At 32.0% G+C, this 57,671-nt stretch carries 62 protein-coding genes (1 of these 62 running past the window's edge); 41 read left to right on the top strand and 21 right to left on the bottom strand.

The window, feature by feature from the left end; translation table 11 throughout:
• The 16 genes from MHI00_RS17410 to MHI00_RS17335 all read right to left on the bottom strand — a co-directional run.
• On the bottom strand, positions 1 to 2,058 hold the 5' portion of the coding sequence (locus tag MHI00_RS17410; protein ID WP_229252476.1) for a VirD4-like conjugal transfer protein, CD1115 family. It extends 288 nt beyond the left edge of the window; 2,058 of the gene's 2,346 nt are visible here — the first part of the coding sequence; its start codon is at positions 2,056 to 2,058; its stop codon lies beyond the left edge, outside the window.
• Entirely contained in the window at positions 2,051 to 2,458 is a 408-nt protein-coding gene (locus MHI00_RS17405) for a hypothetical protein (protein ID WP_341115557.1), read from the bottom strand. The genes MHI00_RS17410 and MHI00_RS17405 overlap by 8 nt, the downstream gene beginning before the upstream one ends.
• A gap of 235 nt (positions 2,459 to 2,693) precedes the next feature.
• Positions 2,694 to 4,766 (bottom strand): hypothetical protein, encoded by a 2,073-nt coding sequence (locus tag MHI00_RS17400; protein ID WP_341115555.1) that lies wholly within the window; start codon positions 4,764 to 4,766, stop codon positions 2,694 to 2,696.
• Between the two features lie 37 nt (positions 4,767 to 4,803).
• Positions 4,804 to 5,616 carry a hypothetical protein gene (locus tag MHI00_RS17395; protein WP_341115554.1) on the bottom strand — a complete coding sequence of 271 codons (813 nt, stop codon included), beginning with the start codon at positions 5,614 to 5,616 and terminating at the stop codon, positions 4,804 to 4,806.
• 16 nt (positions 5,617 to 5,632) lie between these two features.
• Entirely contained in the window at positions 5,633 to 5,929 is a 297-nt protein-coding gene (locus MHI00_RS17390; protein ID WP_341115553.1) for a hypothetical protein, read from the bottom strand.
• Positions 5,930 to 6,010: 81 nt separating this feature from the next.
• Positions 6,011 to 6,967 (bottom strand): hypothetical protein, encoded by a 957-nt coding sequence (locus MHI00_RS17385; protein ID WP_341115552.1) that lies wholly within the window; start codon positions 6,965 to 6,967, stop codon positions 6,011 to 6,013.
• A 3-nt stretch (positions 6,968 to 6,970) separates the two neighbouring features.
• Complete coding sequence (locus MHI00_RS17380; RefSeq protein WP_341115550.1) at positions 6,971 to 8,056, bottom strand: hypothetical protein; 1,086 nt, start codon at positions 8,054 to 8,056, stop codon at positions 6,971 to 6,973.
• 60 nt (positions 8,057 to 8,116) lie between these two features.
• The gene (locus MHI00_RS17375) at positions 8,117 to 10,054 is read right to left on the bottom strand and encodes an immunoglobulin-like domain-containing protein (RefSeq protein WP_341115548.1); all 1,938 of its coding nucleotides are present in this window, start codon (positions 10,052 to 10,054) and stop codon (positions 8,117 to 8,119) included.
• Positions 10,047 to 11,267, bottom strand: a complete 1,221-nt coding sequence (locus MHI00_RS17370) for a hypothetical protein (RefSeq protein ID WP_341115547.1) — start codon at positions 11,265 to 11,267, stop codon at positions 10,047 to 10,049. Before MHI00_RS17370 ends, MHI00_RS17375 begins: the two co-directional genes overlap by 8 nt.
• A 28-nt stretch (positions 11,268 to 11,295) precedes the next feature.
• Positions 11,296 to 11,514 (bottom strand): hypothetical protein, encoded by a 219-nt coding sequence (locus MHI00_RS17365; protein WP_229252467.1) that lies wholly within the window; start codon positions 11,512 to 11,514, stop codon positions 11,296 to 11,298.
• A 29-nt stretch (positions 11,515 to 11,543) separates the two neighbouring features.
• Entirely contained in the window at positions 11,544 to 11,771 is a 228-nt protein-coding gene (locus tag MHI00_RS17360; protein ID WP_229252466.1) for a hypothetical protein, read from the bottom strand.
• Positions 11,772 to 11,786: 15 nt separating this feature from the next.
• Positions 11,787 to 12,677 (bottom strand): hypothetical protein, encoded by an 891-nt coding sequence (locus MHI00_RS17355; protein WP_229252465.1) that lies wholly within the window; start codon positions 12,675 to 12,677, stop codon positions 11,787 to 11,789.
• A gap of 100 nt (positions 12,678 to 12,777) precedes the next feature.
• A complete protein-coding gene (locus MHI00_RS17350; RefSeq protein ID WP_341115543.1) occupies positions 12,778 to 13,539 on the bottom strand; it encodes a hypothetical protein in 762 nt (253 codons plus the stop codon).
• A 135-nt stretch (positions 13,540 to 13,674) separates the two neighbouring features.
• Positions 13,675 to 13,830 carry a hypothetical protein gene (locus MHI00_RS17345; protein WP_341115541.1) on the bottom strand — a complete coding sequence of 52 codons (156 nt, stop codon included), beginning with the start codon at positions 13,828 to 13,830 and terminating at the stop codon, positions 13,675 to 13,677.
• Between the two features lie 124 nt (positions 13,831 to 13,954).
• Positions 13,955 to 14,191, bottom strand: a complete 237-nt coding sequence (locus tag MHI00_RS17340) for a hypothetical protein (RefSeq protein WP_341115539.1) — start codon at positions 14,189 to 14,191, stop codon at positions 13,955 to 13,957.
• A gap of 148 nt (positions 14,192 to 14,339) precedes the next feature.
• Entirely contained in the window at positions 14,340 to 17,327 is a 2,988-nt protein-coding gene (locus tag MHI00_RS17335; protein WP_073340469.1) for a Tn3 family transposase, read from the bottom strand.
• A gap of 124 nt (positions 17,328 to 17,451) precedes the next feature.
• On the opposite strand from MHI00_RS17335, the gene MHI00_RS17330 reads away from it, so the two are divergent.
• The 3 genes from MHI00_RS17330 to MHI00_RS17320 all read left to right on the top strand — a co-directional run bounded on the left by MHI00_RS17330 (position 17,452) and on the right by MHI00_RS17320 (position 19,995).
• Positions 17,452 to 18,057: a recombinase family protein gene (locus tag MHI00_RS17330; RefSeq protein ID WP_002321606.1), complete on the top strand. Its 606-nt coding sequence runs from the start codon at positions 17,452 to 17,454 to the stop codon at positions 18,055 to 18,057.
• A 255-nt stretch (positions 18,058 to 18,312) separates the two neighbouring features.
• Positions 18,313 to 19,110 (top strand): hypothetical protein, encoded by a 798-nt coding sequence (locus MHI00_RS17325; protein ID WP_119907173.1) that lies wholly within the window; start codon positions 18,313 to 18,315, stop codon positions 19,108 to 19,110.
• A 321-nt stretch (positions 19,111 to 19,431) separates the two neighbouring features.
• Positions 19,432 to 19,995 carry a hypothetical protein gene (locus tag MHI00_RS17320; RefSeq protein ID WP_119907174.1) on the top strand — a complete coding sequence of 188 codons (564 nt, stop codon included), beginning with the start codon at positions 19,432 to 19,434 and terminating at the stop codon, positions 19,993 to 19,995.
• 598 nt (positions 19,996 to 20,593) lie between these two features.
• Here MHI00_RS17320 and MHI00_RS17315 read toward each other — a convergent pair.
• Together MHI00_RS17315 and MHI00_RS17310 are read right to left on the bottom strand one after the other, a co-directional pair.
• The gene (locus tag MHI00_RS17315; RefSeq protein WP_119907175.1) at positions 20,594 to 20,914 is read right to left on the bottom strand and encodes a hypothetical protein; all 321 of its coding nucleotides are present in this window, start codon (positions 20,912 to 20,914) and stop codon (positions 20,594 to 20,596) included.
• 6 nt (positions 20,915 to 20,920) lie between these two features.
• Positions 20,921 to 21,760 carry a ParA family protein gene (locus MHI00_RS17310; RefSeq protein WP_119907176.1) on the bottom strand — a complete coding sequence of 280 codons (840 nt, stop codon included), beginning with the start codon at positions 21,758 to 21,760 and terminating at the stop codon, positions 20,921 to 20,923.
• A 398-nt stretch (positions 21,761 to 22,158) separates the two neighbouring features.
• Here MHI00_RS17310 and MHI00_RS17305 point away from each other — a divergent pair, with 398 nt between their 5' ends.
• Entirely contained in the window at positions 22,159 to 23,109 is a 951-nt protein-coding gene (locus MHI00_RS17305; protein WP_119907177.1) for a helix-turn-helix domain-containing protein, read from the top strand.
• A gap of 49 nt (positions 23,110 to 23,158) precedes the next feature.
• Here MHI00_RS17305 and MHI00_RS17300 read toward each other — a convergent pair whose 3' ends face one another.
• The gene (locus MHI00_RS17300; RefSeq protein ID WP_267898262.1) at positions 23,159 to 24,070 is read right to left on the bottom strand and encodes a helix-turn-helix domain-containing protein; all 912 of its coding nucleotides are present in this window, start codon (positions 24,068 to 24,070) and stop codon (positions 23,159 to 23,161) included.
• 783 nt (positions 24,071 to 24,853) lie between these two features.
• Between MHI00_RS17300 and MHI00_RS17295 the strand changes: the two genes are divergently transcribed.
• From MHI00_RS17295 to MHI00_RS17195, 21 genes are all read left to right on the top strand, one after another.
• Entirely contained in the window at positions 24,854 to 25,156 is a 303-nt protein-coding gene (locus MHI00_RS17295; protein ID WP_119907179.1) for a hypothetical protein, read from the top strand.
• Positions 25,157 to 25,550: 394 nt separating this feature from the next.
• Complete coding sequence (locus MHI00_RS17290; protein WP_119907180.1) at positions 25,551 to 25,772, top strand: hypothetical protein; 222 nt, start codon at positions 25,551 to 25,553, stop codon at positions 25,770 to 25,772.
• 57 nt (positions 25,773 to 25,829) lie between these two features.
• On the top strand, positions 25,830 to 26,012 hold the full coding sequence (locus MHI00_RS17285; protein ID WP_119907181.1) for a hypothetical protein: 183 nt from the start codon (positions 25,830 to 25,832) through the stop codon (positions 26,010 to 26,012).
• Positions 26,013 to 26,025: 13 nt separating this feature from the next.
• Positions 26,026 to 27,081 (top strand): hypothetical protein, encoded by a 1,056-nt coding sequence (locus MHI00_RS17280; RefSeq protein WP_119907182.1) that lies wholly within the window; start codon positions 26,026 to 26,028, stop codon positions 27,079 to 27,081.
• Between the two features lie 154 nt (positions 27,082 to 27,235).
• Complete coding sequence (locus MHI00_RS17275) at positions 27,236 to 30,223, top strand: SpaA isopeptide-forming pilin-related protein (RefSeq protein ID WP_119907183.1); 2,988 nt, start codon at positions 27,236 to 27,238, stop codon at positions 30,221 to 30,223.
• A gap of 72 nt (positions 30,224 to 30,295) precedes the next feature.
• On the top strand, positions 30,296 to 30,601 hold the full coding sequence (locus tag MHI00_RS17270; RefSeq protein WP_035063697.1) for a PrgU family protein: 306 nt from the start codon (positions 30,296 to 30,298) through the stop codon (positions 30,599 to 30,601).
• Between the two features lie 23 nt (positions 30,602 to 30,624).
• Entirely contained in the window at positions 30,625 to 30,894 is a 270-nt protein-coding gene (locus MHI00_RS17265) for a hypothetical protein (RefSeq protein WP_035063698.1), read from the top strand.
• Positions 30,895 to 30,939: 45 nt separating this feature from the next.
• Positions 30,940 to 31,959, top strand: coding sequence for a hypothetical protein (locus MHI00_RS17260; RefSeq protein WP_162922035.1), 1,020 nt, complete (start codon positions 30,940 to 30,942; stop codon positions 31,957 to 31,959).
• Positions 31,960 to 31,996: 37 nt separating this feature from the next.
• Positions 31,997 to 33,412: an FIVAR domain-containing protein gene (locus tag MHI00_RS17255; protein WP_119907185.1), complete on the top strand. Its 1,416-nt coding sequence runs from the start codon at positions 31,997 to 31,999 to the stop codon at positions 33,410 to 33,412.
• Between the two features lie 23 nt (positions 33,413 to 33,435).
• The gene (locus tag MHI00_RS17250) at positions 33,436 to 34,068 is read left to right on the top strand and encodes a hypothetical protein (protein WP_119907186.1); all 633 of its coding nucleotides are present in this window, start codon (positions 33,436 to 33,438) and stop codon (positions 34,066 to 34,068) included.
• 25 nt (positions 34,069 to 34,093) lie between these two features.
• Positions 34,094 to 35,116: a C40 family peptidase gene (locus MHI00_RS17245; protein ID WP_233463414.1), complete on the top strand. Its 1,023-nt coding sequence runs from the start codon at positions 34,094 to 34,096 to the stop codon at positions 35,114 to 35,116.
• Between the two features lie 21 nt (positions 35,117 to 35,137).
• On the top strand, positions 35,138 to 35,533 hold the full coding sequence (locus MHI00_RS17240; RefSeq protein ID WP_119907147.1) for a hypothetical protein: 396 nt from the start codon (positions 35,138 to 35,140) through the stop codon (positions 35,531 to 35,533).
• A complete protein-coding gene (locus MHI00_RS17235; RefSeq protein ID WP_119907148.1) occupies positions 35,534 to 36,169 on the top strand; it encodes a hypothetical protein in 636 nt (211 codons plus the stop codon).
• Positions 36,170 to 36,210: 41 nt separating this feature from the next.
• Positions 36,211 to 36,534: a hypothetical protein gene (locus MHI00_RS17230; protein ID WP_119907149.1), complete on the top strand. Its 324-nt coding sequence runs from the start codon at positions 36,211 to 36,213 to the stop codon at positions 36,532 to 36,534.
• Entirely contained in the window at positions 36,527 to 37,552 is a 1,026-nt protein-coding gene (locus MHI00_RS17225) for a conjugal transfer protein (protein WP_119907150.1), read from the top strand. Before MHI00_RS17230 ends, MHI00_RS17225 begins: the two co-directional genes overlap by 8 nt.
• 15 nt (positions 37,553 to 37,567) lie before the next feature.
• Entirely contained in the window at positions 37,568 to 37,837 is a 270-nt protein-coding gene (locus MHI00_RS17220; RefSeq protein WP_119907151.1) for a hypothetical protein, read from the top strand.
• A gap of 1 nt (position 37,838) precedes the next feature.
• Positions 37,839 to 38,249, top strand: coding sequence for a TcpE family conjugal transfer membrane protein (locus tag MHI00_RS17215; RefSeq protein WP_119907152.1), 411 nt, complete (start codon positions 37,839 to 37,841; stop codon positions 38,247 to 38,249).
• Positions 38,237 to 40,753: an ATP-binding protein gene (locus MHI00_RS17210; protein WP_119907153.1), complete on the top strand. Its 2,517-nt coding sequence runs from the start codon at positions 38,237 to 38,239 to the stop codon at positions 40,751 to 40,753. Before MHI00_RS17215 ends, MHI00_RS17210 begins: the two co-directional genes overlap by 13 nt.
• 22 nt (positions 40,754 to 40,775) lie before the next feature.
• The gene (locus MHI00_RS17205) at positions 40,776 to 43,007 is read left to right on the top strand and encodes a CD3337/EF1877 family mobilome membrane protein (RefSeq protein ID WP_135027450.1); all 2,232 of its coding nucleotides are present in this window, start codon (positions 40,776 to 40,778) and stop codon (positions 43,005 to 43,007) included.
• Between the two features lie 20 nt (positions 43,008 to 43,027).
• Positions 43,028 to 45,172, top strand: coding sequence for a helicase HerA-like domain-containing protein (locus tag MHI00_RS17200; protein WP_341115512.1), 2,145 nt, complete (start codon positions 43,028 to 43,030; stop codon positions 45,170 to 45,172).
• A 708-nt stretch (positions 45,173 to 45,880) separates the two neighbouring features.
• Complete coding sequence (locus MHI00_RS17195) at positions 45,881 to 46,684, top strand: replication-relaxation family protein (protein WP_035063709.1); 804 nt, start codon at positions 45,881 to 45,883, stop codon at positions 46,682 to 46,684.
• 219 nt (positions 46,685 to 46,903) lie between these two features.
• Here the strand turns inward: MHI00_RS17195 and MHI00_RS17190 are convergent, their stop codons facing one another.
• The gene (locus tag MHI00_RS17190; protein ID WP_035063710.1) at positions 46,904 to 47,131 is read right to left on the bottom strand and encodes a hypothetical protein; all 228 of its coding nucleotides are present in this window, start codon (positions 47,129 to 47,131) and stop codon (positions 46,904 to 46,906) included.
• Between the two features lie 149 nt (positions 47,132 to 47,280).
• Between MHI00_RS17190 and MHI00_RS17185 the strand changes: the two genes are divergently transcribed.
• The 10 genes from MHI00_RS17185 to MHI00_RS17140 all read left to right on the top strand — a co-directional run bounded on the left by MHI00_RS17185 (position 47,281) and on the right by MHI00_RS17140 (position 52,718).
• Entirely contained in the window at positions 47,281 to 47,973 is a 693-nt protein-coding gene (locus MHI00_RS17185; RefSeq protein WP_287430787.1) for a hypothetical protein, read from the top strand.
• 74 nt (positions 47,974 to 48,047) lie between these two features.
• Positions 48,048 to 48,449 (top strand): single-stranded DNA-binding protein, encoded by a 402-nt coding sequence (ssb, locus tag MHI00_RS17180; RefSeq protein WP_056998595.1) that lies wholly within the window; start codon positions 48,048 to 48,050, stop codon positions 48,447 to 48,449.
• Between the two features lie 55 nt (positions 48,450 to 48,504).
• On the top strand, positions 48,505 to 49,077 hold the full coding sequence (locus MHI00_RS17175; protein ID WP_341115506.1) for a metal-dependent hydrolase: 573 nt from the start codon (positions 48,505 to 48,507) through the stop codon (positions 49,075 to 49,077).
• 15 nt (positions 49,078 to 49,092) lie between these two features.
• Positions 49,093 to 49,290 carry a hypothetical protein gene (locus tag MHI00_RS17170; protein ID WP_056998597.1) on the top strand — a complete coding sequence of 66 codons (198 nt, stop codon included), beginning with the start codon at positions 49,093 to 49,095 and terminating at the stop codon, positions 49,288 to 49,290.
• 23 nt (positions 49,291 to 49,313) lie between these two features.
• On the top strand, positions 49,314 to 49,592 hold the full coding sequence (locus MHI00_RS17165; RefSeq protein WP_341115503.1) for a hypothetical protein: 279 nt from the start codon (positions 49,314 to 49,316) through the stop codon (positions 49,590 to 49,592).
• Between the two features lie 86 nt (positions 49,593 to 49,678).
• The gene (locus MHI00_RS17160; protein ID WP_341115500.1) at positions 49,679 to 50,380 is read left to right on the top strand and encodes a SprT-like domain-containing protein; all 702 of its coding nucleotides are present in this window, start codon (positions 49,679 to 49,681) and stop codon (positions 50,378 to 50,380) included.
• Positions 50,381 to 50,607: 227 nt separating this feature from the next.
• Entirely contained in the window at positions 50,608 to 51,081 is a 474-nt protein-coding gene (locus tag MHI00_RS17155; RefSeq protein WP_341115499.1) for a hypothetical protein, read from the top strand.
• Between the two features lie 102 nt (positions 51,082 to 51,183).
• The gene (locus MHI00_RS17150) at positions 51,184 to 51,582 is read left to right on the top strand and encodes a hypothetical protein (RefSeq protein WP_341115497.1); all 399 of its coding nucleotides are present in this window, start codon (positions 51,184 to 51,186) and stop codon (positions 51,580 to 51,582) included.
• Positions 51,583 to 51,765: 183 nt separating this feature from the next.
• Positions 51,766 to 52,083, top strand: a complete 318-nt coding sequence (locus tag MHI00_RS17145; protein ID WP_341115495.1) for a hypothetical protein — start codon at positions 51,766 to 51,768, stop codon at positions 52,081 to 52,083.
• A gap of 254 nt (positions 52,084 to 52,337) precedes the next feature.
• Positions 52,338 to 52,718 carry a hypothetical protein gene (locus MHI00_RS17140; protein ID WP_341115493.1) on the top strand — a complete coding sequence of 127 codons (381 nt, stop codon included), beginning with the start codon at positions 52,338 to 52,340 and terminating at the stop codon, positions 52,716 to 52,718.
• 310 nt (positions 52,719 to 53,028) lie between these two features.
• Here MHI00_RS17140 and MHI00_RS17135 read toward each other — a convergent pair whose 3' ends face one another.
• Entirely contained in the window at positions 53,029 to 53,226 is a 198-nt protein-coding gene (locus tag MHI00_RS17135) for a CsbD family protein (protein WP_318589701.1), read from the bottom strand.
• 781 nt (positions 53,227 to 54,007) lie between these two features.
• Between MHI00_RS17135 and MHI00_RS17130 the strand changes: the two genes are divergently transcribed.
• From MHI00_RS17130 to MHI00_RS17105, 6 genes are all read left to right on the top strand, one after another.
• Entirely contained in the window at positions 54,008 to 54,319 is a 312-nt protein-coding gene (locus MHI00_RS17130; RefSeq protein WP_119907075.1) for a hypothetical protein, read from the top strand.
• A 29-nt stretch (positions 54,320 to 54,348) separates the two neighbouring features.
• The gene (locus MHI00_RS17125) at positions 54,349 to 54,540 is read left to right on the top strand and encodes a hypothetical protein (protein WP_318589700.1); all 192 of its coding nucleotides are present in this window, start codon (positions 54,349 to 54,351) and stop codon (positions 54,538 to 54,540) included.
• Between the two features lie 215 nt (positions 54,541 to 54,755).
• Positions 54,756 to 55,697: a peptide ABC transporter permease gene (locus MHI00_RS17120; RefSeq protein WP_318589699.1), complete on the top strand. Its 942-nt coding sequence runs from the start codon at positions 54,756 to 54,758 to the stop codon at positions 55,695 to 55,697.
• Entirely contained in the window at positions 55,684 to 56,511 is an 828-nt protein-coding gene (locus MHI00_RS17115; RefSeq protein ID WP_318589698.1) for an ABC transporter permease, read from the top strand. Before MHI00_RS17120 ends, MHI00_RS17115 begins: the two co-directional genes overlap by 14 nt.
• Positions 56,512 to 56,566: 55 nt before the next feature.
• On the top strand, positions 56,567 to 57,052 hold the full coding sequence (locus tag MHI00_RS17110; RefSeq protein WP_035063686.1) for a thioredoxin family protein: 486 nt from the start codon (positions 56,567 to 56,569) through the stop codon (positions 57,050 to 57,052).
• 22 nt (positions 57,053 to 57,074) lie between these two features.
• Positions 57,075 to 57,200 (top strand): hypothetical protein, encoded by a 126-nt coding sequence (locus MHI00_RS17105; protein ID WP_257613117.1) that lies wholly within the window; start codon positions 57,075 to 57,077, stop codon positions 57,198 to 57,200.
• Positions 57,201 to 57,671: the final 471 nt, after the last annotated feature.

Raw genomic sequence — 57,671 nt, 5'->3', positions numbered from 1 at the left:
AATTGATTTTGCTAAAGTTAAACTTTGTGGATATTCATCTTTATTTGACATAGGCAGTGGCATTTTTATTGCCTCATCAAATTGGAAATCTTCATGTTTTTCTGTATCATCCTCATAAGTTTCTTCAACATCGACTAATTTTTGTTTAAACTTAACAATAATTTTGTCTAACTCAATTTCCTTATGATCTTTCCCTAAATTCATTGAAGAGATAGGCGCTGGATTATCAAATCTATGAAGTAAATACTCGTACCTATGTTTCATTTGAGTTCCATCTTTATAGTTTGCAAAAATTGCAGTCGGCTTTATTCGGTTTCCCTTCAAGTCACGACGTTTCTTCGTTCTTAACATAAGCCATTCTCCTGGCTCAATTCCCCTTAATTCATTGGCATCAATTACATCTCGTTCTCCTTCACTTTCAGAATAAGATTTATCCCTACTTAATGGATCACCACTTCGAACAACTTCTATTACTGTTTTTTTACCTAATTTCCTACTAAAATATTCAGCATCTTCTTGTTCATCACTCATAATATAGTACTGATTCCCACAAGCTCCAGTAATTGCCTTACTCATTTTTTCACCGTATTTATCATCAAATTGCGCATAAGATTGCAATACAAAATGGTAAATTAATCCCCTACTTAGTCCTAAGTTAACTGCCCTACTTAACCCATCGATAGCTGGTATATTCGCAGCTTCCTCTAATAAATAGCGAACTTTACGTTTTGTTTGACTACCTTCAGATAAAGTTGCTTTTTCTGACAAAACTTCATTCAATTGAGATAAGAAAGTCGAAATAATTGTGTAATTTGAATCATTCCAATCAGGATAAACAATAAAAACCGCAACAGGTCTATCCCCAAACCCAATTTCTTCTAAATCTAAATCATTTTCAGCTGTCAATTTAGCAATAGCATCATAGGTATAGTTCTTCAATTTAGCCATTGTTCCAGTAAAAATCCCGCTCCGAGTAACTCCTTGCGAGAATTTGATTGTTCCATATTGCTTTCGGGCCACGTTTGTTACAGGTAGATTTTCAAAAAAGCTATCTAATGCGGTATATCCTTTTTCATCAGGATACGCACCTAATTCTTCTAACATACTCGTAACTGCATACATGTTTATACATTCGGTATGACCTGACGTTACTCCAATATCACAAATAGCCAGTATAAGCGCATTTAAGAGCGAAATACTGGCTTCTTCCCACATAGGTTCTTTTGAATTTGGATTGTGATACAGGCTAAAGGAAAGGCTATTAGCGAGCATTTGAGCTTTGGTAAAATCCTTCTTTATATATGCCTTTTTGACTAATTCTAATGGATTAAATCTTATCCCATTTTCTGGTTCAACTAAATTTAAACAATAAACGTCATAACCAAACCGCTCAAATTCTGCTTTTGTATTTTTTAGCAAATCACCTTTCAAGTCATTCACAATAACTGAATCTTTAACCTTCGCTCTCATAATCAAATCTAATAGCGGATAGGAAAAAGTCTCTGTTTTACCTGATTGTGTTCCCCCTATGACTAGAGAACTAGTTTTATTCGTATCGATATAAACGTAGGAAACTTCCTTTTTATTTTCACCGGTTCCTTCAATTTCAGTGACACCACAAACTGGATTTCCTGATTCACCTTCGTATTCATTATCATCAAGACGCACCTTCTTATATTGAACTGGTAATTGTTCCGGAGTCGTTAATTTTTGCGTTCCCTTTGTTCCTTTATTAATATCTTTGAAAGCCATTCTTTGTTCGTATAGTCTTTTTGGAATAAAAAATGTAAGAAACACAAAAATCAACAGATACCCAAACGGAAAAAATGGGCGCATTGTGTTTAAATTGAATAAAGTTCCATTGAACACAGGCGACCAATCAACAGAATCAGTGAATAAAAACTCTTTTCCTAAAGAAAAAATAGTCTTTAATTGTGCAAGTAAATTAAAGACTATGTTTGCTAATAAAAAGGTTCCCACATATGCTAATAAACCAAAAACAACTAAAACTATTGGCGTAGCAAGAATTTTCTTCCATTGTTTATACTCTTTATTCAATCAACTTAACCTCCTTTTTTATTGATGAGGTATTATTTTTTGAAAGGCTATCAGGTTTGGATAATTCTAATACTCTAATTTTATATCCTCGTTTTTCAAGTTCTAGCATTAGTTCTTTATCAAAAATCCCATTTGGATCATTAAAAATTATAGAAGAAGCGCTATCCTCATTCCTCTGAAGCAGCTCATCAAAAGTGGTTCTCCCTAAAGTTTCAATAATTTTTAACTGCCTTACAGTTGGGACAACCAGTCCAGATTCCCACTTCTTGATAATTGTTATATCCTCTTGGTCTACAAGTTTTCCAAATTTTTTTAGTGACAAATATCGTTTTGTTACATTGTTTTTCACTCTTATATTTTTTATTCTTTTTCCTACTTCAACTTGGAAATCAGGAATCATTGCATTCTCTCCTTAATCTATTTATTTAGACTCTTTACACGAAATCACTAATCCATTTTTTATCTTGACTTTTTTACAAAACAAATCAAAAGTAACTAGATATTCTCGACTGTCATAGATTTCTCGTACCAGTGCAATATCTTCAAACTCAATTCTATTTGTGGATTCAAAAAAGTGCCGAATGACCTCAATATCACTCGACACATCAGTTTCTTCTTTATCATGAAAAAATGGTTTATCTTTCACGACCTGCACTAGCTTCTTGCATTACAGCATTTCCTTTAGTTGCTCCCTCTCTATGATTAATTGTGACAACCGCACCTTTACTTTGAGTATTTTGTTGCTCCACAAAACTCTTAGCTTGAATTAGTTCTTCAGATAATTTTGATCCCTTTCCTTCTTCAAATATCACTGGGTAAGGAATCAAAGACTCAACTTTGGCAAATTCAGTTTCACTCATTTCCCACTCCTTAATACCATTTGAATAGGCTAATTTGCTCAATGTTTCTGAACGCTGCTCTTGAATTTGTTGTAAATCATTTAAAACCTTATAATCATAGGGAATATTTTGACTTTCTTCAAAGTCCCTATTTTGAAATTCTGCATTCAATTCAAGCTGACCATTATCAAATTCTAATTTTGCTTCTCCAAATTTAACTCTTTCAGCCAAATAGTTGATTTGAATTTCATTTAAGTTTTCGAATTTTGACTGTTGTGAATCTTGTTTAACAGGCCTCTTGTCAATTTCTACCACAGCACCATTTGTTGGTTCATTTTCAGCAGATTCTACAGGAGTATTTTTTCCAGCTGGTTTATAGCTTTCATTTGATACGTTTGCTAATAATGCAGCTTCAGTAAATTCTTTATTTATTTCAGTTTGAATTTTTTGATCCTGATTACTAATTTGTTCTAAAAATTCATACTTCTCAGATAAATCAATTGCAAATTGTTCCTTCATATCAACTAAAACATTTTTTCTAAAATCAACTTTTTCTTGAAGAGTGGAACCTTTTTCAAAAGCCATAAAAGCCTCTTTCTCTTGTCTTGTTACAGGGATAGCTAATAACATTTTTTCATACGTTGATTTTGAAAGTAACTCATTTGGATTAACGTTATTCAATACTGATTCTTTTCCATTTTTTGGTTCCTCTTTAATTACTTCTTCCTGGTTCTTTTCTTCAGAAGTGATTACTTCTTTTTCAGATGATTCAGTAAGAGAAGAATCAATTTTTTTTGATATCACTTTAAGCTTATTATTAACTCCTTCAAGCTGTTTATCTATAAACTGAGAGGTTTGTTCCTTAGCGTTCACAACGGCTCTCTCTGGCGCTGTTTTAATGATTTCTACAGTGTTTTTCAAAGAACTTCCCATATCAAATATATAATCACGAGCACGTTCTTTAAATTGAGCTTGACGTTTTCTTGGACCTAATGTTTGGCCATCTTGAGTATTTTCTTGAACCTTTATCGGTTCAGCTGTAACTGTTGCTGCAATCAATTTATCTATTTTTCCAAAATAAACATTCAAAGCATGCTCTAAATCATCTTTTGTAATTGTTTTTGATCCAACTGATTCAACAACTTTATTCACAACTTCCGATTTATTTTCATCTCTTAAATATTCAGCTTGATAATCTGCAATATTTTTCACTTTATTTTCAAGAGAAGTAGTGGAAACTCCTTTGTTATCACTATTTTTTTGTATTTCCTTCGTCTCTTTACCAGGGTTGCTGCCTTGATTAAATTGAAGAACATTTTTAGCTCCAGGAGCAACTGGATCTGGAACAACATATTTGATATCTTCCATTACTCGATTCTCTATAGCTGGAATGTAATTTTCTGGTTCTTTAATTTCTTCAACTCTCCCTAAACGAACATCAATTTTATGGGAAATTGTAATTAATCTACTATTCAATTTACGCAAAGCTGTTTTGAAAAATCCGGTTGCTACTTCTTGCCCATTCGCAATTAACTCGTCTGGTAATCGTTGTGCACGTTTTGCAGTATTAACCATTGATTTACCAAAATCTACAAGTTTAATTTTGGCTTTTTGTCTAAATGATTTATGAATATCAGACCTTTTAACAAAAGGAACCTTTTTTTCTCTGATATCTAATAGAGATTCTGAAATAAGTTCCTCAACTTTGTTGTAATGATTCTGTAAAAGCATCTGTAATTCTTCTTTTGTAATAGGAGTGATACCAATTGTTTGTTGGACCATTTCTATCGTTTCTTTTGGCAAATCCTCTTTCAAATAAGTCTCAAAGTAACCAACATCTTCTGGTAAATTATTTGCACGTTCAGCCATTTAATCCCTCCTTATATTAAAAAAACTACCACTTTGTTTATCTATCACGTTCAAAGGTTACAGTTTTACTCACCGCACCCACTTTATTAATAGGTCGCTCAATTGTTACCTCTGCACCTTTTGGATGGTTTCTTTCTAAGATTTCTTTTGCATTATTTATATGAGTTGGAAGACTTTCAAGAATTTCATATACACTAGGGGCATAAGAAGAGGGCATTGGATATGCACTATCTATAAATAAATGATTCACTTCTTTAGCATCCACTTCACTAAGTGTACGTTCAATTTTATTGGTTTTTTCCTCTTGAACAATATAAGCTTTCTCTTTTTCGACTCTACGTTTTTCAACGTTTTCAATCCCTTGTGGTTCATAAGGTTCATTGTCACTTTCTAAAATTTCATCTTGATATAAAAAATCACCAAATGATTCTTTATACTGATTTTCTAATATCAAATCATGTTCAGCACTTGCAACTTGTAAAGCACTTTCGGCTAATTCAATTTTAGATTGAATGTAAGCCAACTGTTCTTCATTAAATTCTTGTTCTGTTGACTTCTCAGTTGGCTCAACCTTTATAGGACTAGCTTTTTCATACTTCATAATTTGATAATATTCTTTTTCTAAAAAATCTTGGGTACTAGTATTACTAACTTGCAAAGCTTCAAGTGTTTCAATGTGATTAGACGTATCAATACCTTCCAAAATTTTTAATTCAGTTGCTGCGTTTATTCTCATATCAATAGAATCCCAATGGTTATGGCTTCTATCAAACGCTGTAATATCAACACGTTCGCTATATGTCAAACCTTCGTTTTTAAGGTATTTTTTATACATTTCTTTAGCTGGCATAATACAATTTCCTTTCTTAACAATCCGTTTTTTCTTTCCAATCAAATATCCATTGCACTCTCTTTGCTGATTTTGTATAACCTGTTTCTAAAGTTAAGATCCATTCTTGTATATCTTGATAATCAAATCCAAATTTTTTTATTACTCCAGGTAATTCTTCACCTTCTCTCCATGAGTACAGCAAGGGTAAAGATTGGTTTAAATGACCAAGAGAAAATAGATACTGTTTCCTCTTGCCTTTTCTTCTAACCAAATATAAATAATCAATTCCCTTAGCGTTTACTCTCTTTAAATATGCGACATTGGTAGACATCACCTCCTTCCCCCTTTATATAAAAAGGTTTGCCCCACTTTTCATTCTTTCGAATAGTGGGGCAAACCTTTTGTATTATTTTTATCTCCAAAAGTAATCATCTACTAAATGGAAAATTGTTTTATCTTCAATTCCTTCTTTATCTTCAACAATAATGTACCGGAAGGAGTGGGTTATTAAAGAATACTTCATCTTGAATTCACAGTGAATATCTTTCTTACTTAGTCTACCTTCTTTTGTAATTAGTAAGTCATTATTCAACATAGACTTATAATGACCAATCATTTCTTGCCAATCTGCTGTAATAGGATAGTATTTTAAAAAATTTTCTTGAATATTTTCAAGAGTTTTTCTGAACTCATTTTCTCTAACTCTAAAAGACATAAATGCGGTTCGTTTAAAATATTCTCTTATAAGAATATCTAACAATGTTATAACAGCAAAGGAAACACCAATAACCAAAAAAAAGGACATAATGGATTCAATTGTTTCATTTGAAACTGGGTTTAGTTTAATGTCCCAACTTCTATAAAGAGCGAAAACAATATTTAATAAGAAAGCTGAAACAGCAACTCTAGGTCTTCTTAATTTGAAAAACACCAGAACCAACATTACTGCAAACAAGAAAGAAAGAAAACTTTGAGTAATTGATAAGATTACTTTTATTTCTGATTCACTATTATATTTTGTTAACTCTTCGAATACCGCTAAAATAATGAACCAAGATAGTAACCTTATTGCTATATAAGCAATATTTTTGATTATCCACTTAAACACTACTACTGTATTTGCACCCTGTATGAGCCAAAACTTTTTATTTTTGATTAAATGATCTAATTGTTCTTTATTTTTTAAACTAAAATATAAAGTAGTACTAACAATGCCAAAAATAGCATAAATTAAACTTCTAATGATGATATACTGTGAGTCTGATTCACCAATTTTAATAAAAAATAAAACAAGTAAGATAATTGACATCAACAAACAAACAATTCCAGTCAAACCAAATACTTTTTTCCAATCTATTAATTTTTTCACTTCTTAATCCCCTTTGTCTGTTATTTCTAAATTGATTTCTTTTTTCAACAATCTTCCACCTTTAACTGGAACATGGAGAATTAGTTTATATACGCCCATTCTTGAAAATTCGATTGTGTCATATCCTTCTAACTTCGCCATTGCTGTATCAATTTTATTTTCAACTGGTGCGCCTAAAGATTTTTTTTCAACCAATTTATAATGACTTAACAACATAGGGACTGATAATTCCCAATCCTTTACAGATGTTAATTTAGAAGGACCTTCAATCTTAAATAAATCATTATCCATTGATTCTAATGAGGGTCTGTTTTTCTGTCCTACACATAAAATAGAAATAATTTCAGCAGTTCGAATTTCTTTGTAATACAACGTCTTAGAATCTATGGGCATAAAATGTAATACATTACTCGTAAGTAATTCTAAGCCCCCAGGGAACATATTATAATTAACTACTGTCCCAATTTTTATCCAAACCCACCCTACTTCACTTTGACCATTTCTAAAATCGATTTGATACAAATTATCAATATTCACAATAGATGACGATCTTGTATTGTCTTTTTTCCTCACTTCTAAAGAAGTTCCATAAAATTGTTTTTTTATTGATTGAGATTCACTTTCAACTTTTCTTTCCCTTTGATTTGATCTATAGAATAGAGGCTTTTCAAGGAAAGTTAAAAATACATAATTAACGGACACATCGAAAATTGAATCTTTGTTAATTGACCGCGCTGCCACCTTAAAAACATATGTGTACATATAATAGTTCATAGCTAAATATACGAGAATATAAAAAGCACTGCCTTCACTAAAGCTCCCTTTATCAACCAGTACGCTATATAATTCTGAAAAAATAAGATCCCCTAAACTAAAAGAATACAACAAAACAAGACAAATATTAATTATTGGGATTATTACATGGTCTATTTTGGCATTCTCTTTAATTTTTTCTGTAACTTTCGCCGAACTTTTACTTCGAATATAACGATTAAATAGTCCTAACAAAAGCCATGAACCATTAAAAACAATTATTAGAAATGCTGGTACAAGTGAAATTAATTGCATTAAAACCAAAAGTTCTTTCATTAATATAAACCTCCAAATTGTTATAGAAGAGTTTAGAAACTCTTCTACAACATACTTTTATTACTTACTTTCTAACTCAATTAAAGGTGCTTCCTTCTCAACAACTGTCACAATTCTAACTTGTTCAATTGTTTTTCCATGCCCATCTGTAACGATGTACGTCAATTGAAAGACACCGACTTGATCAATATTCACTTCACCTAAAATTTCAACGTGCAGCAATTCTATTGGTGTTTCTGTATCATTGAAAATGACTCCTTCCATCTCATCAAAAGAATCACCTACTTCTATTGTCACATCTTCAACTCCAGATATAGTAGGACTATCATTCACAACCGTTATCGTCCGAATTACTTCAGAGCTGCCTCCAAATGAATCTTGTACAGAATATTTAAATCTATATTCACCTGATATTTCTGAATTAAATCCGTCTAAATCATCAACTATCAATCGGTCCGTCAAAATCCCTTCTTCTCTATCCGTTACATCAACATTTTCAAGTGGGTCAAATACCGTACCTACGTGAATCGTACTATCAGAAGCGCCGTTAATGATCGGATTATCATTTAAATAGGTCACTATAATAGTTTTTTCTGTTGTTTTACCATGTTTATCAGAAACAGAATAGGTTAACGGATACGAACCAGGAACGTTTGATTGAATAGCAGCAAATTGTTCTTTATTTATCATATCTTCTGTTACTAAAATTGAGCCATCTTCCTTATCTGTTACTGAAACGCCTTCTAATGCCATTTCAATCGTAAATGATGTATGATCTAGAACATGATAGTTCTTGTCCTCAGCATGAATAACAGGAGCCTCATTTGTAACATTTACAGTTCTTGTTCTAGTTGCCGTTTTCCCATTCCCATCATCAACAAATAAGACAACTTCATACTGACCTTCTTTAGAAAAATTGACATTCGAAGATAAGATTTTCACATCATTTGTAATATTTCCTGATTCTTTATCAAATGCTCTAACTCCTTGAAGTAAGTCTATTTCAGTATCAATTTGAACATTGATTGTTGGAGAAATAATAATTGGTGCTTCATTAGTTACCGACACATTTATACTCACTGGAGTAGCGCTAAAACCATGCTTGTCTTGAACATAGTACGTAACAACATAGTTTCCTTCGTAGTCTGTTGAAACGTTCGAATCGTTCCAAATAGAGTTAGATAAATCACCATCTTCTAAATCAAAAGCAGTCACAAATTCACTCGGATTAAAATTCGAACGTACAGGTATTGTTACCTCATCTGTTAATGTAGTCAAAATTGGGCGACTATTTACAGTTACATAACTAACTTTAGGTTCTGCAGTTAACCCTTTTGAATTCGTTCCAGTTGAATAATAAATTGGGTAGGTTCCACTCGTCGATAAATCAAGTTTTGATACATCAACAATCAATTCAATATTCGAGTCGTATAAATCTGAAACACTAGCAAATTGATAAGGATCAAAGCTCCCACCCAATTCAACTAAAATTGTTGGATTATTCGTAATAATTGGCGCTTGAAATACAGGCGGTTTAATTACTGGTGGAACAATTGGATTTGTGTTGTCTCCAGGTTTTATTGTTGTAGGTTTTTCCACAGCTGTAACAGTATCTTTATTGTCCTCTGCTGCTAAAGCAAGCAGATTTAATAACTGATTCGTTGTTGTTTTAGTTGTTGGAACATTTTTGCTTAATGGTTCTTTAACATTGGAAAAAATGTCTACAATAGATTGATCTTCTGCAGCTTTTTTTTCATCTTTTGTTTTTTTATCAGAATTTTTACTCTTCGTTGTGGAATTAGATGAATCTTTCTTTAGCCTACTATTATTCGTATCATTCTTTTTAGTATCTGATTTAGTAGTATTTGTATTTGGAGCCATTAAATAATTGTACGAACCTACTCCCAAACCTAATAAGATGACTGTAGAAATACCTACAAACCATTTATTTTTTTTACTTATTTGTTCCTTTGGATTCTCGTTGTTTTCTTCACTCATTCAAATACCCCTTTCCAATTTCCTTTAACTGAACTCTCATAGCTTCAGCATTTTTTTTTGCTTCATTCTGTACTTCAGGTGACAAGTTTGGATCTGAAGAATCTTTTTCATACTTTTTCAACAAAGTCACTGCAATTTGCGCATTACTCAATGCTGCTTCTAAATCGTCATTTTTAAGCATTTCGTTCATTTTTTTGGCTTCGTCTACTTTTCCATCCTGAATGGCTTTATATGCACTAGTCAGCTTATATTCTTCCATTTGTAAGGTTAACTCTTTATTCATTAACACCTCGTTAATAATTTCAGCTTCTTCAATTTTTCCTTCTTGAATATAGGCGTATGCAAGCATTGCTTGACGTTCTTTTGATTTGGATACTACTTGATATTCAATAACCTTTTTCCATTCTTTATTTAAAAAATAATAGTCAAAAAAGGCTTCTTTACTATCAGCCCCTTCTGCAATCTCTTTTAAACCAGCTTTATTATTATCCTTCACTAATAGAGCCAAGATTTCTGATTGATTTTTAGGATAATCATTGTATGCTTTCAAATAGTTATTTTGTTCAATTAATTTTTTGTATCCATCAGATTCAACTGAACTTGAAACCTCTGAATTTGATTGACTTGCTTTAGGATCACTACTAAAAGAATTAAAAAATAAAACTGATACAGTGCTACTAAAAATTAAAATAGGAACAACAATTAAAACAATTTTCGTTGTTTTTTTTGTCATTCCTATTTTTGGCGATTTTATTTTTTTATTTTTTTGTTTAATTTCTGGTAATTCCTTATGAACAACTTCAACCTCTATCGTAGGTTTAATTGATTGCGAAACTCTTTTTTCCTTAATTTCAACTTTTTCTTGTGGTTCATCTGAATGAATAACAGAAGGTGCATTCATAAATTCATTTTCAATCTTCTTCATTAATGCCCGTTTTTCCTCTTCTGGAGTGTCAGCAAAGGTTGTAGTCAATGTGCTGTTTACTAATAAAATTAGGTTTAGAGCGGTTCCTTCACCTACTAACACCTCATCTCTAAAGAGAATAGACTCATTTTCATATATAGTGATCTCGACTGAACTAGTAAAGCCTTGTTCTTCGGCATATCTATCTAATTCAACGATTAAGGTATTAGCTTCTACTAATTGAAGTTTGTTCCTCTTATTCACTAATTTCTTTAGTTCTTTACTTGCTTTAAAAACAGCATAAATCATACAGATACCCTCCTACCAAAATACTGAATTAAGCAGTTTGCAGCCATTGGATGATTTGTTCACAACTTAATGCAACTAATAATCCAATACCTACATTTTTCATTCCATCTTGTGCTTCCTCTACTTTTCTAGTATTTTTAGTCATATATGCAATTCCATATACACCTAACTTAAATGCAGCGAATCCGCCACTAAGCAATTGGACTCCTCTGACACCAAACTTTAGAATTCCTAAAATTTTATCCATTTTTTCTCCTTCTTTCTTTACATAATATTTTAATGCGTTTGCGTTCCATTTAAATTTGAATTAGGTGTTGGCTTATTTCCATTTTTTTTATGGTTAATAAATAAATTAAGAGCTTCACTTAACGTATCTGGATTGTCATCTACAACCTCTTGATACTTATCAGCTAACCAATCATCTATATCAATATCTTTCGTTTGCAAAAACAACTGCGCTACAGCCTTTTTCTTACTTAATTCTGCTTTTGTAATCTTTGCCATTTGATACCCAACTTTCTAAAAATAATACTGAATAATTTGCTTTTTTTCTGGTTTTTTAGCTTTTTTTTTAGGAGTGGGTTTAGTTAAGTTTGGAGTCATTTTTTTAAACTCGATTCCAGCAAATTGAGTTAATTTATGAGTTTCTTCATAAAAAGCTGTTGCATCAACCTTTTTAACCCATACGTCCCTAAGTCCATACCCTTCCCAGACATAACCTAATTCTTTCAACCCATACCGATATTCGTATCCATTTAATACGCCAATATAGTAGTAAATTAGAAAATTAACCTGGTTTACATATTGAATGTAGATATCTTCTACTTTTCCAACCTTTAATAATTCATTTTTCTCAGCCTCAGCTGTTTCTAAATCAGGAAATTCTTTTTGCCATGTTTGGCTCATTGTAAAAAATTTGAAGTTACGTTTTTTTAATATCCCTCTGATTTCGTAGCTGTTCTTCACAACCACCATTCTTTTTTCTAAGTGCGGAAATACTGGTATTTCCCATGTTTCAACCTCACCATAATACGCTACTAATTGGCCGTAATCTCCTGAATCATGTTCTTCTTTGATATCGGAACGTTCTAAATACCCTAATCCAATAGCAACGATTAAAAGAGCAAAATACCGCTCATAAAACGAACTAGTGTGTTCACTCTCCCCTAAATCTTCATACTCAATATGATGGGCCAATTCATGTAAGCACGTCAGCATTGTAAATCGTGGTTCCCTGGAAAGATTAAATACTTCAATCAACCTTTCTCGTCGCTTATAATGGCCATGTTTGGAAACTAACTCTTTAGGTCTTATCCTAATGAAATAGCTTTGATAATCACGATAATTTTCAAAACTATGCGCCAGAACATAGTCTAAAGCTCCTTTAATAATTGCTTCATCTTGACTCAATTTTCCATTAACCTCCTACCTCAATTCTTCCTATTATCTACCTTAATACTTTTCACCACCTCCCTTAGTGCATAAGTAGTACTGTTTATTTAATTGGTAACTACCCATTGTATTCTTTTTGTATTTGTAGTAAATTCTCTATCAATTCAGCAAATTTCAATACTAACTCGAATTCATTTTTGTCACTTCTTTCCCCTGGTTCGTTCACAGCAACAACATAATCTTTCATTTTTGATGGATCAGATACTACAACTTCATAATGGGTAGTAGTGATTAAAACTTTTTCACCTACAATCCTCGACAGACCTTTGTACAAAGTCAAAGGTGTATCCATTAAAAGTTCATCAACTTCCATGTTATACAAGTCTTTATAGAGTTTTCGTTCATCAGGATCAGTTATCATTATTAAAGGATTAAAACTTTTAGCCGGTTGGGTTAGGTCTATTGACTGATAATGTTTCTCCATGTCTTCTCTTGTTTGAATAGAAGCACCTAAAATAATCGACCTACTTCTAGCTATCCCCATTGATTTGTAATGTTTCGCTGTATCCCAAAAGTCAGGCTCATTTGTATCATTTGAACTTATATTTACATTTGTCTTTCTTGACGATTTACTTTGTGCCTTCAGTATCCCTTCTACCAAATTTAGATAAGAAATCTCATATATTCCAACGGTTGAAACAAATTCTTCTTCATTATTTTTGTTTAAATCCTCATTATGGAAATCAATTAACATTGCTTGTTCAGGACTGTCTGCTTCAACTATTGATTCCGACCTGCATCCATCCGCCTTCTCATTTACAATAAGATATTTTTTCATTAGTCCATTTCCCTTCAACATATTTAATATAAAATCGCCCAATTAAAAAGACACCATCATCTTTTCATTTAATTGTTCCTCGAGTATTTTATGAACCAGTTCAACAATGATAGGATCTCCCTGATGGTAAAGTTTATGAACTACTTTTGAAACTGTAATTAAGTTCGTTTCTTAGTGTTACCTCATTAAAAAAATATTTAGTAATGATTGTAAAATGGTACATATTGACATACCCATACCAATTCCTCGTAGGAAAGAACTCTTAGCTTTACAACTTATTAAAACTAGTGCTAAACCCACAATTGCAAGGATTAAATTTAATGTCATTGCCAAATTAACACCTCCTAATTCATCATTTTATCAGGCTTATTTTTACTAAATTTATACTTATATTTTGCACTTACTACACTATCCAAACTAGTAATTATTTCAGTAACGTAGTTTTAAATTTAAATATTTAAAAATCTACAACCATTTTTTCATTCCACTGCTCCTCAAGTAATTTGTGAACCATTTCAACGATAATTGGATCTCCCTGGTGATATAGCTTATGAACTTCTTTAGATACTGTAATTAAGTTCGTTTCATGGTCGGTACCACCTTTTGAAACAAAAACTAAATGATGAATTGCTAAATTTCCATTTGAACAGGGAAGTCGTAACCCAAATTTATTTGTTTGGGGTACATGGAACATAGAAACGAAATAGTGCGGTAGCACAAAAGTAAAAACACAAGAAACGTTGATTTAACGCTGTTCTCGTGTTTTTCTCTTTTTCTATTCGAAGTGATTCGCTGGAACAGTCATACGAAATAGTGCGGTAGCATGCAAAACCCGAACATTGCTAGAATTCTTCTACATTCAATGGACGTAACTTACCGTTGGATAATTCAGCTTCGTATCTAAACGTATACTTACCAACAAAATTGATGTGATCACTAATTAGTGGAGATTGCCTGCGTATCATTTCTTCGGAACAGTCGAATCCTTCAGCTTTCATTTGTTCAAATACTTTTTCTAAATACAGTGAGTTCCAATATATGATGGCATTAGTAACTAATCCTAATGCATTGAGCTGCTCTTCCATCCCATCATAATAAGTCTGGTAGAGTTTTCCTTTTCGTCCATAAAAAATATTACGGCATAAGGCATGCCGAGCTTCCCCCTTATTCAATTGTTCTAAAATTTGCCGTGCATATATTTCGTCAGAAATATAACGAAGCTGATGTTTCGTCTTATAAACTTTTCCATACTCAGTTATTGCTTTTCCTAAAGGCGTGGGTTGCCCATTCCGTTGAAGAGATTTCGTTAATTCTGTTGCATTCACTTTTCCAGATTTCAACGAACCTGCAACCCTAAGAATGTCCTCCCAATGGGTATAAATCAGTTCCATATTAATTGAATTTTGAGACAACGTATCAAGTTCCCCGTAGTGAGCGTTAGCGTCGATTCGCCAAAGTTTGGTTCCTTTATCATTGGCAATTCTTGGACTAAATTGAAACCCTAATAAGCCAAAGAGACCAAAAATCATATCGCTATAACCAGCTGTATCAGTCATGATCTGATTAGGAGTTAATTCGCTGGGTTGATTGAGGAATCCTTCTAGAAGGTAAAGCGAATCTCGCAGTGTCCCTGAAACGACCATTCCGTGGAACCCTATATATTGATCAGAGACAAAATTGTAGAATGTGATCCCACGACCACGGCCAAAATATTTTGGATTACTTCTAGAATATAGGGAACGTTGTGGTGTGATATAACGAATACCGTCAGCTGAAGCCATATGCCCATCACCCCATATCTTAGAGGTGGCAAGTTTCCTGTGTGCATGTATTATTTTTTGATTAGCTCCTGAAAGTGTATCCACTCGAATATAATGATGATTGACATAGACAAGACGATCATACTTTAAAGAATCAAATCCTTCTTTTGAAACCGGGGAAAAACCAATATTGCAGGACTCTGATAAAAGAACTGCTAATAAACTAATATCCAAGTCTTTCATTTTGGTGTCCTTGTCACTTAAGTGGTTAAATGATTGAGTAAGATTTAACTGTTGGTTTACTTCCAATAACAAATCTGACAAATCAATTTTAGGAAGTAACTGCTGAATGCGACGTCTAAAAGACTTATCTTCCTTTTTTTCATATGTCTTTTTAAGTCTAGAGACAACCAGGCGATCTGCATTTTCTATTCTGGCCATTTTAGAAGTAGGCCAACGATTTAGCGCTTCTTTATAAGACAGTTCCAAATCGTTCTTTAACCATAAAGACATTTCATTTGCTGAAGAAGGAAGATCTAGTTGTTCTAATAAAACGTATTTTTGTTGAACCCAAGCTTTCTCATCAATCAAGCAATCCATAGGATTGTTATATAAGACACTCTGAGGAATATAAATATCATGGCGTTTTAAAGATTGAATTAACAATTCGACAGCTGCAATCAATACACATTTATTAGTTTGTTCAGGGTATTCATGAATGTAATAAATCCATTTCTTTGGAAGAGTATGTTTAATAGCTCCAAACATTTTGTAAGTAATCGGCTTAGGAAATCTATTATTAATGAAGGTCCAGAGTTCCTTACAGTTGTTACCGTAGTCATTGCTGTCAAATGTTAGTGTAGTTAAAATATCCGGAATAAATTTTCTGAACTTTCGATAAGTGTTCAGAAGTTCAGAAATGGCTATTGGTTCACGATCATTTTTAACCAATAGCCGAACTTGCGATACAGCTTCGGTAACATTTTCCTCAGAATATTTTTCTAAGATACGATCGCGAAGGGATAGTTCATTAGTATCAGAATGACTGGACATTACTAAATCTACAATATCTGAAAGTGTCGATGCGGCTCGATCTAGATCTTTTATGGTACGAAGACGTTCTTTAGATTCCTTATTTTTGGCGCGTCTAAAAACAGTTTCAAAAAAATTAGATAGTGCTAAAATTTGTTCATCCATAGCCTTACGTTTGTATATGAAAATAAATGCCACTAACAACGCCAGTTTTTTCTGTTCACTCATTCGTTGAATTAATTGAGCTTTAGCTTTAAATGCATAATTTGCAAGAACTTTTATTTTCCCTTCAGGAATAGATTCCATCTTCCATTTTTCAGTAGAGAAAGCTTGAAATTGCTTTAGTCGGTCAAAACCTCTGGCTATTTCTTTATGACTATCGTCAGCTAACGGGGTTCTCAAAATGTCCATTTTGATTATTGCCCCATAAACTGGAGTTCCAATTAATTCTAAAAGATTGAGAAGCCGCTTTCTCTCATCTTCAGTTGGAACCAAAGACAATTGTCGGTATAAATGCTCTTCAGCTTTTTCAATTGCACTAGCAACAAAACGAGAAAAAGTAGTAATTCCAGGTAAAACAATCTTTTCATCCAGACATTTTTTTAGAAGCATATCAAACAACATATCTGAAGATTCTGTTGTATACAGCGCTCTATTTAAAAGCCAGTTAGCTAGGTATGTTTCTATTTCCGGTTGGTTGAAATCTTGATATCCATAATGTGATTTTATCAATTTTGTGTGCTGATACCTGGTCTGTCTCCTGCTATAGTAGATAATTTCTCCAGGATCAATATTTAGTTGAGTTGCTACATAACTCAATACATTTTGGGGAATATTGGTAAGATCTAATATAAAAGTTCCTAAAAAACGTAGTGAGACTAACTGTAGTGCAAAACCTAATCTAGTAGCTGGTCGTCGTATAGTCTCCATCAATTCTAAATCTTTTTCATGCAAATAAAAAAATTGGTTTAATTGTTCTGTACTAGGTTCTCCTAAATAAATGCCAAATGCTTTTTTGTTACTTTTGATTTCATCCATTTAAACCCTCCATGAAGTAAATTTTAAGTCTACTTAAAATTTATTTTTAAAAATGCTATGATAGCAGTAAAACTACAAGTAAATTTTACATGTAAATTATATCACTTTTAAAAAGGAGTTTTTTATGGGAAAAATTGGCTATATTCGAGTATCTTCACAAGATCAAAATTTGGATCGACAATTGGCAATGATGGAAGGACTTAACATTGATAAATTATTCCAAGAAAAAGCCAGTGGTAAAGATACTGAGCGTCCTGAGTTTCAAAAATTACTAAATTATATCCGTGAAGGTGATTGCGTCATCGTTACATCACTAGATCGTTTAGGAAGAGATTATGAAGATATAAAAAATACAGTTGCTTTTATGAAACAGAAAAAAGTAGCGTTAAAAATATTAGATGCACAGTTTTTAGATTTTAATACTGGAAATGAACTCCTGGATACCGCTATGTTCGATATGTTTTTATCACTGCTAAGTTATATTGCACAAAACGAGCGTGAGAAAATTCGTGAACGTCAGCGGCAAGGAGTATTATTGGCTCAAAAAGCCGGCCGATATAAGGGACGACCAATCGAGTATTCTATTAACTCAACAGATCCGCAAAAACGCTTAGTTTTTAAAACCGTGGTGGACATGTTAAAGCAAGGCATTCCAGTTGCAGAGATTGCAAAAGAAAACGGGATCTCTCGACCAACTATTTATAAAATAAAGAAAGCGAATGATTTGTAGAAATATACTACATTCATTCGCTTTTCTACCGCACTATTTCGTTTCTATGTTCCATGTACCCCTATTACTACTTAGATTTTTTAACCTACGAAAAAGCTTTTAATTTAATGAAGTTAGGCAAAAAAGAGGAATCAATAAGATTTTATTTACATGCGTTGGCATTTGCAGATTTCAATGATAATCAAGTTATTGTAGATATAATCAGAAAAGATGTAAAAGATTTTGGTATTGAAGTTTATTTCGGAGGTTTGATAAATGACTTATAATTTTAGGAATGATAAAAGAACAGAAACAGACTACGGTATATTATTTTCAGTAATGGAACGGATGTATGGTAACGGAGAAAAACTATTTACTGATGAAAAAGCATATAATAAATATGCAAATCAGTGGAAAACAAAATTAGAGTCTTTAGATACTAACTTTATTTTTGAAGAAGTAAAAAATGAAAGAGAAATATTTTTGAAAGACAATGGATATGAAGCTGAACTATATTACTGTGAACTTTATTTTGACAAATTTTATTTTTCAGTAAATATGGATGTTGAAAAAATCTTGATGGATTTAAAAAATACAAAATTCTTAACTGGTAAACTAAATTTAAATACTTTGGCAAATTATGGAATATTAAATGTACCAGCGGAATTTAATATTCCTACAGTAATGATAAAAGATACGCCAATAATTATAACCGAATTTATCAGTGGAGATTATTTATATTTAATTATAGATGGAAATCATAGAATTAAGTATTGGAAGAAAAATAACATTGAAGAAGTCGAATATCTCTTTTTGAAACAAGAGGACATGGTTAGAAATAATTATTTTGTCAGTGAGTTGGATAAATATTTATATCTACTAAATAATGAGTTACTAAACTTAATGGAATTAAGAATGCGTGGGTTCAGTGAAATAAGGTTACTCAATAATTCATTTATTAGAACAGATCAAATATTAAAAATAGAAAATTTTTATGATAAAGTCACTGGTGAGCCTATTAAAGAAAAAAAGTCTTTTCTTAAAGCAATTGCTAATTCGATAGCTAACAGATAAAAATGATAAAGTGATCTTTTAGTACTTTTTAATAAAGTGTTGAAAAGTTCACTTTTTGTTATTTTTTATTCTCTTCAGGAAGATCCAAAATACCTGGAGTCGACGTGCAGCAATTGTTAATAAAAGCTGTTAAATCAACGATTAAAATTGAGTTGACGTTACAAAGAGGTAAAAGTCTATTATAAGTGAAACTTAAACAATGTAAAAAAATGTTATTTAATAGAAGGGAACAGATTGCCTATCCTTGCTAACCTTTATTAAAGGTGGTATTATTATCACTATAGTGATAATAATCTTACATCAAAGGAGGTCTACAAGGAAATGAGAGACCGTTACACTCCTGGCGAACCGCCAATAAAAATAATGATTAAACGTAACCTAGCAATGACGATAAGTGACTTTTCAATAAAAACAGGCATAGGACAGTCTACAATCTCAATGTGGATTAAGCGAGAGGTTCAAGTACAGAACTTGCCTATGTATTTTATTTCTAGCATATCAGACGTCAGTAACAAAACTTCAGACCAGGTTTATCATGAATTACTTAGACTTCAGGCTGAATATGAAATCAGCAAATCAGCACACAATAAATTTAATGAACCTGACAGCATAGACTTATATAAAAATGCGTCTATTGAAGCTGAAACAATTGTAAATGACGCTAAAGGCAATAAAAATGCGTCACAGCTTATCCTACCAGCGTCACGTAAAATAGCTTCAGCTTACGATAAAAAACGATCTGATAGATTTATGGAGACACTAATTCCAATATATGCTGAATTAAAGCGCCCTATGCCTGCGTGGATTACTTCTATTTATAAAGAAGATGAACAATTCAACGAAATCGCACAAGGCTTCATTCAATGCTTATCCCAATTAAAGTAAAATATTAAAAAAATTGACAAGGACACTCACCAAAGTTGTACTTTTCAATAGCAAAAAGTACTAAAACATGTTACAATGTACTAGAAGAGAGATAATTCATATAATGCCAAATACCAACAACGGGGCTGTTGTTGGTATTTTTTTACGTTCAATTAAGATTAACGAGCAGGCTTACTGTCATTCATTATCGTTGCGATCAAGCCATTTGCAGATGTAATGGGCTGTTACTTCTGCCAGAATCGCAATGCAAAACTCTAAGAGATAAAACATATAATGCCCCCTTTCTTACTGATGATTTCAGCTTAAAAAAGTGACAGCTCCTTATTATACCAAAAAACAAACCTAAATAGCAGACCTTAAAGAAAAAAGAAGTCGGCAGAAAGTGGCTCCCTTCGCTACCCTCACTCGCTGGCAAGTGCAAAATATTTCATGATAATATAGCTATATGATGATTTATATATATGATAGTTTTAAATAGGTTAATAAAAGGACCACAAGATAAATTTATCTTGTGGTCCTTTTTAAACTTAATCATTCCTAATTGAATTTTATGGTTTTTTAAATAGCTATATCATCATATATCTATTTATGATGATTATCATATAGAAGAAAGTGTTTTAAAAGCTCTCTTTTTATCATTATCTAAAGCATTCTCTACATAATAGTCTATTAAAGTTTCTACCATTTCATACCCAAATTTATGGTCCGTAAGTTTTATTAATAGATCAAGTTCATTTTTTGTATCTTGTGATAGCTTTAAATTTGCGTTTTGATTTTTTACTGTTGCTTTCTTATCAGCTCTAACAAATTTTTCAACCTGTTCAGTTTTAATAACAGATTGTACTTTTGGTTCAATCTGATTATTTTTAATTAATGATGATGGTCTTTTCTTTTTATTTAATTCATTAGTATTAGTCATTTATTTTTAGACTCCTTCAAAAAAGTTTATTCGTTCTATTAATTCGTCAGAAACCAAATTGTATAATTCCATAACCTTTAAATCATGTCTATCAAATTCAGTGATTCCTGTATTATCAAATCTTTTTAGTCTTGCCATATTTGGTATTTTATTGTTAAATATATTTTCTTCACCAAAAGCTTCACCAGCATTCTCTAATACAAACTGATCTAAAGAAGCATTGTTATCCATTAATACTGGTAATACACCACAAATCTCAAAATTTCCATTATGAATATTAGAGAGTTTTTGCAAATCTCCTAAATATTGTATTGCTCCGTCTAATGAAAGTTCTTGTGTTTGTAAAACTATTAACACATAATTGGAAGCCATAACCGCACTATCAGTAATGTAACTTTTAGTAGGCGGTACATCAATGAAAATATAATCATAATTTTCCTTTAATGGATTTAGTAAATTGTCAAAGTGTGTAATTTTTTGTTGAGTGATTTCAAAATAATTTTCGTCACCCTCTTCAACCACACCATACAGTTTATCAAGAAAAGTAGTATAGTTTGCAAAATCAATATAAGAAGGTAATAAATAAAGATTTTCAATAATTTCTGTTTCTATATTAGTAATATCATTTTCTCTTACTGCTGTCATTAAAGTTTTATCAAAACTAAAAATTTCTTCTGAATGAAGTTTTTTTGTTCGTAACAAGACTGTTGTTGCATTGCCTTGTGGGTCTAAATCAACGACTAAAGTTTTATACCCTTTTTTTGCTAACTGGTAAGCATTTAATATATTATTTTTTGTCTTGCCTACTCCACCTTTATAGTTCCCAACACAAATTGTTATAGCCATTATGTTCCTCCTTAAATATTTCTATATAGCTATATTATCATATTATCATATTTGAGTAAAGCTAAATATGATAATATAGCTATTTGATAATATGATGGATTTAACCAAAGATAACTTCAAACGTCCATTTAAAAACATTTCTATCTTATCAGCTATCTTCTAGACAAACATTATCATATAGAGAAATTTACCTTTATATCTATCATCATATATAGAAATATAGCTATATGATGATATGATAACATAGAAAAATGATTGTTTACAAAAAAATATTTGTAGGTTATTCTATCATGGAGAGATTCTCTATCGAAAAAATGGAATTAAAATTATAAAGCTAAAAGGAGAACAAAAATGACATTTAAATATATAACTACAAAAGAAACAAAAGGGGCGATAGTATGACTGATAACAGATTACCTACAGAAAACCTTCCTGATATTCTTGAAATCGAAGGGGTCAACGCTAAAGGATATGGAATTATGCCTAAACTTGTAATGCAAGATTCCAGATTAACAATCGAAGCTAAAGCAATTTATGCATATATTGTAAGTTTTGCTGGTGCAGGTTCTAGCGCTTTTCCAAGCTTAAAAAAAATACTTTCAGAACTAAATATCAGTGAAAATAGATTTTACAAGCACAGAAAACTATTAATCAATCACAACTTTTTAACTGTAAAACAAGTAAAAAACGCTAAAGGTATGATTATTAAAAATGTGTACACTCTTGTTTCAAATCCTCAACAATCAAAAGAAATTGACCAAGTCAATTCTCTTAGTGAACAACAGCATGGGGGTACCCTTCAAAACGAAGGAGGGGGTATCCCACAAAATGAAGGAGGGGGTACCCTTCAAAATGAAGGACATATAATTAACAATACTAAAATTAACAGTTTAAAATTAACAAATACAAACATAGATACAAAAACCGATACGGAAAAGCAGAAAAAACAACAACTTGAATTGTTGACACAATTTGCAAAAACTCAAAGAGACCAACTATTTTTGTCTGAAGACATTTTGGAATTAATTGGATTGTTCAGTGCTACGACTAAAGAAGCTGAAAATACAATTGGACTTATACTACGAGCTAAGAAGAAAGCTCAAAATGATTACAATACAATATTGCTAGTAGATTCAAGTGATGCCTGGCAAGAAGACATTGAACAGACTTTAAGGCGCTTATATCATAAAATCAAAACAGATGACAAAATAAAACAAATTGAAAGTTATATGTTCAAAGCTTTGTATACAACATTTGAAAATATGGTTCTTGAAAAAAACGCACTAAATACTAGTGTAAATTCTGATAATCTAAAAGTTCCAATACACAATTATCTACAAAATGAATAGGTTTTTAATAGCAAAAAAAGACAATACTAAGAATGTATTGTCTTAAGAACTAGTCAGACGACGGATTTATCAATCTGTTTTTAATCATTGGCATTTTGATCTCTGGTAAAAGAGTAATGGTTTTATTACTAAATTTTTCTAATTCAGCAACTAATGATTCATAGTGTAAATTATCACCTAAATCTTTAGCTATGTTAGCGTAATAAAAGGCTTTTGAATTATATATGGGATTTCCAGTTTCTGAAAAGAGACTAAGTTGTTCTAAATAAAATATTTGTAATTTACACAAATAATCGGAATTAGCTAGCGGTTCTTTTCTAACTTCGTTTAAATAATATTTAGTTTTGATATGCCAGTCATATTTTATTGTTTGAGTTAAAATATTGTTATAAGCCTGAATAACCACTTGATTAAATTCATCATTCCTAATTTCAGGTAACTTAACAGGGAATAAATGAGAATAAAGCATTTCAATTATTTCAAATGGAATCAGTGTTGTTAAGTTACCTAGAATTTTATAGTCTGTAAGTGAATGAATTGACTTTGAAAGCAATTGATCCTGAATGTCACTTATTTCTAAATCGGTAAGAGGTGCAATGAAATCCGAATCTTCAAACCTGCTTTTAAATACCAAATATAAATTTAATACCCATTGATTTGATTTTTTTTCATTTGATAATTTTTTTTCAAAATTAATCCACTCATTTTTACAGACAGTTTCACTAGTCTGTAACAGTCTAATAAACTCATTTTTTAAATTATGATAAGTATGTTCAAAATTGTTTTTCAGCATATGATTAAGTTCAGATAGTTCAAAACCTAATCTATTAAAAAGTTGAGTTAATATTTCTAACGTTGGTGATATTTGATTATTTTCAATCTTTGCAAGTGTTTTTCTAGTGACGATGTTATCAGCAAGGTCATCTTGCGTCATATTATTACTTATGCGAACTTCTTTAATAAATAGTCCAATATCTATAATAGTTCCCCCTTTTTTGAAATCCCTACTACAATTATACTATATTGTCAATGCAATGGGTACATGTTACCCATGAAAATGCGATTTTATTATAAAAAAGGTGTTTTTTATCGAAATATGAGAAAATATTAGGAAATTGTGGGTAAGAAGTACCCATTGCCTTTTAAAATATCTGTATTTATATTATTATAAAGTAGAATAATAAATATGTAAGAAGTAAATAAAATATGGAGGTGAAAAATATGGAGAGATTTATTAGTGCGTTTGCACATGTTAATATTTGGACAGTTGTTTTACCGTGGTTATAAATCAATTAATTAGTTGACCGATTTAAATACTAATGGTATGCTTTGTACAACGAGTTTAAACAAACAAAAAAAAAGAAGAGCCTAGCTACTTTTCCGAACTGCTCCTCCAGGGCTACCAACCCTAGGATCAGCACAGTACGAAATTTAACTAGTTTTTCTAAACAGACGACGTTTAGAATGGCTCTCCTATTGTGACTATTGTTCATAGCCACGAATATTAGTATAACAAATTTAGTCAGTTTTTCCTATTGAATTGTTGCAATTCCTCATAAAAGTGTTTATTTGATTTTATGATTACTGCAAAAAATTCAGAAAAATTCTAAATTTTTACTCACTATTTGTGCTGTGTATATTAGTTTTAAGAGGGGACTATCACTAACAATTCTGTTGTTGTGATAGTCCCCTCTTTTTGTTTGTTTGCTCGTTACTAATTTAAACTAAGAAAGGAGGCTTTAAAATGACGCTGATTAATTATAATACTAAAACACACCGAGAAGTATTTGGAAAGCAGTTAACAGTTGAGGATATTTCAAAAATTGGTTGCACATACTATTTATTTGATAAAACCGAATATGTGTATGTTGGTAGGGGGTTTGCTTATAATCCTGAAGCAGGTGAAAAGTCAGTTGCTTTAATCTATGAGAACTTTAAAAACGTACGAAAAAATAACGAAATCATAGCAAAGAGAAAAGAAAAAGGTCGAAAGTTAGTTGCTGTAAGATTTGTGAGAAAGAAAAAGCGTAAGACTGTTAAAGCATAATAGATATAAAACTGATTTTGTGATTTGCGGTTGAACTCGCAAAAATGCCCTTTGACAATTACATAAAGCAAATTTCCTACTGCATTTCAATAACTGTTTAGAAATGTTACTACTGAACGCTGGTAGGGTAGAAGGCGACTAGTTCGCAAGTCAACAGAGGTCTATAAAATTTAATGCAGGTTGCCAGGAAGAAGCCACAAACTGGATTTAATACGTTGAACCAATTGAGTAGGAGTTACACAAAACACTATTCAAACTGTTGGTGCATAAAGGTTCGTAGTATTGCCACAAACTACGAAATAGACCAAAAAAAAATTAATAAATAATACTAGAGTTCAATGTAAATCACAGAATCAGTTAAAAAATAAAAGGTTAATGGAGGGAGCAATTACAAATGAGGGTAGAGGATCATTGGGAAGATAAAACAACATTTTTTGTTTCATTTTTAACAACTGATAAAAAAATAATTAACAAATCAATTGTTTTGGATTTTGGAACAAGTGAAGAAAAAGCTAAGCAAATTGTACTATCAGCATTCAATAGAGTGCAAAAGGTTTTATCTTGTGAAGAAGTTGAAGATTTATTGTCTTATAAAAATAATTGTCAAATGGTATAATAGTTTTGACAAACTATTTTTTCTTGAATTAAATACATTATACAAGGAGCGTTTGTTATGGGCGTAGCAATAGTGGATAAAAATTTTATTTTAAAGTTTGTTGATGGAAATGGAAAAATAATTGAATATTTAGATAAAGATGTTTCTTATCAAGTGACTTTTAAAGAAGCCTATTATCTAGCTTTGAAACCTGGGGAATACGAGAATAGTATTCCTGATTTTATCAAATTTAAAAACTAAAGGAGAATGAAAAATGAAAAAGAAAAAATTAATTATGTTGGTTAGCGCAGGTGTTTTAGCAATTGGAATTGTTGGTGGCGGTGTTTATGTTGCACAAGCAAACAGCGCAGTTAAAACTGAAGAGAAGAAAAATGAAGCAGATAAGGAACTTGAAAAAAGTGTTGATGGCTATTTAGCTACTATATACACTGATAAGACGTACACAGACGTTAAAGACAATGTCGAACAAAAGACTATTGATGACGCAAAACGCTTTACAGCTAATAAGTTAGGTCGTGAAATGAATAAAGCAACGAGGAAAAAGCTTTATGAATTAGTAACAGCACCTCAAATGGTTTACGTCAAGAATACTATTGCTGGCATGTATGAGAGTGAAGGCGTAGCAAAATCAACACTAAATGAAAAAGATTTTGATAAATTAAATGATCTAATTAAACAATTGCAAGATAAAAAGGAAGTCTTTGCAAAAAAAGAGACTGAAAAGTTGAATGTTGCTAAAGCAAGTTTTAAACAAGCTAAAGATGTTGAGAACCAAGTTAACAGCTTTTTCGATAAAGAGACTGTTAAAGATGATGTGACGAGAGAAGCGTATCAAACGGCTTTAGATAATGTTACCGCACTTAAACAAGTAACATTAAAAGAATCACTAACCGCAAAACTAGTTCTTGTCGATACAAAATTATCTGAAAAAGAGCAAGCGGTAGTTGCTGAAGAACAAGCAGTGCAGGCACAACAAGAAGTTCAAGCTAAAGCGGAACAAGAAAAAGCTAGCGCAGCAACTAATAATTCAAATGTACAAAATGGTGACAACTCTTCAAATGCAGGCTATACGGACAATAGTTCTAGTAATAGCACGCCACCAACTGGCGGTTCTCAAGGGAATAACAGCAACAGTGGAGCTACACAACAACCATCAGCACCAGCGCCTGTCCAACCGTCAAATCCCTCACCTGGTACTACATGGAATGGAACACCTAATGGTGAAGGCGGAGTCATCAATGGTCAAAATAATGATAATGGTACAGGAACCCATAACGAATGGGAAGGTGGAGATTGGGATTACAATTAAAAATTTAAATAAAAAAGACGACATCAAAAATTGATGTCGTCTTTTTTTATTGCCTAGAAAGTGAGGATTAATATGCAAATACGAGCACCAACAATTAAATAAATGTAAAAACAGAAACAGTGAAGACTAAAAAATAAAAACATGGGGTGTACTAATGAAAAAATCAAAAACAATCCAAAATTTATGGGTTAAATTAACAGTAGTATTTATGTTAGCGAATGTATTTATACCAAGTATGACGGTACTTGCAGACCAAGCAAGCTCTAATTCAAATCAAGCTACTACTGAACAAGTAGAAGGAAGAAACGTCGATTCTTCAGTAGTTGAAACTGAAAAAAATAATGATACACAAATTTCTAGTGAAATAGAAGATCCAATCGATCAAAATAAAATAAATGAAACTACCATTGGGGAAAGCCAAAATTCTAATGATAGTCCAACTTTACCAGTTGAAGTACCAGTTTTTGAAACAATTGAACCAAGTGCAAAAATGATTACTTTTAATGAAAATGGAACACCATTACTAGATGGAGAAGCATTTTATAAAACAGAAGAACAAATTACAAATGAAGATTTGCAAGAATTAATGATTCAAGGAAATGCTAATGGCGGATATGCTCGCATGATGAGAGCAGGCGTAACAATTGAATATTTAGGTCAAGTAATCTATGGATATAATATTGTAGGACACTTTAAAGTGAATGGCGAAGACGCTTTTTGTATTGAACACGCAAAACCAACTCCACCATCGGGCACTCCTGCCGAGGAAGCACCATATGACGATGCAAATATTGCTAAAACACTTTATTATGGTTGGAATGGTGCTGAAAATATTTTTACAGATTTTGCACAAGGATATACAGCTACTAGTTTAGTTTTAAGCTACTTTTACACTGGTGTAGCTTCAGGAATCAATACACCAGAAGCAGAAGCACTTTTAAATAAAGTAGCAACAAATAGCTTACCTGACCCCTCTGCTAGTTTTTCAACAGTTAACCCTGTTGTTTCAGTAGTAAATGGTGAACAAAGAACCGAAAATATTAAATTAAATGGTGATTCAAGAAACATTTTCAAATTAAATATACCAGCAGGAATGACTTTTCATTTAGTTGGTGGTGGGACATTAACGAATGGAACAGTTGATATTAAAGGCGGAGATACTTTCTACCTAACAGCCGACATGAAATACACAAATAACTTTGCTTCAGGAGCTATGCAAGGTTCAATGAGAAAATGGCAACCGATTTTAACAAAACCTTCAGATGGAAATTTGCAAACATTAGGACGTGGCAAATGGTATATTGATCCACAAAATACATTAAGTTTTTCTGCTAAATTTTTTGCACGTACTGGTAATGCAGAGTTCTTAAAAGTATCAGAAGAAACAAATTTACCAATTGCAGGTGTTAAATATGCAGTTACTATCAACGGTGAAGTAACAGAAGCAACAACAGATTCAAACGGACAATTTAGTTTTAAAGATATTTTACATGATACTGTAATCAAGGTGAAAGAAACATCAAACCCACCAGGTTATGTTTTAGATACTAAAGAGTACACTCTTACAATTGTCGCAGGAGAAACACAAAAATTAACTCTTTCAAATACGATTCAAAAAGGAAAAGTTAAAGGATTAAAACAAATTGAAGTTTTCAATCCCGAAGAAACAGAAGCACAAAACAAACCAGTTCATGATACACACCCAGGAGCAAATATTATCTTTGATATTGTAGCCTTAACAGATATTACACTACCTGATTTATCAACTGTAGCAGAAACTAAAGGAACAATTGTAGATACAGTTACAACAAATGCTAAAGGTGAATTTAGCTCTAATGTTGAACTTTATATTGGCGCACAAAATAAATATCAATTAGTAGAACGCAACGTACCAGCTAATTATCGCCAACCAAGTGACGTTCAAACAACGTTTGCAATTCCTTACGGAGGAAACACAGAAAAACTAATTACTTTTGATCTAGGAACAATTGATAACCTATTAAAAACAGGTGAGTGGGACTTTAATAAATTAAACGAAATTACTCAAACTGGCTTAGAAGGAGCGGTTTTCTTAGTTGAAGGAATTTCAACTCATAACAAAGATGTGAGCTATGTATTTACTTCTTCTGAATTAGGAAATGTGTTTAAATTACCAGCAGGTAATTATAAAGTAACAGAAATTAAATTCCCTGATGGATTCGGACAAAGTAATGGTGAAAGTGAAGTTAAAATTATTACCATTAAAGATGGAGAAACAACAACAACCGATTGGAACAACGCTCCAATCATAGAGAAAGAAAAAACTCCAAAAATGGGTACACAAGCCTATGCTGAAAATGGCGGAAAAGATTTTGATCCTGATGTCGACAATAAATTATACGACAAAATCAGCAATGAAGACTATGATAATGATACAAAATTCTTTGTCACTAAAGTAATTGGTGAAAAAACTGGAACCATTTACTATGAAGCCAAAGGTGAAAAAACACTTGATGAAAATGGAATCGTTGTGATTGAAACATTTATTCCAGCTGGCACAATTAAAAAAGAAAATGTTTACTTCTATGAAGAAGCATATGACAGTGAAGAATCTTTTGAAAAAGGGGAAAAACCTTACACTGAACATGATGGTAAAAATGATTACGGACAAACTTTATTTTATAAAGAAAAACCAGTGGTACCAACTATCCCTGAAACACCAGTAGTACCATCAATTCCAGCACCAACTCCAACACCAGTACCAACAAAAGTAGTTAAAACAGTGGCACCAAGACAAATTGTTAAAGCTGTATTGCCACAAACAGGCGAAGAAGTAAGTAGCTTTGCACTTATTGGCTTATTAATTATTGGTTTAGTTGCTGTTGGATTCGCAGTTAGAAATAATCGTATGAAAAAAGAAAAAAATAAATTGATGGAAAAAGTTGCACTTTATGGGTTTGGCGGAGAACAAAGTATTTTCTCTGAAACTGAAGATCAAGTGGAATGTGAAGTTGCTACTTTACTCGTTGAGGGAATTATTGAGACTGGTAGTAAAATAGGTTTAGAAAATGAAAAAGCTATACGGTTGCTAGAAAAAGTAGAATTAGCTTATTTAACTAATACAGCTGAAAATAGTGGCTTACAGCCAGTTGAACAGCTTTAATTGAATAGAAAATAACGGATAAAGCGTATATATTTTATACGCTTTTTTCTTTTTAGAAACGAGGGGGATAGTATGACCGAACTTTATTTAAATGCCAGAGACGTAAAACTTGAATTTAGAAGTAATACTTTAAGAAAAATTCATTTAAAAACAAACAAGGTAATTGAAATGATTGGCAATAATCTATTAACTGAAGAAAACACAAAAAATATTACAACTATTTGTTTAGTAAAGGGCAAAGAAACAGTAAAAATTGATATACAGTCTATACGATTAGATTTTCGACTGAAAGCGAATGACGGAAAGCTTGCAAAATTCGTCGTTACGTCAACATGGACAAGGCTTGATATTCAACAAGGCTTACAGAATAAAAAATAAAAATCAGGAAAGAGTGTGAAAAAATGATAGTAAATGTTATCAGTTCATTGTTACTTTTTTGTGTTGGGATTGGCGCTGGTTATCAAGTAGCAAATTTGGGAACAATCCAATCAATGAGAGAAAGAAAAGCGATAAAAAATTTTTTTAATTGTGCGTCAAATGATTTTACTTATTTTTATGAAGATGTTGACGACTTTTATATCGTCTCATTAAAAAGCGAAGAGTATCGAGTGAAATTTTCTTTAAGCAGACCGACTCAAATTGTTTATTCTGTAAAACTAGAATCAAATTAGAACAAATAATTATAAAAATTACAAATAGAGAAAGAAGGTGGAAAAATGACCGTCTTTTTTATTTTTGATCAGATTGAAAATATGGAAGTACCAACAGGAAAACCAATTCAAATTGAAAAGGCGTTACAAATTCTAAATCGGCAAAATGACCGCTGTTTAAATGAAGAGTGGAAAGCGTCATGTGCTTACTCTATCCAGCTTAATGACGGAGTTATATATTCATCTAGCTTAAAGTTTCCTTATGAAAGCTTTTCTCTTTACACAATTATTGAATCTGAAATGAAAGAAAGTTCAGACATTGGAGAAAATGAAGAACAGTTTTTAAATTGGCTTCAGGGAGTAACAGGCGAGCCTATCAAGGCGAAAAAAGAAAAAATAGTGAAAGAAAAAAAGCTGAAGGAGCCTAAAGGCCCGAAAGAAAAAAAGCAAAAAATACAAAAAGAACCAAGAGAGCCAAGACATATAAAGTTGAATCCTAAACTAATAATTGGCGGTGTTGGTCTAGTTTTAATCGTTACAATTGCAATCGCAGCTACTCTATTTTTTAACCAAAAACCAACGTATTCAGATTTGATGAAAAAACAGGATTATTTAACAGCAGGTAAACTTTATCCTGAAAAGGTCGAGGAAATAGAAAATGAAATTTTTAACAGTGTTTCTGCAAATGGAAGTGAAGCGATACAAGACTTAAAGGACTTTAACAAGGTGTATAAGTCAATTCTAGGAACGTTTGATTTAGCAGTTATAGAACACGATTTTACCAGGGCAATTGAAATCTTTGAAAAAGATAAAAAAGCCTTCAGTAACTTAAAAAACCGATTAATCTTAGTAGGCTATTCTTATTTGAAACAAGGCGACCTAAAAAAAGCTGAAGAGATAAACCAGGAAATTAATAGCACTGAATTAGAGCAATATATCTACAAATTTAATCAATTAACCCTCTTTATAAAGGAAAAAGAAAAAGACATTGAACAAATGCAAAAAGACCCTATAAAGAACCAACAAGCTATTGAAAAGGCGATTGATAGCCTTTTTGAAGCTAAAGACAATTTAGAGAATTTGTAATTGATAAAAAATTAATCTCTATCGAGGAGGAAAAAAAGTGAAGAATAAAAAAATTAAATTAGCAGTTATAACATTAGTATCATCATGTGTATTAGGGGGTGCTGTATTTGCGACCTACAGCCTTTTAGATAATGAAACGGTAAATACTAAGCAGGCAGTTAAAGAGTCCACAAAGGACGATAAAACACCGAAAAAAATTGTTGACGCTTTTGTACCGAATGATAAAAACGAATCCGTAATTACAAAATCAACAGCTGGTGGAGATAAAGAAAAATCAAACCTAATTAGCAGTATTATGCCACCTAAAGAGCTGACTAGCTCAAACCAAAACGAAAAAGAGTCGGCATTGTTGGCTTTAAAAAATAGTGTTGATGAAGAACAAAACAAATTACTAGCATTACAAAATGAAAAAAATAACAATTTGATACAGCTGGATAATAAAACACCTGAAAAACTAAGTGTTCCGAAAAATCCTGATGAAAACGAAAAACCAACAAATCCTGATAAACCTGTTTTACCTATAGAACCAATTGATCCAATTGAGCCGACCGACCCTGTAGACCCAACCGAACCAACAGACCCTGAAGAAATTCCAACTGACTACACTGTTTTATCTAGTCTTTATGAAGAGTCAAAATCAATTCAATTAAATTTATATTTATCTATTAGTATCGGACATTTCAGTAATGAAATGTTGGTATCTTCTCGTATCTTATCTGATTCGAACGCAAGCCAGGAGCAAGTCGATGTTCAAGTACAAAGACTCCAAAACTCGATTTATGAGCTTGTTTTAAAAGGGGACAAAACACAGTTAGTAAGAACAATTTCTTATTACAATTCACTTGATAAAGAAATCTATACACCACAATCATTAGCAATTGCTGACGTAGCGCACAGTAAAACAGTAGCAATCAGAAATAATCCTGAAGTAAGCCAGGTACAAGTTGATGAAGCAGTGCAGGCATTACAAAGCGCAATTGACCAATTAACTAAGCATGACGAGCCACTTTTAAGTTTAGTATTCCTGAATCGGGTTATTGCACAAGCTGAAGCTTTAACAGAAACCGACTACACACCTGATAGTTATGCTGTATTAGCTTCTGAATTGCAGTTAGCCAAAGAATTGGTTACTAGAGAGGATTTAACAAAGGCTGAAGTCGAAGCGCAACAAAGCTCACTAGAGCAGGCAATAAGCCAGCTGGTGAAAAAAGCAGATAAAACAGCGTTGCTATCAGCTTTAGAACGTGCAAATAGCATTGATAGAAACCTTTATACGGTTGAATCGCTTACTATATTAGACCAGGTAATTAATAGCCTGCAGGGGATTACTTCAGATGATAATGCAACACAAGAGGACGTAAACAATTCAGTTGCGTTAATTGAAGAAGCTTTAAACCAGCTAGAGTTGGAAGAAATTGAACAGCCTGTTCAAGAAGAAAGTTTAGAAGAATAACTATTATAGAGGTGGTATGACTTATGGATATTGAGTTGAAATGGGAGAAATATAAAAACGAAAAAATGCAAAATGACACTATTAAGAAATTAAACTATATTCTACCTTCATTAGTGGTTATATTTTTCATTTTCTTTATGATAGCTGTTGAACTTGATAAGTATACAATGGCTGTTAATTCAGCATTTCTTTGTATGTTCAATTTAGTAGCTTTGGTTTTAAGAATAAGTTATTTAGAAAATTCGAATAAAAATAAAAAGGAAACATTCTTTAGGGAAAATAAAGACCAAATCTATAATCTACAAATAGATGAGACTTTAGAATTAACCGATGTTTTACAAGAACATGAAAAGAAAACTTTTCTTATTATTACTAGTGAAATCAGAGGTAGGAGGAAACAAACCTTTCATTTTTCTACCAAATCTAAAAATGGGAATGAGACTAGAGTATACGAAAAAGAAAATGAGAGTGAGTTTTTTTACCGTCAAATTAATAAATTTGAAGATGAGAAACCTAGACTTGAGGTAAAAGCATATAAATTCGCGTCAAAATTATTAGAAAATGAATTTAATACTTTTATTAGCTCTCATTTACGCTATTGCTATCAATACACTTTTTTTGTTCCTGAAGGAAGCGTGAAAAAATTATTTGTATAGTTGAGAGGTGTAATCATTGAAAAAAATGTGGATAGGAATAATAACCTCATTGATTCCTGTTGTATTTATGGGAACCGTTGTACTAGTAATCATTTTTTCAATAGGTGGTCAAAGTAGCGGTTCTACTTCACTAGAAAGCTGTCAAACAGCTGGAAGTGGAGTAACAGACTTGAATTTTAATAAGGAACATTTTATTAAAACCGTTCAAGAAAAAGGGAACGCCTTTAGTGATAAAGCAGATAAAATTATTTCAGAATCTGAAAAAGCTGGTGTCAGCCCGATTTTATTTGTTGCGATTATGGCACATGAGAGTGCATGGGGAACGAGTAGCGCCATAAGAAATAATAATAATCCAAGCGGGCAAATGAGTGCTTCAGGTATTATTTCTTATGCAACCTTAGATGAAGGTATAGAAGCTACTGGTCGAACATTGCATAACCTGGTAATTGAACGTCAGTTAGATACGGTAGAAAAATTAGGGAGCGTATACTGTCCAGTTGGGGCAGATAACGACCCTACAGGCTTAAATAAGAATTGGGTTCCAACTGTAAAAGATATGATGAAAACATTCAGTGGAACTGATGATAACTCTAATTTAGCAACTGGTGGCGGTTGTTCTATAAACGATATTGGTGTAACTGGTGACAAAATGAATTATTTTGATGACATTTTCGAGCTTGCTAAGCTTCAGCTGGGTAAACCATACGTTCTAGGGGCTGATATTAGCTCTATAGACCCCGTTAGTTTTGATTGTGGAGCATTTACATTGTGGTTGTTCCAACAGAAGAAAATCACCGTTAAATTCAATCGTATAGCACAAAATCAATACGATAATACAAGGAGAATTAATGACAATGAAGTAAAAGCTGGGGATCTTATTTTTTTCCATTCAACCTATGATACTGGACGAGGGGAATACATTACCCACGTTGGAATGGTCATTTCTGACACCCAATTTATTCAAGCTGGTGGAGACAGAGTTCAAATTTCAGATATGAACAATGATTACTATAAATCCCATTTTGCTGGCTTTGGGCGTGTTGAATAGCTAAAGAAAGGTGTTAAAACTATGCTAAGTGTAATGATGGAGGTCATTTTTGGGCTTATAGGTACTTTGGGGATTTTCTTTTTATCGATAGGCGTTCCTTATTTATCTGTAAAAAAATATTTTGAGGAAAAAGAATTTTATTTAGATAAAAGCAATAGAAAAATAATTCTAAAAGAATCCGTTCTTAATAAATCATTGCGTAAAAAGCATTTAAAAAAAGTTAAACTACATTTGAAAGATTTATCTAAAGAAAAAAAACGAATGACTTTCATTGGAGACATTTACGAACAGACGGTAATTGGCAAAAATATAGTTTATTTAAAAAAAATGCTATTTGCACTAAATAGAGGTTCTAATGAGGAGGAAATGAGAGGGGGTGAAATTAAAGGAAGAATAATTTATAGAAAGGAGCAATAAATGGAGTTGAACAAAAAGAACGTACTATTGGGTATATTGGCTTTTGTGGTCATTGCGATAATTGGTGTCAGCTTTACTCTTATAACCGGAGAATTGCAGTCCACCATTAAACAGAGTAATTCTACTGAAATAAGCGGAAGTACGCAAGAAAAAAGCAGTGAAAGTGAATCAACCAGTCCAGTTATTAACCCATTAACAGGTAAAAATGAAGAAGAAAAAAACGTTGATTTTACAAATGAAACGGAAGAAAAAGCCAGTATTGTTGATAATGAGCTAGATTATTGGAATAAGACTGAAGCTTTTTTTACAGCACTTTTCACTTACAATCAAACCAGCTTTTTAAGCCGATTTGATGGATTAGAAAAATATGCTACAGCTTCAGTTGTGGAACAAATGAAAGGCACCAATCCTGAAGAACCTAAAGTGACTATTGAAAGTAAAATTTCTGACTACAAATTTTACAGAAACCAACGAGCTGAAGGTATTGAGGGAATCGCTACTATGGAAGTTCGACTAATGTATCAAGGACAAATTCAATTAAGTAAGTTTGTGTACACTGTAAAGTATGATCCAGAAACGAAAAAAATAACTGAAGCAGTACCTTTGCCTTTGGAGCAGTCAGGAAGCTTAGGGTAAAGTAAAAGGCGACTAACGATTAATAAAAGGGACGTGGGAAGATGTACGACAACAACAAGCAGGTAGAAAACACTAAACAAGAACCAAAAAAAATTAAGTACAGCACGCAATGGGAGTATCAAAAGGCAAACCTTCAGGTAGCCTTAATTGTGATGTGGCGCATTCACAATAAAAAATATACAGTGGGGTCAAAAATTTTCTTTGAAGAAATTGAAGAACACATTGAAGGGGTCAAAAATAAAAAAGAGCCCTTCAGAATGGGATTGATGTTTTTAGAAGGTGCTGGAATAGCAGTAGATGGCATTATCGTAACGGATAAAGTTTCACCTAACCTGCTACAAAGGTATGGAATTACCAATGAGTAGTGAAAAACCCTATTTTAATCCCTCTTTAATGTCTAATACGAACGAAATTGAAGAAAAAAAGGCGGAAAAAAAGCCAAAAAAAGAAAAAAAGGTAAAAAAAGAAAAAGAAGTAAATACTAGAAGCATACGCTTCGCACGTAGGACGGTAGGTAATTGGCTATCGTTCTTTTTTTTCACCCTTTTTATTATTCAGTCAGTCGTTTTAATCATGTATTTCAACAGATTAGACATTATAGCAGATGTAGCAAATTCAAAGAAAATAGACCCCACAGAGATCGTAACAGATGTTCAAAAAACAGTTTTACAAGCCGACCAAATTAAATATGAAGGTCAAAATTTCTTAGAAACGCTGATTAATTACTCTGTCGATACAGACAAACAAAAAGAGCGTGAAGAAAAATTAACTAGTTATTTACCAGCTGGAATGCGAGTGAATGAGTTAGGTATACGAGATTCAAAATTTGATCGTGTTCTGAATAACGTTAATTTTGTGAAGCTGAAAGAAGATAAGTCAATTGAGCTGGAAAATGCGTATTTATTGTACTACGACATTTCTTTTACTGAAAATAGTCAGCTTACCAGGGCGCAAGTGATTGTACCAGTTCAATATAAAAATCAAAAGCTAACGGTTCTAAATAAATTGTCATTAACTAATTTAACAGTAGTTGAACATGACGAGCAGGCGTTAATTGATTATAAGCAAGAACGTTTTTTCAGTAAAGGTACAGCTGTAACGACTGAAGAAGAAACAAAGATACAAAATTTCTTAAATCAATTTTTTGAACTATACGTGACAAATGATTCCAAACTAGAGCTTATTTCAAACGTACAGGGATTGTCTGATGGTGAATTGATTGAGGTAACGTTAAAAAATGCAGTAAAAACAAAAAATGATATGTACCTGGTAGAGGGAACGTATTCTTTCAAGTATGGGGAAGGCGCAAGCTTTGACTCATTCTTTTCAATAGAACTTAAACAAAACAAAGACAGTTACTTTGTCACAAAATTTAACGAATAAATGGAGGAATAAAAAATGGGATTTGATTTAAAACCTTTATGGGATAACGTTTCCACACAAGTGATTTTTTTATTATGTATCGTTGGTGTATGTATGCTGATAGGTACGATTGTAACACAAGGTTTTGCTAGAGGGATTATGGCAGTGATACTAATTTTTGTAATAGTAATGCTAATCATCATGCTTAACGATGTTGAAGTTATCGGCGGTAAGTTAAAAGATATAATCATTAAGCCAGCTGGTACCGCAATTTTTCCAATGAAAATAGGCTATTGGAGGTTTTAACATGGAATACAATTACACAAGAGAATTTAACCAACCTATAAAATTTTATACGTTTCCTAATGGTACTGCGATACCATATGCTAAAAACGGAGTGCGATTGGATTATCTTGTTTTAACTGGTGTATTGATAGTTGTAGGATTCGTTATTTTTCTAATCTCACTCTACACCAAAATTAATTTTGTTCAATCTGTTTATAAAAATGGTTGGTTGATAATCCTTGTGGGAATAGGCGTCCTTGTTTGGGCGCTTTTTTCTTTAAAATGGGATAACAAAAATTTTATTGATTACTGTATTGGAAGGGCTGGATATAAGGCACGTAAAGCCACAAAATATGAACATGGTCACATTGTGCCACAAATTAATAAAATCCACTATCGCCCAATTAAGAGGGGGAGACCATGCAAAAAGTAAAACAGACCAAAAGTAAAAAAGCAGAGTTTCCAATAAAAGAGTATACTAAAAACTTTATCTTTACAGAGTCAACAATGCTAAGTGATGGTGAAGTGTATGTCGGCTATCATATTGGGCGACAAACCTATCCATTAAATGATTATACGTTCTTTGAGGATTATATTGATGAAGGAAAAGGCATGTTTGAACATGACGAGTATGAGTATCATTTATTTAACATTCCAACTCAATTTGATGTAAAAGAACACATTGACCAAACAATTGAACACATCGTACATGGTGAATTTAAAGATTTGGGCGAAATTCACTTTAAAAAAGCAGGTAAAATCTTAGAAACTGAAGTCCAAATGAATGAGTATAATACCTATTTACTAGTTAAATTATCCACGCCAATGCAGGTTGTTGATCCTTTAGAATACTTTGAATTATTCAAGGAAGTGGCAGGCAATCTAATCTCTAAAATGACTGGAATAAATAAGAATACTCAAGTTTTACTCTCTTATTACAGGAGAAAGGAAGAACAATTTTTTGATGATTTACTCAACCATAAACAAGCAAGACGTATGACTGAAGAAGAAATCGAAAAAATCACGTATTATCACTTTCATAGGGCGCAGAAACAGCTACCTAGTCGTTCTATTAATTCCTTAGAAATGTGTGAGGGTGAAATTGAGAATCACGAAGGCTATTTAACAATAAAACAACTGGAACAAACCCATTATATTGCATTTCTAAGCATAATAGACTTACCAGCGAGCGCATTTGCTACAGCTGTCGTCCAGCGGTTGCAAGATACCGTTTCATTTACACTGGAAACTCAAATTCGGTTGCGTTTTGACCATGAGAAGAAAGATAAAAACAAGGTTTACAAAATGCGTAAGAGGATTTACGAGCAAGATAAAGAGCTAGATACGACAGACGCCATTTTAGATGAAGACGAGGTTATCTTGTATGGTGAGGAACGATTAAATGATTTGAATAAAACGCTAAAAAGCAAGGACAGGAGATTGTGCAGGGCGTCTCTTCAGTTTGTTGTGAGTGCTACATCTAAAGAAGAATTAGAAGAAAAAATAAAAGACTTGAATTTTTCATTAGAAACAACTGATTACAAATTGTATCGTTCTATGGTTGACCAATTAACGCTTTTTAACCAGTCTTTACTAGGCAGTGCCTACTCATTTAAAAGTTATGAACAAACGCTCACAACAGGCTATATAGCTGATTTAGGACTGGATTTAGATAAAAAGGTAGGAAATAAATATGGTATGCCTTTAGGTCGAGTGATTACAACTAAGAAATTTGCTTCAGTTCACCAAGCGTTAGAATTTGCGAGTAATATTGTATGGTTCTTTCCTAACCTAACAAAGCGTTCTATCAAAGGCAGTATGCACACAAATGGAAATACGCTAATTGTAGGACCACCTGGAAAAGGGAAATCCGTTTTAGTGAAGTACATTTTTTTGTGGTTAACATTTTTAGGACAGAAAATTTTATATGTTGATCCAAAAAATGAGACTGAAATCTTTTTCAAAAAGGCACTGGAAAAATATGGTCACATTCCCGAATTTGCAGAAATGTACAGACGTATCAATTTTCTTTCCCTATCGGATAAAGAAGAATTTAGGGGAATGTTAGACCCACTCATATTTTTACCACTGGAAGACGCCATACAAACCGCTATATCCACGCTTTCCTCATTAGCAGAGATATGGAAAGATTCACGTACAGAAGTTCGGAAACGAGCAATTATCATTGACTGCGTGAATGAAATTGCGGAATCAAAACAACCACATAATTTAACCAGGGTTGTTAATTTAATTGCAACAAAAGATGAAGAACTAGGAAAAATTCTGAAAAGCTTCAATATCGGATTAGGCAAGGTATTACTTGGGAATGATGATAGCACCGCTATTAATTTCAGACATCAAATTAATGTCTTAGGAATCCAGGGTTTAATGGTACCTACAAAAGAAGAACGTAAAAACTCTAATAAGCCTTTATCACCTGAACAAGTGGCAAGCACTGCGATTATGGAGAATATTACCAAGCTGACAAACGTATTTTCTACGAACAAAGATGAAGACGCCGCGATTATTTATGATGAAGCGAAGTTTATTGAAGATACGCCCCAGGGAGCGCATAACATCGATCAAGATTTGCGTAAAGGTAGAGCGAACGGAACAGATATTTACCTCGTTACTCAAAGTTTTTCAGACTATGACACTCCTAGTAAAAAGGAATTAATTTCCTATAAATTTGCCTTTCGACCAGACCAAAAAGAAGCACAAACAAAAATATTAGAATTTTTTGGTATGAACACGAATAAAGGCAATATGGAGCTGATAGATAGCTTGAAATTTGGGACGTGCCTATTTCAAGACCACTTAGGACGCAATCAAGCGATAGCTATTGACGTTCTATTTGATTATTGGCTCATGGCTATATCGTCAACAAACAGGGATAGCGAGCACGTACAAAAGGCGTTAGAAATGGAACAAGCATAATGAACGAGGGAGGTAGCTAATCATGCAAAATAAAAATAAATGGAAGAAACGTGTAATTCTTTTGTTTACGTGCTTTTTTCTTCTATTTGGCTTTAGTGGTATCAGTAGAGCTGAACCTAGCGCAGATAACCCCGATGTTAACGTAGAAGCACCTACAGATGACACAGACGTCATTTACGAACGATATAAAGACAATTCCTTTGAACTGATGACAAAAGAAGGTAGAGGTATCGTGGCTAGTATTTCAGCTGGAATAAAGAGCTTTTTTTGGTCAGGAGTTGTTGGGATTGGGAAATTCAATGCCGAAATGGTTCGTTTCATGTTCGGGTTGGATATTGTGACGCCAGTAAAAGAACCCATACAGTCTTTGACCGCTGGAATAGCCAAGAATATGACGTCACTTGCTAGTACAATTGGAATTTGTATCGTGGCGCTGGTGATGTTACTAAAATATTTTGGAGAACAACGATACAAACAAATTTTCAGAGTTTTTTTTATGACGATAGCTATTTTTACAGGGTTAAGCATATTGTCAGATGGTCGTGCGAATGATACAGCATTTACTAAATTAATGGATATTGATAGTGCGGTAGAAGCTAAATTTGTTAGTATTAATCCAGTTTTTGGTGGAAACAGCATAGAAGACAAAGATAAAAATGAAGCTTCAGCTTCAGATAAATTAAAAGCTAGTGCAGATTTAATCGCTTCTCGAATTTATAGAAGTAATGTGTATGAACCTTATTTACTCATGCAATATGGGACTTCAAATGTTGAAAAAATACGAGAAAAAACAGTTAAATACAAAAATGCGGACTATGACAGAATCGGGATCTTACTTGACAATGATATTGCTGAAGGAGATAACGAAAAAATCTTTGAATCTGTTGTGAACTACGAATCAAAAGATTTAAAAAATAAAAATATTCATTACTCAAAAAGTTTTGAAGTGGCAGGATTTTCATTGTTTTACATGGTGATTAATTTAATCCAAATGGTTATCTTTTTTATTTTAGCCTTGCTACGAATCATTTTAGCGTTTTTACAGTTGATGTTATGGCCACTATTGCCAATTTTGCTACTGGTAGGACTATTTAATTTTGAAAGTAATGTGTTCGTAAACTATGGGAAAGCGTTTGGTTTAACTATTTTCATGAAATCCATGACAGGAGTTGCGTGTATCATTTTTGCAATGTATGTCACGTTTGGTTTTCAAGTAAGCTCATCAGTTGAAAATCCTTATCATAAAATGCTAACAATTCTTGTTTATGTAATAGCACCGATTGGTATTTATGTTTTCAGATTTATCATTGCTGCTATGTTTACAGGACGTATGAATATGAGAATGGTAGGTCACGCACTAGCTAATCCAATGAAAACCAATAGATTGCTTCAAAATGAGAGTAAAGAACGTGCTAACGAAGCTAAAGAAAGGCGTAAAAAAGCAAAAGCAGATAGAAAATCAGAAGCTGAAAAAGATGATCCTAATGGTGATAGTAAAAAAGAAAATGAACCTAAAGCACCTAAATCTACTAAATCTAAACGGTCAAATCATAGAAATGGGGATACAAAAAAAGAAAACATTAATGAACCGCAGAATAACAAAGCTGAAGATAAAGACCGAGTGGATAAAACTCCTGAAGATGGAAAAGAAAAGTCTGAAAATATGAATCAATCGCAAGGAAAAGGTCATCAAACAAGAAAAAGAAGTCCTTTACGTGGAGGGCAAGTACCAGGTGATTCAAAAGACGGAACTAAAAATAATGAACAACAGTCTAATACACCAGTATCTCCTAAATCTAGACGTCGAAATATGAGTAATAACACAGAAGATAAATCTCAAAATGATACTTCTATTCCAATTTATGCTAAAGGTGAGTTAGTAGCTGGTAAAGAAAAAAATACTCCAAACAGTATGCCACAATCAAGAACAAACCTAAATCCAAAATCAAGACGCAGAAAAATGGGAAGTAAAGTATCTAATCCTCAACGTGCGGAACAAGCCGATGTTACCAGCGGAAATCAAGCAGAATCTTCCGTTCCAATGTATTCTGGTGGAACGCAAGTAGCAGGAAGCAGTCAAACATCGACGCAAAGTAGACAGCCTGTAATGAATACAAGAAAACCAAAAAATCGGGCTAGAAATACAAAGCAAGCAGGTACTGCTAAAACACGTACTAACAAAACACGTGGAAAAAATACAGGAGTAAAAACAGTTCAAAAAAAAGTAACACGAACGCCAAAAAGTAGAAAATAAATTATAGGAGTGAATAAAATTTGAACGATGATGATAATCTATACAATGGGTTGTTTGGCAATAAAAAGAATCAAAAAAATGGGAACGAAAATGATAAAACAAGTAGATACAATGTAATCTCAATTGTTGTCAGTATAAGTTTTGTTCTCCTATATCCCTTTGCTATTTTTGGGATTTTTCCAGTTCTCTATTTCATTTATTTAGATAAGCAACAACGCTTAGAAAATGTACATGACATTGAATTTAAGAGTTTCCTTCAAAAAGGAAACTCTACTTTTGGCTTAATAAGTGGTGGGTTAATTCTAGTAAATATTTTATCAAGTATCTATTTAATTCCAAGAGGTTATCTATCCACGTACTTGTTATTTCCATTAAATTTAATCCATCATGCCTTGTTTTTTAGCTGGCAAACGGTTGTTGCTTTACTGCTAGGTGGAGCTGGAATGGCTAGTATTATGTTAACAATTTTTTCATTTATAGAAGGTAGAAAAGTAGTATCAAAAAAATCTCAAATTGTTAAAGTCAAAGAAAGTAAGACGTACAAAAAGAGATTAAGTAACAAATTTGAAGAGTCTAAAAACTTTGTTGAAGAATACGAAGAAGCTTATGCACTGGCAAAATCGGAGGGTAATATTACTAAATTAGACGAGCTGGCACACAACATTTTACTAGGTACTGATGAATACGGAAAGCCTTATTTTATCACTTTAAAAGAACTCAACCAGCATGCTTTATTACCAGCAACAACTGGTGGTGGTAAGACAGTAGTTCTTCAGATAATTGTAGAACATTGTGCTAAGTTTGATATTCCTTGCTTAATTATAGACGGAAAAGGTGCAAAAGATACAAGGTTGGCAGTATCAGATATAGCTAATAAATATGATCGTAAAGTGAAGGAATTTACAGATACTGGAGATATTTCATATAATCCTCTCAAATATGGAAACAGTATTGAAATAAGAGACAAACTAGTTAGTTTAGCTGAAACTGAAAGTATTTTTTATTCAGGTGCGAACAAACAATTACTGATGGGAACAACTCAATTGTTAGATGTTTTCAATATTGAACGTGACCTTGAAAACATGTCAGACTACTTTTCACCTAGAAAAGTTTTACTTCTTTTTATCAATGAACTTCTACTAATTTATCCAGATTTATTAGTCTTTGAAGTGGAAGAATCACCAAAAAATAAATCGAAAAAATCAGTAAAAAAAGAGGTTGAAGTTGTTGAAAAAGCAGAAGTTAAAGAATCGGCTTCAAGTAAGTATGATCAGATTGAAGATGATGGAGTTGCTACAGAAGTAGTTGAAACTATCACCGCAAATCCTGAAACTATGAAATTAGAAGATATGTATTGGGTAATCAGCAACAAGAAAAAAAGACTAAAAAAATCTAGTCTAAGAATGTTTGAACAGCTATTTGCTAGGTATGAACATAAAGACAATCCTTTCTATCTGTATGCTACAGCTGAAAGTTTGCAGACCAATTTTTACATGTTGCTAGATAGTGAATTGAGCCATTTGTTTGATACAAAAACGAATAAAAATGAATTAGATTTAATGGAAGCTACACGAAAAAATGAAATCATTTATGTAGCCTTAGATGGTTTGATTTATACGGAATATATCCATACGTTGGCGCAATTTATGATTGCAGACATTAATCATTTAGCTTCTGAACGATACGAAATAACGGAAGATTTTCCTTTTGTTGTTTTGTTTGATGAACCTTCAGCGTATCTTTCTGATAAGTTTATTGACACAGTAAATAAGACAAGGGGAGCTGGTGTTCATGCTTTATTTGCACCACAAACATTAGCAGATATTGAAGCGATTGATCCAATTTTATTGAAACAATTAATAGGAAATACAAACACTTATATAGTCGGGCAAACGAATGAAAAATCTGAAATTGATTATTGGAGTGAACTTTTTGGTAGTTATGATGATATAGAAATTACCAGTGTAACCCAACAAGAAGCAGGATTTTCTGATGTAAATAAAACCGATTGGACAGGTGAAAAAGGAACTAAAAGAGATGTAGAAAACTTTATTGTTCACCCAAATAATATAAAAGAGTTACGAACTGGTGAGTTTTATATTCTAAGAAAAGGAAATAATACTCATGAGCCAATTCGTAAAGTTTATATGAGAAAACCTATTTAAAGCAAGAATAAAATCAGTTTGAAATAGAAAAAATGTGATAGCTAAAGGTCTAAGCGGTGGTGTGTGCGAGGGTGTGCGTACTGGTGTATATGGTGGTGCAAATGACGGTGTAAGTGCGAAGTGCTGGCACTAGCCAGCCTGCCTTTCATATGAACGTTTCTACGCTTATTTGGATTTTGACCATTTACTCTCAACGTGGGGAAAACCCCCCACTTATAAGAGTAAATGGTCAAAATCCAAATAACTACGAAAATATAAAAGGCAGGCTGGCTAGTGCAAAAAATGTAAAGAAGAAGATAAATAAATAAAGATAAGGTCAGGGTCAAGGTCAAGAGATGAACCCCCTCGGTCCCCCAGTTTTGGGGGAAGAAAGGCAACAACTCACACCCCCTAACCCCCTCTCTCACAAAACTTGAGATAGGGGGAACTGAAGGTCAAGAGCAACAACTCACACCCCCTAGCCCCCTCTCTCACAAAACTTGAGACAGGGGGAACAAAAGAAAGAGCAACAACCCCCTAAATCCCCCACCAAAACATGGGGGACTAAAGAGCGAAAGGAACTATTCCCAAGTGCAGGGAACAGCTCCTTTTTGGAACAAACGAGAACCTCGTTTGAATTGAAAAAAGATTAAGGGCAACAACCCCCCAAATCCCCCAGCAAATCTTGGGGGACTTAAAATCAAAGTCAAAAGAAAGGTGAAGTTGAAAATGGAAGCTTTGTTGGCGAATTATTATGTAGAGTTCAAACCAAGAGTTAATACGGACTGGATTATTTTGTGTATCTTACATGAACTAAGAATTGTATCGTTCAAACAGATTTACGAGTTAATAAATTTAACTTTTCCGATTGCTGAAAAAAACCTAAGAAGACAAATTAATCAATTAAAAGATAAAGAATTAATAGATTTTATAACAGATGACAAGTTAGGAAACGCACATTACTATTTTATGACTAGAGACGGTCACAATAGTATAGGTGGTTATTACCCTTATCCAAAAGTGCCACAGTACAATTTATTTCATCATTTGATGGTAACCAATGCTTTAATTAATGTTTTGACGTTATTTAATGAACACCCACATTTATTATACGTTCAATCAGAACGCAGACAGGTTTTTGAAGTGAAGGATTGCGATCCAAGCAAGAAAGGAAAAATATACAACGTTTCTGATTTTTTATTCTGTTTTGAAGCTAAATCAGAATTAAAAATAAACTGGTATTTTGAAATTGAGCTGACTATGAAAACGAAAAATAGATACACAAATAATATTTTTCCAAAGTATTTAGCATTGTTACAACGAGATAAAAATGCACGATTGATTTATGTAACGCCAAGTAAATCCATTTTTAGGGAATTAGAACTATTTAAAGGATTTTATTTGCATAAAAAGAAAAAAGAAGTAGGCGAAAAAGCAGATGAGCTTTTTGAACGCCTACACATTTTTTCAAGTGAAAGTTTTGAAGATAATCTGAAGAAAATTATTGCTGAAGATGAGTTTATTAACTGGTAAAAGGCAAACACTGCTTTACTTGATTTACACGCCTTCATGGTTTGAGTCCTATTGCTTTAGAGAAACCGCGTCGCTAAGGCGCCGACTCTCGCCAAACATGCTCTAAGGAGCTGGCTCACAGTTCGACTCCCTTAAAGGTCGCTCACTATGCCACACAATGTGGCGAAAAATCTTTTTTTAAAGATTAAAAGCGTTGGCAACAAAAGGGCTTAGAGAGGGTTATTTACGTTTGTTTGCTTTATACGTTTCTAAGTCAGATTTAAGGTAAAGCCTTACTTTTGTACGTGTGCTACCTTCAATTTCATAGAACGGTTCAATTAGTCCACGTTTAACAGATTGGTTGAAGGCGGTCATTGATTGACCAGTAATTAAAATAGCTTGCTCTTTTCCAACTAAATTCTCTTTTAACCATTTTTTTTGTTTTTCTAATTCTGCTTTACTTGTCATAAAATCAGCTCCTAATTCTTTTTATAAATGATACCAAATTTAATATCATTTTACAAGGTTAAAGCTTGATTTATGATACCAAATATGGTATCATAGTATTATAGAGATAAGGAAAGAAAGAACAAAAAAACTAAAGAGGACGTGGCACAATGAACACATTAGAAAAGGCGCACAGTAAATTAGAACGTATCAAAAATGAACGAGTTGAAACAAGAAGCGCAATCAGAAAACAGCATGATTTAATACCTTTCGGACAGCCTAACATTATAGGACGTGGCGACATTTATAAGACTGTTAAAAGACATTATTCAAAAGAGCGTAACCTTGCAGAACAACAAGAACAGCAAGAAAATCGTATCGAAATGCTAGAAAAGGTTGACGATTTCAAAAGTGAAAATGAGTTGCTTAAAGATGTTCATGTAGTTGGTAAATCAAGTTATGCAACTGTTGGAGCAAAAACCAGCGTAAACAATTTAGATTATTTCAAAAATAAATTGATCGAGCTAGAAGACCAAAACGCAAAAGCCAAAGCTTACAACAAAACAAAGCCATTAAGAAAAATGAAGACGCTGGGCGCCGATATTACCAAGTTAAAAAATAAGATTGCTAGCCTTGAAAAAATGCAAGAAAAAGACCAAAACAAGGTTGTAAGTGAAAAAACGCAAAAGCTTATTGATAGCGGAGCAGTTAATCAGTGGAAGAAAAAACCAGTTTACTATTTTGTCAAAGGTGTTAAAAAGGTAGCGTTAGAAATTGATGATAATGGAAATTTTTATATTTCTCCTTATTATCCAGCTTATAGTGACGAGGATAAACAAATAATTGAAGATTTACTGAAGTAAAAATTGAGTTTGCAACTATTCATTTAGTTGCAGACTTCATAAAAAAACAAAAAAATAGAAAAGAGGAAATTAAAATGATGAATACAACTAACCAAATTGGACGATTAACAAAGGATTTAGATTTACGCTACACTAGCAACGGAAAGGCGGTAGCAAGTGGGACTATAGCAGTTCAACGGAATTTCACTAATTCTGCAGGGACTAGAGAATCTGATTTCTTTAATATTGTTGTTTGGGGTAAATCAGCAGAGAGTCTTGCAAATTATTCTCGTAAAGGCTCTTTAATTGGCATATCAGGACGTTTACAAAGTCGTTCGTACGAAAACCAAAGCGGTCAACAAGTTTACGTTACAGAGATTGTAGTGGAAGATTTTACATTTGCAGAAACAAAAGGAACTCTTGAAAATCGTATCGAGCAAAATGGTGGCAAAAAACCAGCTGATAAATCGTTTGATGGATTGGAACCAGGCAACTAAAAAGACTGAAGGGGGAATTTTCCCCCTTTAATTAAAAATTGGAGGTATAACATTTATGGAAGGTAAAACTCATACGGTAGGCGGAGCATTATTGGCTGTTAGCTTATCGCCACTTTATACAAATTATGAAAATTCAGTAACGCTGCCATCGATACAAGGGCTTAACTCATTACCAAATCAAGCGATTATTTTAAGCATTATTATACTAGCTAGTACGTTCGGGGCTTTACTACCTGATATTGACCATAAAGGCAGTAAAATAGGGAGAATGTTCCCCTTTATTTCATATCCATTAAGTACAACGTTTGGTCATAGGACTTTAACCCACAGCTTAACGCTGTTTGTACCATTATTTTTGATCGTGACGTCAGTAACAACAATATACGGCTATTCGTGGATTGGAATTGCATTTTTACTAGGATATTTTAGTCATATAGTGCTAGATTTATTTACACCAAAAGGGATTGTTTTATTTTATCCATTTTTAAAAACGAGTGTGAAAAGTCCGGTAACCATTCCGACCGGTGGAATGTATGAACACGTTTTAAGATTGCTATTACTTTTAGGTTTAGGCATTTTATTATTTAATAGTACAAATTCTATCCAGGTTATAAAAAACTTTCTTTAGAGAGGTGGCTAAGATATGAAAGCAAGTGATTTAATACTAATTTTACAAAATAATCCAGACGCTGAAATATTGGTGTCTACAACTCAATATTATGAATGGTCTTATCAAGACGCTGGATATAAGCGTACAGGGTATCAAATTGCTAATAGTTTTACCCTTGATTTAGAAGAAAATCAAATAAAATTAAATGGTGGAGAAGAAAAGAGAATTTAAAGTCTTGTGAGGGAGGGAAAATCATGTCATATTTATGTTACAATATTTCAGCAGGTGGGTATTATGGTAAGCCTGTTAGAATTGAAAGTACAGATGAAAATTTATGTGCTTTTGTTGCTAGAATAAAATTAAATGAACGCTATGTTATTACTGATTTATCCGATAATTTTGTTTTAGATACGATTGGAAATTTTTTTGACCGTTGTATGGACAAAGACCTGCTTCAGAGATTAGTTCCAATTATAACCCCCATGCAAATGGGTGAAGTAGAAGTTCCTAGCGTTAAATACATTGATAACTAGAAACTATACACCTAGTAACTAGTAACTAGGTTAATTTATAGGTTTTTATTGAACCATATGGTTCAGTTATAGAAAGAGGAATTTAAATGGACGAAAAAAAATTAATAACAATTGATGATGTAACAGCAGAATTATACCAGGTGTTTGATAAATTCAATCATACGTTTTTTAACAATGAATTACCCCAAACAGCGTTAACCATTCAATCAACAAAGCACCGCAAAAGAACGATGGGCTGGTGTACTACAAATCCAGTTTGGAGTTTTGAAAATGGAGAAAATAGTTTGTATGAAATTAATTTATCAGCGGAATTTTTAGATCAAGGCTTTTTTGAAACGATGGATACGTTGTTGCATGAAATGGTTCACTTGTTTAATCAGGTAAAGAATATTCAAGATGTTAGTAGAAAAGGGCAATACCACAATAAGCATTTTAAAAATAAAGTGTTAGAACTTGGTTATGAATATGATAGTGATAAGCCCGATAAGTATGTGGGTTGGGGTTATGCGAGAATAGGGAGCGAATTAACTAACCGCATTGATAAGCTAGATATTGATAAAGAAGTCTTTAGGCTGGCAAGACATGGCAGTCAATACCTGTCATTAGTTGCTGAAGGTAAAGGTCTAGGAGAAGCAAAAGAGCAAGCGCAGGCAATGGAAAATACAGTAAAAAATGCTAGTGGTTCAATAAAATATGTTTGTCCTGGTTGTAGCTTGATTATACGGTCTTATAAATCAGGAATTGATATTAATTGTAATGAGTGTGATTGTAAGTTTGAAGAGGAATAAGAAGAGAGTAGAAATCTATAAATTTCTACTCTTTTTTTTTGGTTATGATACTAAAAATAATATCATAAAACGAATAAAAAAGATTGCTTTATGATACCTAATATGGTATCATAGTATTATAGGTAAGGGGCGATGAAAGTCACCTATTATTATTTTTAAATAGTTTGTAATTAAGCATAAATCATAATTGAACCATATGGTTCAAAAATAAAAAAGGAATGGTGAAAATGAAATTAGTAGTAGTGGAAACAATTAAAAAAGATGTTTGCGATTTTGATAGATACGATTTTGAAGTAAAAAGTCCTTTGTCTAGTAAAGAATACAGTGTAACAATAGATTTCAAAAATAGTGAAATAAGAGGGGATTATGTCGCTTATGGAGAATGGAATAATTTAGATATTGACGAATGTTTAGAAATACTCGATACACTTACAGAAGAAGAAATAAAACGAGATTTTTCATTAATAAAAAAAGTTGTTATAGAAAAGAGACATGACGAAATAATTAAAAATATGATTGAACAAGAGAAAAAATCAAAAGAAATAATTGAGAAAGAAATAAAAAAAATGCAAGTTGTAATTGATTCTATACCACAAAATCTTTATGACAAATTAGAACGAACAAACAGCCAAAAAATTTCGATTGACAGCTTTATGAATTTATTTACTGATTTAGAGTTCGTTAAAAATGGAGGTTGTTAATACGAGCAATTAGGGCTACTACAGTTAATCATTTTTATAAATCCAAAGATAGAAATGATTAACTGTAATATATTTAAAAATATAAAATTGGGAGAAATTAGCATGAAAAATACAAAAAATGATTATTTATTATATAAAGTGGAAAGAGAAAAAATTGAATCGGAAATTAAGGAATCGGAAATAAACTACCTCGTTGAAAATAATATTAAAAATGAAGATGGTTCAATTCCTGCGGAATTATATTTAATTGATGATGTAGAGCTAGCCTATTTTTCAATTGAAAAATTTTGGCAAGAAAATAGCGAATTGGAAACCAAGTATAACGAAATAGTTTTAAAATTTAATCAAGCAAAAAAGAAACTAGTTAGTTTTGGTTTAAATAGTATTCCAATAAAATTAAGAACTGATTTAGAAAAAAGTATAAAAGAATACAAACGCCTTGATGGTGAGCTGGTGGAGAAAAAAGTTATTGATATAGCTTTAAGGCTAGCAGTAAAATAAAAAATTGGAGGAAAAAAAATGACAATAAAAGAAGTAATAGAGGTTCTTAGTTTGGCTAAAGCAATGGGGAAAGATTTAAAAAATGAAGAAAAAAACAAGTAACAATTATCGTAGCTGGTGCTGAAGGCGGTTCGATTCCGCCTTACGAAATAGAAACACTAATAAAAATGGAGGAATGAGATTTTGAAAATTACTGTAATAGAAGATTCAATAAAAGAAGCTGAAAACTTTGAGCGGGTATGCTTATCTAAGTTAACTCATTTACTACAAAAAGCCCGAACTGAAAATACTAGGATTGAAAAAATTGATGATGTTTTAGTTCAAATCAATTTTGATTCAGAAAATGAAAAATTTTTGATCTATGAATCATTTTGTCCTGTTTGTGGCTCGGACTTGAAAGAAAGGTGGTTTGAGACTTTACAAGACGCAATCAATCACGTTGATAAGAATAGAGAAATTAAGGTGTATTATTGCACAGAGTGCTTAAATGACTTACTTTAAGCCATTTAAGCACAATTTTTAAACGTATTTATTTAAAAAATTCCTGATAAAAGCTTTTTGCTTCAATCAGGAATAGCCAGGTAAGCGAATCGTTCGGAAATAGCGCCGACGTATGTCGCCTGCAGGGAGCTTAACACCGGATAAACGGACTATAAACCCGAACAATGGATATTGTTTGTTGACGATATCTATTTTCTTTTATATCATGAAGGAAACAATTATGTAGAAATAAAAAAATATGAGGTGAGTTAAGTATGAAAAAAATTTTTACTGCTATTTCTTCAATAGGAATAGTAACAGTTGGAATTATATTAAGTATTAACAAGAAAAAAGTACCCACTCAATTTGTAAATAAAGTTATTGAAATTGAAAAAACGTTTGAGGGAATATCTCAAAATGAAATAAATACTTTAGCACAAGCCACTCAAAGAGGTGTAAAGGCAGTAATTAATGGTGACATATTAGAGTATTCATATAGTTCTAAATCAGGGAAGACTATAAAAATGATTGAAATTGCTGTGGACTCAACAGGTAAATTGATTGCTTATTTAGGTAATGGATCATATTTTAATAGCAATTCCCCACGTTTTTTTGTAGACAGTTTACAAAAACTAATAAAAGCAAATAATAGTTAAATATCAAATTTAAAACCAACCAATAGGGTGTAATTTATTGGATGATTTTTCCTAAGTGATGTAGGTAAGTTTGCGAGCTACCATTAAAGTACGCCATAATAAAATTATTGGTAACAATAAAAAGAGTAGTCACCAACTAAAAAAGTTGTTGATTACTCTTTTTATACGTTTTGAAACTCTTTTGATGTGCATTGGATTTAAGTCGGGTCTGGTAATAATTTTGTGTAAATAAATAGGTGTTGATGAATACAATCATCAACACCTGAAATTATACATTCGAAATTGTAAAATCTCTCATAGCATTATATCTTTATTTTTTATCAAACTTCTCTTTAACATCTTCTATAAGATCTTCAGCGTTGTCTTTCGCATCAGAAGCAACTTCTTTTACTTTCCCAACTACTTGATCAATAAGACCTTCGGCTTGCGTACCTTTATCTCCGGTAGCTTTACCAGTAACTTCTTTTGCTTTGCCTTTGATTTTGTCAATATTTCCTGAATCTGTCATGCCTTTCAACTCCATTCTAGTATAATAGTAACTTAAGTTAAAATAAACTATCGTAATTACCTTCATTAGGATTCTGAAACTTAAAACTCTCCCACTAAAAAACAGGAGAGAAAGTAATCCATCTTAAGAGATGAAAATTATTTGAAGGTAGTTTTAGTATAGCGAAAAATAGTGAAAATTGAAAGAAATAAAGTTATAAGAAATCCATAACTTAAATTAATTTTTAAAAATAGTAATTGGATAGTGATAATGAAAAAATGTACTATAACTTTTTATATCTATAATACTTGTTTATTACTTAAAACCAATATATACAAGAAATGTTTATTTTTTTTAATAAGAAGCTAAAAAACTTATCTGATGAGATTTATAAAAAAAATTTAAGTTATTATGGATGAGCAAAAAAACAATATTGTATATTTCTTTTATTTTTATTGTCGATTTAGGCTAAATTTAAAAAGGGATTCATAAAAGACAGCGCATAAATGTTTTCCAATTATCGCTATTTGTAAAATTAAAATTACATGAAAGCATGTACGCCAACTTATTTTCATTGTTTTAACATATGTAAATAGTTTGAATACATTCAGTATTTTAATTTTCAGTTTTATGTGAACCGAATATAAAGATTCAAAATATAATTGATCAAAATTTGAAAATACATTGACATAAGGCATTATTATGATATTATGATTAAATAAAGTTTGGTTATATTTAATTTAATTTTAATGGTAAAACCATCAAATTTTATATTAAATTGAATTGAGGAAAGGAGCATGTTATGAGTAAAAAAATATTTAAGTATCTTTTATTTATTATAATACCGATTTTTATATCAATTTTAATAAAGTTAGCCTTTGGGTATTCAATCTATATAACAAGTGCAATTATGTATGTAATACTTGTTTTTTGTTTGTTGCCTTCAGATGGATTTGTAAAAACAAGTTCTGACTATGAAGCAAAAAGAACCAATCCCTATTTTGAAACAAGTGAAAGGAAATTAGAAGAAAAATCAACAAACTTCTTTTTAATAATTTTCTTAATCATTGCAATAATTTTGTGCATTTATCTTCAAAGCAATATGTATAACTAATAAATAATAAATTAAAAGGAGATTGAAATATGAAAAAGAGATTAAGTTTGGTTGCAATTATAATTTTGTGTACTGCACCAATTTTTTTAGTAGCTGAGGATGCGAGTGCAGTTCAGTTAGAAATGGGTCCATGCCCTCCAGGCAAGTACATGAAAAAAGGTGGATCCTATTATGGAAATCCCCGTTCACAAGCATCTTGTGTTCCTATGGGAAATCTATAATTAACGATTATTAATAATAGATGAGTGAAAAATATTAGATATTATAATTATTCTTCTTTTGCATATTATGTTACTTAGAACAATTCTTTTAACCAACTTTAATTAATACAAATAGTCGGAGTGATAATAGGTCACTTCGCCTTTTTGTTTCACGAATTTAATTAATAGTTGAACAATATAAATATCTAATTAAATTTTTGGAGGTTAGCTTACCCATGAGACGCGAAAAAATATATTTAGCCGGAATTGGTCTTTTTTTTATCATTTTTTTATTGTTGAGTTTGTTTTATGAGACTGGATTGGAAAATAGTTTAGTTTCACGTGTCTCTAGTATTACTTTAGATAATCAAATTAAATTCCCTCCTTTCAATCCTAAAATTGTACCACCTTTTGGAACGGACTTAGTGGGATTTACATTGTTAAGCAAATTGGTTCAAGGTTTCAAATATACGTTTAGTATTTCTTTAGTACTAAGTGTCTTTCAAATAGCATTAAGCTTTATTTTAGGATTTTTAGCGATTTATAAATGGAAAAAAACCTTTATAGTGACAGTGTTTAAATATTTTGCAACTATATTTAGTTTAATTCCTAAACCATTTTTATTAGCATTATTAATATTACCAGTATATTCTGTTATTTATTTAAATGAAGTCCCAAATACTAAAACGAACTCTACGCTATTATTAATGCAGTTACTAGTTTTATTGGGAATAACAATACCTGATTTAGTTTTGATTTTTAATTCTGAAATATTACATTTGTTTAAAAAAGAATATTCTGAGGCGAGTCGTATTTTAGGTAGTAGTTCATGGAGAATGGTTTTCCGTTCATTACGACCTCAATTATCTATCGTAGTTTTGAATTTATTTTTTAAAACAATGATACAAAATCTTGCCATATTTATCTATTTATCGTATTTTCAACTCTTTCTAGGAGGAACGATAGAAGTAAAACTAGATGCAGGAGTTGAGTATCCTATATCATTATCCAATGAATGGAGTGGTATTATAGGGCAAAATATTAAATATTTATCTACTTCTCCATGGACTGTTTTAATTCCACTATTATTTTACTGTATACTAATATTTTTTCTTAGCCAAACCAATCGTTTACTTAAAATAATTTTGATAGGGGAAGAAAAATATGAATATATGTAGTTCTATTTTTAAATATATAGTATCGCTAGTACTTATTGTGTTTGGTCTACTAGCTTTTATCTCTTATAGTTTTAATTTAATTCTTGAAAATGGAACTTCAATTCAACAAAATTTTGAAAGTTTATTTACCCTTTCTTTTTGGAAATTTACATTTGGACACTATTGGAATTTTTCAGAAAACTATTCTCTTTTCCTTATATCGATTAGTTTATTTTCTGCGTTACTATTATTTCTAAGTTATGCTTTCTTTTACAGATTTTTTAGTCTGAAACTTTTAAAAAATTTACACTATATTTTAGATTTAATAGAAAATTTACCTGTTGTTGCCATTGTTATATTTCTTCAATGGAGTTTTATTCAAATTTACAAACTGACTCAAATAAGGCTGTTGAATACTATTGGAACTGTTAGCCAACCAGTAATTTTTGTTCCTTTTTTAATTGTTACTATTTTTCCTACTATTTTTTTAATCAAGTATATGACGCCATTTATTAAAGATTGCTATCAATCCAACTATTTTTTATTTGCCAGATCTTTAGGCTATACAAACTTATTTCTATTTTTACGTTATACTGTGCCTAATTTGGTTCGTCCACTTGAAAGTATTATTGGAATGATATACCTAGAAATGATTTCAGTGATGGTTTTTATCGAACTCCAATTTAATACAGGAGGTACACTTACTAAAATACAATCAATTTTTGAATTTCCGACTAATAATGCAGCACTTGATACATTTAGCTATTTATGTACTCTATGGTTACCATATATAGTAGTTAAGTTTATTTTTAAAGTATATAAAAGAGTGAATTAAAAAGAAAATTTTTTTGGCTAAGATAAATTATCATTAAAGTATTTGGAGGAATAGTATGTTGAAAAAGAGAAGTGTTCAGTTGTTTGTAAGTATTTTTATAGTATTAATTTTTGTATTAATTTATGCAAACATTAGTGGCGTTACTGCAAATAAGAGAAAAGAAATAGAATTTGAAAATAAAGTTATTCGATATGATAGACAGATTGAAGATATGCTTAACCAACATTTACTTATAAATGGTAATATAATAGAAAATCAAAATCGCATTAAAGCAATTCAACCAGAAAAATATTTTGTTTATTTCGGTAGAAATAACTGTCCGTATTGCCAAATTTTTTTACCAAACTTGTTCGAATTTTTAATTGATAAAAAGAATTTAAATATCTATTACTTTGATACAAATATAGAGAGTGAAAATAATGAGGAAATTAGTAAAAAGTTTAATTTAGAATATGTGCCCTCATTATTTAAGGTAGAAAAAAGTAAAATTGAAAAATATGATGAAAAGAACAATAGTTTTGAAGAATTTTTTTCTGAATAGTTAACAGATAGGGGATAACAGTATGAAAAAAAGCAAAGTAATTTTAGTTTTTGGGTTAATTGTGTGGGGATTTTTTGGATTAGGTCCATGGAGTAAATCTATAGATGATTTCTACGATATTAAGAAGAATAAAAATTTAAAAAGATAAGATAATTTAAAATATATTTTGAAGAGGGAGAATACGTTGGATATTTTAGTTGATTTCTTATTAATAATACTGGATACATTCCAAATTAAAAGTATGAAAAAATTTAGAAAGAATAAAAAACGTTAGCGAGTTGGGTTAAGGTCGGTAAAATAATCTGATTTTTGAGTAAAACAAGTGGGTGTAATCTATTTGTTGATTTAGCCTAAGTAATTTATGTACGTTTGGGTGCCACTATTAAAAAACACCATAGTAAAATTACTAGTAACGAAAAAGGGTAGTCAACAACTTATAAGTTGTTGACTACTCTTTTTTCGTTTTTTAAAAGCTGCTTGTAAAAGTTGTCTCATCTATTATCTAATCGTGCGATTAATATTAAATGAAATAAAAGTTGCAATTTCATCATTTTATTTATATAATAGGTACGAACGTATGTTCTTTGCTGTAAGAATAAGGGTGACGATCCTTGTAGAG

The organism is Carnobacterium sp. FSL E2-0243, assembly GCF_038003605.1.
GTDB classification, from domain to species: Bacteria; Bacillota; Bacilli; order Lactobacillales; family Carnobacteriaceae; genus Carnobacterium; species Carnobacterium maltaromaticum.
This window is presented reverse-complemented; position numbering and strand designations above follow the sequence as displayed.

What these genes read in the sequence shown, in the direction of transcription:
- MHI00_RS17405 (WP_341115557.1), bottom strand. Translation starts at nt 2,458, where the DNA reads ATGATTCCTGATTTCCAAGTTGAAGTAGGAAAAAGAATAAAAAATATA.
- MHI00_RS17400 (WP_341115555.1), bottom strand. Translation starts at nt 4,766, where the DNA reads ATGGCTGAACGTGCAAATAATTTACCAGAAGATGTTGGTTACTTTGAG.
- MHI00_RS17395 (WP_341115554.1), bottom strand. Translation starts at nt 5,616, where the DNA reads ATGCCAGCTAAAGAAATGTATAAAAAATACCTTAAAAACGAAGGTTTG.
- MHI00_RS17390 (WP_341115553.1), bottom strand. Translation starts at nt 5,929, where the DNA reads ATGTCTACCAATGTCGCATATTTAAAGAGAGTAAACGCTAAGGGAATT.
- MHI00_RS17380 (WP_341115550.1), bottom strand. Translation starts at nt 8,056, where the DNA reads ATGAAAGAACTTTTGGTTTTAATGCAATTAATTTCACTTGTACCAGCA.
- MHI00_RS17375 (WP_341115548.1), bottom strand. Translation starts at nt 10,054, where the DNA reads ATGAGTGAAGAAAACAACGAGAATCCAAAGGAACAAATAAGTAAAAAA.
- MHI00_RS17370 (WP_341115547.1), bottom strand. Translation starts at nt 11,267, where the DNA reads ATGATTTATGCTGTTTTTAAAGCAAGTAAAGAACTAAAGAAATTAGTG.
- MHI00_RS17365 (WP_229252467.1), bottom strand. Translation starts at nt 11,514, where the DNA reads ATGGATAAAATTTTAGGAATTCTAAAGTTTGGTGTCAGAGGAGTCCAA.
- MHI00_RS17360 (WP_229252466.1), bottom strand. Translation starts at nt 11,771, where the DNA reads ATGGCAAAGATTACAAAAGCAGAATTAAGTAAGAAAAAGGCTGTAGCG.
- MHI00_RS17340 (WP_341115539.1), bottom strand. Translation starts at nt 14,191, where the DNA reads ATGTTCCATGTACCCCAAACAAATAAATTTGGGTTACGACTTCCCTGT.
- MHI00_RS17335 (WP_073340469.1), bottom strand. Translation starts at nt 17,327, where the DNA reads ATGGATGAAATCAAAAGTAACAAAAAAGCATTTGGCATTTATTTAGGA.
- MHI00_RS17330 (WP_002321606.1), top strand. Translation starts at nt 17,452, where the DNA reads ATGGGAAAAATTGGCTATATTCGAGTATCTTCACAAGATCAAAATTTG.
- MHI00_RS17325 (WP_119907173.1), top strand. Translation starts at nt 18,313, where the DNA reads ATGACTTATAATTTTAGGAATGATAAAAGAACAGAAACAGACTACGGT.
- MHI00_RS17320 (WP_119907174.1), top strand. Translation starts at nt 19,432, where the DNA reads ATGAGAGACCGTTACACTCCTGGCGAACCGCCAATAAAAATAATGATT.
- MHI00_RS17315 (WP_119907175.1), bottom strand. Translation starts at nt 20,914, where the DNA reads ATGACTAATACTAATGAATTAAATAAAAAGAAAAGACCATCATCATTA.
- MHI00_RS17310 (WP_119907176.1), bottom strand. Translation starts at nt 21,760, where the DNA reads ATGGCTATAACAATTTGTGTTGGGAACTATAAAGGTGGAGTAGGCAAG.
- MHI00_RS17305 (WP_119907177.1), top strand. Translation starts at nt 22,159, where the DNA reads ATGACTGATAACAGATTACCTACAGAAAACCTTCCTGATATTCTTGAA.
- MHI00_RS17295 (WP_119907179.1), top strand. Translation starts at nt 24,854, where the DNA reads ATGACGCTGATTAATTATAATACTAAAACACACCGAGAAGTATTTGGA.
- MHI00_RS17290 (WP_119907180.1), top strand. Translation starts at nt 25,551, where the DNA reads ATGAGGGTAGAGGATCATTGGGAAGATAAAACAACATTTTTTGTTTCA.
- MHI00_RS17285 (WP_119907181.1), top strand. Translation starts at nt 25,830, where the DNA reads ATGGGCGTAGCAATAGTGGATAAAAATTTTATTTTAAAGTTTGTTGAT.
- MHI00_RS17280 (WP_119907182.1), top strand. Translation starts at nt 26,026, where the DNA reads ATGAAAAAGAAAAAATTAATTATGTTGGTTAGCGCAGGTGTTTTAGCA.
- MHI00_RS17275 (WP_119907183.1), top strand. Translation starts at nt 27,236, where the DNA reads ATGAAAAAATCAAAAACAATCCAAAATTTATGGGTTAAATTAACAGTA.
- MHI00_RS17270 (WP_035063697.1), top strand. Translation starts at nt 30,296, where the DNA reads ATGACCGAACTTTATTTAAATGCCAGAGACGTAAAACTTGAATTTAGA.
- MHI00_RS17265 (WP_035063698.1), top strand. Translation starts at nt 30,625, where the DNA reads ATGATAGTAAATGTTATCAGTTCATTGTTACTTTTTTGTGTTGGGATT.
- MHI00_RS17260 (WP_162922035.1), top strand. Translation starts at nt 30,940, where the DNA reads ATGACCGTCTTTTTTATTTTTGATCAGATTGAAAATATGGAAGTACCA.
- MHI00_RS17250 (WP_119907186.1), top strand. Translation starts at nt 33,436, where the DNA reads ATGGATATTGAGTTGAAATGGGAGAAATATAAAAACGAAAAAATGCAA.
- MHI00_RS17245 (WP_233463414.1), top strand. Translation starts at nt 34,094, where the DNA reads ATGTGGATAGGAATAATAACCTCATTGATTCCTGTTGTATTTATGGGA.
- MHI00_RS17240 (WP_119907147.1), top strand. Translation starts at nt 35,138, where the DNA reads ATGCTAAGTGTAATGATGGAGGTCATTTTTGGGCTTATAGGTACTTTG.
- MHI00_RS17235 (WP_119907148.1), top strand. Translation starts at nt 35,534, where the DNA reads ATGGAGTTGAACAAAAAGAACGTACTATTGGGTATATTGGCTTTTGTG.
- MHI00_RS17230 (WP_119907149.1), top strand. Translation starts at nt 36,211, where the DNA reads ATGTACGACAACAACAAGCAGGTAGAAAACACTAAACAAGAACCAAAA.
- MHI00_RS17225 (WP_119907150.1), top strand. Translation starts at nt 36,527, where the DNA reads ATGAGTAGTGAAAAACCCTATTTTAATCCCTCTTTAATGTCTAATACG.
- MHI00_RS17220 (WP_119907151.1), top strand. Translation starts at nt 37,568, where the DNA reads ATGGGATTTGATTTAAAACCTTTATGGGATAACGTTTCCACACAAGTG.
- MHI00_RS17215 (WP_119907152.1), top strand. Translation starts at nt 37,839, where the DNA reads ATGGAATACAATTACACAAGAGAATTTAACCAACCTATAAAATTTTAT.
- MHI00_RS17210 (WP_119907153.1), top strand. Translation starts at nt 38,237, where the DNA reads ATGCAAAAAGTAAAACAGACCAAAAGTAAAAAAGCAGAGTTTCCAATA.
- MHI00_RS17205 (WP_135027450.1), top strand. Translation starts at nt 40,776, where the DNA reads ATGCAAAATAAAAATAAATGGAAGAAACGTGTAATTCTTTTGTTTACG.
- MHI00_RS17195 (WP_035063709.1), top strand. Translation starts at nt 45,881, where the DNA reads ATGGAAGCTTTGTTGGCGAATTATTATGTAGAGTTCAAACCAAGAGTT.
- MHI00_RS17190 (WP_035063710.1), bottom strand. Translation starts at nt 47,131, where the DNA reads ATGACAAGTAAAGCAGAATTAGAAAAACAAAAAAAATGGTTAAAAGAG.
- MHI00_RS17185 (WP_287430787.1), top strand. Translation starts at nt 47,281, where the DNA reads ATGAACACATTAGAAAAGGCGCACAGTAAATTAGAACGTATCAAAAAT.
- ssb (WP_056998595.1), top strand. Translation starts at nt 48,048, where the DNA reads ATGATGAATACAACTAACCAAATTGGACGATTAACAAAGGATTTAGAT.
- MHI00_RS17175 (WP_341115506.1), top strand. Translation starts at nt 48,505, where the DNA reads ATGGAAGGTAAAACTCATACGGTAGGCGGAGCATTATTGGCTGTTAGC.
- MHI00_RS17170 (WP_056998597.1), top strand. Translation starts at nt 49,093, where the DNA reads ATGAAAGCAAGTGATTTAATACTAATTTTACAAAATAATCCAGACGCT.
- MHI00_RS17165 (WP_341115503.1), top strand. Translation starts at nt 49,314, where the DNA reads ATGTCATATTTATGTTACAATATTTCAGCAGGTGGGTATTATGGTAAG.
- MHI00_RS17160 (WP_341115500.1), top strand. Translation starts at nt 49,679, where the DNA reads ATGGACGAAAAAAAATTAATAACAATTGATGATGTAACAGCAGAATTA.
- MHI00_RS17155 (WP_341115499.1), top strand. Translation starts at nt 50,608, where the DNA reads ATGAAATTAGTAGTAGTGGAAACAATTAAAAAAGATGTTTGCGATTTT.
- MHI00_RS17150 (WP_341115497.1), top strand. Translation starts at nt 51,184, where the DNA reads ATGAAAAATACAAAAAATGATTATTTATTATATAAAGTGGAAAGAGAA.
- MHI00_RS17140 (WP_341115493.1), top strand. Translation starts at nt 52,338, where the DNA reads ATGAAAAAAATTTTTACTGCTATTTCTTCAATAGGAATAGTAACAGTT.
- MHI00_RS17135 (WP_318589701.1), bottom strand. Translation starts at nt 53,226, where the DNA reads ATGACAGATTCAGGAAATATTGACAAAATCAAAGGCAAAGCAAAAGAA.
- MHI00_RS17130 (WP_119907075.1), top strand. Translation starts at nt 54,008, where the DNA reads ATGAGTAAAAAAATATTTAAGTATCTTTTATTTATTATAATACCGATT.
- MHI00_RS17125 (WP_318589700.1), top strand. Translation starts at nt 54,349, where the DNA reads ATGAAAAAGAGATTAAGTTTGGTTGCAATTATAATTTTGTGTACTGCA.
- MHI00_RS17120 (WP_318589699.1), top strand. Translation starts at nt 54,756, where the DNA reads ATGAGACGCGAAAAAATATATTTAGCCGGAATTGGTCTTTTTTTTATC.
- MHI00_RS17115 (WP_318589698.1), top strand. Translation starts at nt 55,684, where the DNA reads ATGAATATATGTAGTTCTATTTTTAAATATATAGTATCGCTAGTACTT.
- MHI00_RS17110 (WP_035063686.1), top strand. Translation starts at nt 56,567, where the DNA reads ATGTTGAAAAAGAGAAGTGTTCAGTTGTTTGTAAGTATTTTTATAGTA.
- MHI00_RS17105 (WP_257613117.1), top strand. Translation starts at nt 57,075, where the DNA reads ATGAAAAAAAGCAAAGTAATTTTAGTTTTTGGGTTAATTGTGTGGGGA.